This is a genomic window from Spirosoma endbachense (genome assembly GCF_010233585.1).
Lineage (GTDB): Bacteria > Bacteroidota > Bacteroidia > Cytophagales > Spirosomataceae > Spirosoma > Spirosoma endbachense.
Genome location: NZ_CP045997.1, coordinates 4,208,457 through 4,266,127, shown reverse-complemented (window position 1 = coordinate 4,266,127; position 57,671 = coordinate 4,208,457). Strand labels below are relative to the sequence as shown.

The window sequence follows — 57,671 nt, the reverse complement described above, 5'->3', positions numbered from 1 at the left end:
AGTAGTGGCAAGGCAAAGTGACTGGTGATAATATGGGTATCGATCGCTAAACGAAGTAGCCGTAATCCCTTTTCGAGCGAATGCTCCCAAACCGGCTTATGCCACTCAGCCAGAAATTCACCGCCCCAAATGTCATTGACCAAGATATCGAGTTGACCACTTTCACGATCAATCTGTTCAACCAGTCGTTTAACGTCCTCGTGTACTAAATGATCAACCTGAACCGCAATACCTTTCCCCCCGGCCTGGGTGACCATTTCAGCTGTTTCCTCGATGGTTTGTGGTAAGCCGTATTCTGATTGTTGCGATCGGGTCGTACGGCCTGTCACGTAAACGGTAGCACCCGCTCTACCTAATTCCACGGCAATACCACGTCCGGCTCCTCGCGTAGCTCCCGCGACTAAAGCTACTTTCCCCTCTAATGTTTTTTTCATCGGTCTATCTGTCAAAAAATAGTCGTTTGAACAAGTAAAAGCCGTTTTTTATCCGACTTTTGGGCAAAGATAAAAGCCTCGCATACGGTATTCTTTGTACAAAAACGACAAAAACAGGCCAGCCGTTAACCCATTTGAGAGGGTGGATAACCAGCGTATCGTTTGAAGTGTCGGGTCAGATGGGCATGATCGTAATAGCCAGCCTCAAACGCAATATCAAGCAGACTCTGCTCCCTCCTATTGCTGATTAGCTGGTAAGCATATTGGAAACGGATCAGATTACAGATTTCTTTCAGCGGAACCCCTAAGCTCTCCCCGAATTTCCGCTCCAGTTGCCGTTCCGTTATTGCGTATTGACTGGCTAGTTCCCTAACGGTTATACGCCCCTGCGCGCCAAGCAAAGTGCCAATCAGCCTGTTTATCGTCGAATTATCCTCGTCATTGATTTGGCGCAGTAACCAGGTGTTTATTTTCGCAAAATGGTCAGGGTGATCCTGATCAACGCCTATCTGCGGGAAATGGCCGCAATCCAATGTGAATGTTTTTCGGTCAAGTTCTTCGATCTTATTCGCCATTCCCTGTTGCCGAATACCCACGAGGGTACTCAACCCAAAGGGTTTAAACCGAATGCCTGCCAGATTTGTACCAGGTTGCAGCAACATGTGCTGAAACGTAGTCATGGTACCGATCAGATATGGTTTTTCAGACTTCAACTGGTGAGTTTCCCCGTTCCATATCTGTACTTCTTCCCCTAAATTAATGATAACATCAGCGCATATATCAGGGATCACCCTTCTACTGGAAGTTACCGGCTGGGATTCCATCCGGAGGGTCCAGTAACAGTCAATGAAAGGGAGAAGGTCTGATGCTGGACTGTACTCCTGGTATTCCATTCGATGGTGTCAGTTAAGACAGTAAGCTGCCTTGAAGGTCGCTCACTGACAGCGTTTGAAAAGCAATCTGGCCAACTCCCATTCGTGAAATGTCGGGCCAAACAAGTGCACTCCCACTTCCGGCAATTTAGCGATAACGAACTTTTTTAGTGCATAAGTAGTCATCTTTACATCGTTTACTTTACCTGCTACTACTTGAATCTTCAGCCACTGATCGACCACTTCGAGGGTTTTATTCCTTTCAAAGAGACTGAAAAGCATCTTCTGGAAGAGCGGGTCACCCAGCGCACAATTCGACGCCGACAAACTTTATTGCAGGAGGGTTTTGCCTGCAAACACTATTCGTTCGTGGTCGAGGGCTGCTTCCGACTATTTGCCGTTGACCAGAAAGGAACCGAACATAATCTGCAATTTGCCGCCGAAAATGACCGCCCGGCAGACCGGTGGATCGCCGATATCGGCAGCTTTCATTCCGGCCAGCCCAGCGGATTATTTATTGAAGCCATTGAGCCTTCCGTGGTACTGCAAATCGAAAAGCAGGATCTCTATTTTCTCTATACGAACATTCCCAAGCTTGACCGGATCTTCAAAGTCATCATCGAGAACAAATATGTGGAACTCCAGAACCGTGTGTTGCAATCGATCAGTTCAACGGCCCAGGAACGCTATCTTACCTTTCTGGAACAATATCCTAAATTAGCTTTACGACTCCCCAATACCCAAATCGCTTCTTACCTGGGCATTACCCCTGAGTTTCTGAGCAAAATCAGGAAAGACCTGGCTTCTTCTCAGTCTCACCCTTAAACTAGTTTAAGCCTATTTCTTAAGATACCTTATTGGTCGAACCTGGTAATCTGCCGGACCTTTGCGTGGTCATTAAATCAATGTAAGACCATGGCAAACACCACAGAATCGAAAGTCGCTATCATTGGCCTGGGCACCATTGGCCGCGTACTGGCCACCAATTTAACCAAAGGAAATCGGTCGGTAATTCTGGCAGCCCGTGAGTTATCAACGGCACAAAACCTCGCCAATGAGCTAGGCAGTCTTGCTCGCCCCCTATCGACCGCGGCCGCTATCGAGGAAGCCGATGTGATTATCCTTGCCATTTGGTTTCCTTCCATTCAGGAGTTTTTCCAACAATATGCTTCCCAACTAGAGGGGAAAAGCATTATTGATCCTTCCAACCCAATTGCTCCCGATGGAAAAGGCGGCTTTGTCAAAACAATCGGTGAAGCCCAGTCGGCTGGACAGATTCTTTCAGGGCTCTTACCCAAGGGAGTTAAGCTGGCGAAAGCCTTCGGCACATTAGGAGCGGCTTCACTGGCAAATGCTTCCGGCCAGAAGCCCGAACCGGCCGTTTTATTCTATGCTACCGACGATCGGAGCATCGATGCGTCCATCGACGAGCTCATTGTCGATTCGGGTTTTGAACCGCTTCGTGTGGGTGGTATTGATCAGTCCATCCGCCTGGAAGTTTTCGGTGATCTGCATGAATTTGGTGCCCTGGGCAAAACGGTCACCTTAGCTGAAGCAAACGAAAAGCTCTAATCCAGCAAGCATTCCTTTGAAGAAACCCTATCCCGATTACAGGGATTCGGTTTCTTCAAAGGAATGGCTGTTTCAGGTTTCATTGACATGTGTATACCGTAATCCGGGCTGTCACCAGCGAAAGTGTTACGATTCTGGGCTTTAGAGATGGCGCATACACCGGTTATAAACTGGCCAGCCTGTACTCAACACGGGTTAGGAAACTGGTCGCTATTGGTGCTGGCGAGCAAGTGCCGGGGCTACGCAAGGTAATTTTAGATACCAACGAAGCATTCAGACTGGACAGTCTCTACTGGAAGAAACAACTGGCACTGATGCCCCAACCGGAAAGATTACTGGAGTACTGGACAAAATTGGCCTATTTTTATAACAACATGGTCGCAAGTAAAGCATTGTTTGCCAGTATCCGTTGCCCGGTACTGGTCCTGTCCGGGGAGCGCGATCAAAATGCACCCCTGGCTACGATAATTGCTGCTTATCAGATGATTCCAAACAGTCAGCTCAGTATCATTCCCAATGCGCCCCATCCGGTATTCCTTATAAATTTTCCGGCCGTGTGGGCGAGTATTGTGCTTTTTTAAAGCAGTAAAAACGCGTACTCATGAAAGCTGCCGTCATTCATTATCCCGGTTCACCCGAGGTTCTCCAGTTGGAGGAGTACCCCATACCACTTCCATCAGAGGGGCAGGTGCTGGTCCGGGTCAAAGCCTTTGGCCTGAACCGCTCAGAATTGATGACCCGCAAAGGGTTGTCGCCCGGCGTTCAGTTCCCCCGGATACTCGGCATCGAGTGCGTTGGGGAAGTAGTCGATGACCCCTCTGATCAATATGCCAAAGGCCAGCAGGTAATGGGTCTGATGGGCGGAATGGGCCGGGATTTCGATGGAAGCTATGCCGAATTCACCGTGTTGCCTAAGCACGTGTTACGTCCATTTCAGAGCACGCTGCCCTGGGAGGTGCTGGGGGCAATTCCCGAAATGTTTCAGACGGCATACGGCTCGCTGTATCCGGCCCTGAGTATTCAGCCCGGCGAAACCCTGCTGATTCGTGGGGGTAGCTCGTCGGTGGGCATGCTTGCGACCCAACTGGCCAGCCTGGCGGGACTGACCGTGCTGGCAACGACACGTAACCCGCAGAAAGAAAATGCGTTGCGCACCAATGGGGCCGAACATGTATTGATTGACAACGGGAGACTGCATGAGGCCGTGCGAGCTATGTATCCGGAGGGTGTCGATAAGGTGCTTGAACTGGTGGGTACGGCAACCCTGCACGACTCGCTGCTTTGTCTCAAACCCGGCGGCACTGGCTGTATGAGTGGGATGCTGGCTGAAAACTGGACGATTCCCGATTTTGCCCCGATGGAGTTCATTCCCGCTACGGTGCGATTGACCACCTACGACAGCGGCCAGATTACCAGCCCGACAGCGGTGTTTCAGGACTTCATCCGTCAGCTCGAAGCGGAACAAGTAAAGATCGCTGTCAGCCGGACTTTTACACTTGACCAGATCGTAGAGGCTCATCAATTTATGGACAGCAACCAGGCAGCCGGTAAACTGGTCGTGCTGCCTTGACCAATTCTATAATTACAGGCATTTGGCTTGGAGCCGTGCCACGGTTTGTTAGCGCATCAGTGGTAAGCGTGGCACGGCTCCAAGCCAAATGCCTGAACTGAAATATTACCAAACAATCTATACGATGAAACATAACCTACTTGCCTCGACAAGCATCTTTTTGCTGATTTTCAACAATTTACATGCTCAGGCGATTAAGCTGGAGAAGGATAGGGTGGTGCCTAATCTGGTATTAATGTCGTTCGAGCGAGTGATGGGTCAAGAAGCCCTCAAAGTTGTGAAGGATTCCACCGTGAAAAAGTTTGATGAACCTACATTTGTCCGAATAAAAGACGTAGACTTCACCAACGGAACCATTGAGGTAAAGGTGTTGAGTCGATTGCTAAAGAACGCTCCAGAGACGGCGCGTGGCTTTATCGGCGTTGCGTTTCGGATCAATGAGTCCAATTCTAGTTTCGAGAATATATATATCCGCCCCACCAATGGCAGGTCGGACGATCAGATCAGGCGCAACCATTCCGTTCAATATTTCTCCTATCCTGGTTATACGTTTGATCGCCTGCGAAAAGAAGCCCCGGAGCGATATGAATCGTACGCAGACATGGCACTGAATGAGTGGATCACCCTAAAAATTGTCGTCAACGGGCAGGAAGCGAGGTTGTATTTGAACGATACAAAACAACCCTGTTTGATCGTGAAGGACATGAAGCACGGCGCTACCTCATCTGGCGGTATCGGCCTGTGGGTTGAAGTAGGAACAGAAGGCTATTTCACCGATCTGAAGATTACCAAACAGCCATAAAATCGACCTGAAATAGTCGGTTACCAATCACCATTTGTAATCATAATTAGATCTGGTCTCTCAAAATCACCCATTCGAGCTGGAAACCAGCTCGAATTTTTAATAACTGTCCGACTCATTCTGATTCAAATGCTTATCAGGTGTTTTTTTCACCAACTATACCCAGCTCTAGCTATTTATAAATTCTTACAAATCATTTCAATTTCGAACAACAAGGAGTAAGCATATATATTATTTTATAAAAAAAAGTATCTTTGCAAAGTAATCTTATTTCATATTTAATATACTAGCAACTCTATGGTCTGGGAGGGATATAATACCAAAACTGATTAAGCTAAAGATTGTAAACAGGATCTATTTAGAGCTCTGTTCCCCTCTGAGATACCTGTGTCGAGAATTACCTGAAGAAAGTGCTTCGTCACTGATTCAAAATTCGCGACAATCTTTCTGGACCATTTCGGACAATGATGTCTTTGATCTGATTCCGCCTATTGGGCAAATTCCCTTTTACAGTCAAACGGGCAAAGGAGAAGGGCTATAAGCCATCATGCATTAATCGAACGGCAGCAGGGAAGTACCTTGAAAGCGGTGATTAAGTCAGCCAAAGAAATTGATGCGCCAAACTCTATTTTACTGATGTCTATCTCTCGTCAGGAAATCAACAATAATCTCCATATGAATCCAGAAAATCAGTACTACTGCTAAGCGATTCTATGGATTTACAACGCTAAAAAATAGACACTAAACCTGAACAAATATGTTTATCCGCTTACTAAGTGCACTGATATTAACCAGCAGTCTGGGCTGGTTTGGACCAACTCCAACCCTAAAACCAGCACCGGCTCCCCCGAATGTGGTTTTTATTCTAGCTGATGATTTCGGGTATGAATTAATTGGGGCTAATGGCGGTCTTTCCTACAAAACGCCTAATCTCGACAAGATGGCTCGTGAAGGCGTTCGCTTTGATAACTGTTTTTCCATGCCCTTGTGCACGCCTTCGCGTTTGCAGCTTATGACCGGGAAACACAATTTTCGAAATTACGAACGATTTGGGTACTTGAATACCAGTCAAAAGACTTTTGCTAACCTGTTTAAGGATGCTGGTTATACGACCGCTATTGCCGGCAAATGGCAGTTGGCTGGAGGACCGGATACAGTGCGGCATTTTGGATTCGATCAGTTCTGCCTCTGGCAGATTGATAAGTCAGACTTTTGGGATCGCTACAAAGATCCGATTTTGGCAGAAAACCAACTCGGGCAGAAACGAATGGGTGCCTACGGCCCTGATGAAGAGGTAAAGTTCCTGACCAATTTTATCGAGCAGAATCAGCAGCGAAAGTTTTTCGTGTATTATCCCATGACGCTCACCCACGATCCGTTTCAGCCAACGCCCGACATACCTGAATTTAAATCCTTTAAGATTAACGGGACCAACGATACCACGTATTTCAAAAACATGGTGCAGTACGCCGACCGTTTGGTTGGGCAAATGATCAATAAGTTGGACTCCTTAAAATTGCTGGAAAACACCGTTATCATTTTTGCGGGTGATAACGGTACCAGCGTAAACATCACGTCGCAAACCCGGCAAGGGCCTGTTAAAGGAAACAAGGGCTATACCACCTCCGCTGGTAACCATGTACCCTTACTCGTATATTGGAAAGGTCATACACCCAGTGGTGTAACGCGATCAGAACTAGTCGATTTTACTGATGTATTACCGACCATGCTCGATGTGGCAGGGCTAAAGAAACCCGATAATTTTATGGTGGATGGGCAAAGTTTCTGGCCAGCAGCGATGGGAAAAGCGGGTAAAAAACGGGATTGGGTTTACAGTGATTACAATCCTAAGCGGAATGATTTCCCGGCTCGAAAATACGCACAGACACAAAAATATAAACTCTATTCAGATGGCCAGTTCTTTGATTATCAGAACGATCCATTGGAGAATAAACCTCTTTCACTTGTTTCGTTGTCGGAAAATACCCGTAAGGTTTACGATCAGCTCAGTAAAGTTATGGCTCATTATCAGCAGCAAAGTGACCAGATCAAAAAATAGAGCAACTAAGTAGTTAAGTTAATTCTTTTAGGACTTTCGCCCAGAGTCGTGGCACCGCACGGCGGACCGTGGTTACTAATGATGGATATACTAACCACGGTCTGCCGTGCGGTGCCACGGCTCTTGACGAAAGTCCTATTCTTTTAAGCTAATGTAAATTTTATAATGATTTTTCGACTCAATCCGTAGTATAAGTGGTAACCAAACGTTTTCCCACAAGACGAAAAATTGCAGGCATAAATCTATATTAAAAACGTTTTATGATCGAAAGCTTATCAGGTGCATATTCTCACCTGATAAGCCCTGCACCCGGTTACTCCACGATTTTATCATTGACTTTCACGTTTTTGAGCGTAAATCCATTGACTACCTTTTTGTCGATAGTCGCGTTTTTGCTTTCCACAACGAAGTTCTCAAATGAAAAGTTGGAGAGCTTATCATGTTCTGAAATAGCAACGTCGAAGAACGTATCGCAGCTAAGCTCGATATTTTTGAGGCTCACATGATCGGAGTAGGAAAGTGGTACGTCCGGACGCCCCTGTAAATCAAAAAACTGCGTCCAGGGCTTCACATACAGTAGGCTATGGGCCTGGCCTTTTATGTTTTCGAGCGTAATATATTCGTAAAGCTGTGGTGTATCGGGGCGCATTTTAAGCCACAATACCCGGCTGGCTTCGCTGACGTGGCAGTTTCGCATCAGAATGTTTCGGTTATGAATGGCTTCACTGCCGCAGGTAAGGGCCGAATGGCAGAAGCCAAATTCACAATCTTCGATGATGATATTGGCGTTGGCTCCGTTGTTGGGCACACGGTCGGCCCACGGACCTTTGCCCCCTTTTAGAGCAATTGCGTCATCATTGACCGACATGTAGCATCCTTTAATCAGTACATTGGAACATGCATCCAGATCAATGGCATCCGTACTTGGCGCTTTTACCGGTTTGTAGGGCGAATAAATATGTGCATCGAGCACTTTCAGGTTCTGGCACTGGTAGTAATGACTTGTCCAGAAACCTGCATTATGCAGTTTTACGTCCTGAACCTGAACGTTATTGCATTTCCAGATAAATACCAGACGCGGACGTGAAACCTCCAGATTCGTACAGTTAGGATTTTCTTTACGTCTGGCCCAGAAAGCCTCCCAAAAGCGCAGCCCATTGCCATCGATTGTCCCTTTCCCAGAAATGGTAAAGCCATCGACCTGATAGGCATTGACCAACGCAGCGAAGTAGTCCAGACTTTGGCCTTCCATCCGCGACGGCAATTTTGGGTAGTCAGCGATGTTGTTGGACCCCTTCAGAACAGCTCCTTCCGCCAGGTGCAAATGGGTTTTGGGCTTGAAAAATAAAGCCCCACTCATAAACGTACCTTTCGGGATAACGACTACGCCCCCACCCTGCCGGGCTGCCTTATCAATGGCCTTCTGAATCGCATCGGTCTGTACGAGTGTACTATCGGCTTTTACCCCAAAATTGGTAATCACATACGACTTTCCGAGCTGGGCAAGGCTTACTTTACGGATCGTCGTAAACCAGCTACTGATCGGACTTCCATCCGGAAACGACGCTTTCGTCACGTTTTGCGCCATAAGTTGTACGCTTACCAACGCCGTACAAACCAGTGCAACTACTATTGATTTCATATTGATTCGGTTCTGGCCACAAGATTGGGTAATAAGCAGGCAATATGCTCACCTTTACTAAGTCGACTCTCCTGCCCTTTCACGTATCGACCAACGAAAGCAAGATTTCCATCCTTTTTGGTGAATATACTATTATTCATTACCGATGCCTTTGAGCGTACCACGAGCACAGGATGAGTTATCGGGTCGCTTGGGCGGGTGAGATCAGGGTGATTTTTGGACGAGATGGTTTTTTCATACCATGACCCAGAAAAAAGCTGGTATGGGGCGGCTGATTATACCCCACGTTCTGCCAGGCAATACTCAGTCGATATTGCGGGTCCTGCATGAGCGTGTATAACCGGTATTGGGTCGGAATCGTGGTGGTATAAATACGTAAACTCTGGTTGTCTTCGGTTCGAAGCACTACCTCTTCCCGCCAGTCGCCAAAGAGATCGGCACTGAGCGCGGGAGTTGATTTCGTACCGTTGTTCGACGCACAGCCCTCGGCAGTTAGCAACCGGGCTGCCGTACCAGAAGGGTTATATTTATCAATGTGATTCCCATCGAGCAGTTCGCGGGTTAGATCGTCGTCCCACCAGACCAGAAAATTGGCCGACGCTGGACTTTCACCAATGCGTTTTCCGTTGGTGCTGAACAGTCCATTCGAACCTGACCACCACAGTTCAGCACCTGGATTGCCCGGATCAATATCTTCGGCCACGCCACGACCAACATCCTGCCCTGGAAACGCTCCCCAGAGGATTTCGCCGGTTCGGGCATCGTATAGGGCTGCTCCAAACCCTTTCTCATACCCCGGTATGGGCGCTTCATTTTCGTGGATTCCCCAGGCTTCGAGCCCAGGCCGGGCCGGATCGAGGTCGGACACGTGCAGGGCGTCGCCGTGGCGTAGTTTCGTTGTATACAGACCTTTCCCATTGTCATCGACGCACATGGAACCGTAAATTAGTTCATCTTTGCCATCGTTGTCGACATCCGTAACCGTTAAATTATGATTGCCCATTCCGGAAAATCCGTCCGCCGATTGCTGCGAATCGAATACCCATCGGGAGGTCAATTTACCCCCTCGCCAGTCCCAGGCGGCCAATACGGTGCGACCGTAGTAGCCGCGGCACATCACAACGCTGGGCAGTTTACCATCCAGGTAAGCTACGCACGCCAGGAAGCGATCGACCCGATTGCCATTGTTGTCGTTGCCACCGATCCCGCCAATACCACCCCAGCCATCGGTCGGGTTGCGCGAGGGAATGTAATCCGTAGTGGCCAGAGCCGCCCCGGTTTTCCCATCGAAAATGGTGAAGAATTCAGGGCCATCCAGAATTTTACCTTCCAGTGGTCCGTCTGTTTTGGCCCAGTGCCGGGTTGAATCACCAATTAGTTTACCTAATCCATCTAGCGTACCATCGGCCGTTTTGCACGCCAGCTCAGCCCGCCCATCGCCATCCAGGTCATAGGCCATAAACTGCGTGTAATGAGCACCCTCCCGAATATTGTGCCCCAGATTAATGCGCCAAAGTAAGGTTCCATCCAGCTTATAGGCTTCCAGAATTGGTGGATCAGTCCTTCCTTTCTGGGAGTTGTCGCGGCCCCGGCTGACCTGATGTAGAATCAGTTCGTAGGTACCATCGCCGTCTAAATCAGCCGCCGAGGCATCGTTGGGCGTGTAACCGGCAGGCGTTTTTAGTGGAATCGTTATATAAGGATAAATCGCACTCGCTAAAAGCGTATAGGTACCCTCCGGTTTCTGTTCTGCATTGGCGACAACTGCCCGGACACAATATACGACATCCTGCTGGATCGGGGCATTCGTATCGACAAAATTAGTACCTCCAGTTAAGGGATGTTGGTTTACTTTAAGGGGCTGGCCCCCTTTAACGGTTCGATATAAGTTAAACACAACATTGTCTGGATCGGTGACGAGCAGTCGCCAGCTCACAAATACGTGCTGACTATCCTGCCGAACTGCGACTAATCCACGATTTAGTTTTTCCATCAATCGCTGTGCACGAAGCTCATCGGAAAGCAGCAAAAAAAGCAACAGGTAAAGAAACAACATCCAACAGGAAGACCGCCTGTGGTTCAGCCAAAGATAATCTGGGCGTAATGTAGTTCCGTAGCAATCAGGTGTACAGCTGTTAGTTGCCATCCGGCTTGAGGGTTGACTGGTTAGGGCTTGGTGGCCAGTAGAAACCTTCCACCGGGTCGGGATGTGCCGGGTCGAAGGTCGGCATGGTTATTATGTATTTTTTCAACTCCAGGTTATTGTCTTTAATCCCTTCCAGGATACATCTGGCCACTTCATACGCACCATACGGGTTATAGTGCGTATTATCGGCCAGGGGTTGATTTTGCCCCGGAAACGTGTTGGCCGGATAGTGTACCAGTGCTTTTTTAGAGTTCTCAACACCCAATGCATCGTAAAACGCGGTAGTCATCCGGTTCAGATCAATCAAAGGCACGTTTTCCCGTTTGGCTACCTGACGGGCAGCTTCCGGATAATCACCCAACGTGTTGACCGATTTCCCATCCGCATCGAACGATCGGCGAGCCGTTGACGTAACAATCACAGGAAGGGCTCCATGCTCCCGAGCTTTCGAAACAAATAGCTTCAGCCGTTCTGTGTAGGACTGGTAGGCCCCGTCTTGTGAGCCTTTTTCCTTCTGATCGTTGTGGCCAAATTCAATGAATAGATAATCGCCGGGCTTGATCACACTCAGGACCTTGTCCAACCGGTGACTGTTTAAAAAACTACCCAAGCTCAGACCCGATTCGGCATGATTGGCAATGGAGACGCCTGGTCCGAAAAAACACGGGATCATTTGCCCCCAGGCCGCCCAGGGCTCTTCATCCTGATCGACCACGGTGGAATTTCCTGCCAGATAAACCGTGATGGGGGTATCTGTTTTCTCAATCTCAATGGCATTTACGCAGGGACGATCATCACTAAACTCCAGAGTAAGCTTATCATCCCAGTCCAGTTTGCCTACTTCCCGAGGTTTTAGGCTAACGCGTCCACCCGCACTAATTTCCGGTCTGCGTATATTCACCACAAAACTGATCCGTTTGATTTCTCCCTTTTGCGTGGCCACACGATGGAGCATGAGCCGTCGGGATTCGGCTTTTACGGTTGTCAGGCTCCGATCCTGTGTATCGCCCAGCGTTACAGTAACCTTGTAATTCCCCTCCTGCGGAACCGCTACCGAAAAATAAAACGGCTGGCTACTGGTAATAAACCCATTTGTGGCCGACCGGCTTATCAACTGAGCAGAGGTATTTAAATCAAAGCCATACCCGTTGCCAGTCTTATAGCGAACCGAGGTATCCACTAAAGTATAACCCTTCTTTGGTTGCACACTAAAACTAAAGGCTTGGCCATCAGCCTGATGAATAATGAGCCAACCTACCAGAGTAAGCCAGCAGACAAGGCCGTTTATGAATCGATTCATGGGAAAATACCGTTCCGTTTTTGGCGGGAATCTCAAGTGTATGCCATTTTTGCTGGCAAGTGTTCTTTGACCAGAGGCAGTTGTATAGACCTACCTCTGGCCAACTGATTTTACCAGCCTGGATTTTGCATCGCCGTCTTTTGGTCGGCAGTTAAAATGGAACCACCCTGTTTCACCCCATCCAGAAATTTCTGAGGAAGCGGACGCAGTAAATGTTTGGGCGCAATCGGTTTAGCCTCATCATTAAAGGCAGTCGCTCTGGCCACTAACGTCCGGGTACGCGACAAATCTTCCCACCGCATTAATTCGCCCATCAACTCCCTCGAGCGTTCGTTGAGCATAAAGGCAATGAATTGATCAGCCTGCGAGGTTGCCCCTAGCTTCGTATAAAACTGGTTGGTGGCACTAAAAATATCGGCCGCACTGTTCAGATGCATCCCATCGAGCGTGCTCGTAGTGGTTGCCGCCAGATTATTGGATTCGAAATACGTGTTCTTATCCGAGTACGAAACGAATTGAGCCGTATTGGCAGCGGTATTGTTTTTGTACGCCAGCCCCCCATCGACGTAGGCGGAACGGTCTTCCCCTGCTTTATAGGCCGCCCGATCGCGAACTTTGTTCAGATAGGGAAGTGCAGCCGCATATTGACCTAACCGGCCGTTGGCTTCTGCAGCAATCAGGTAGGTTTCTGCCAAACGGGCCAGAATACCATCCCGCTGCCCAAACTGCGAAGCTACGGCATTCCGCGAACCATCCATAAATTTGGATAAAGCCAGGTACTGACTGGTGGTATAGTTACCATGACTGCCCAGCATATTTTCGGCCTGCCCGGCAAAATACCGAACATACATCGTTGGTGCCCGTAACGTAATGCCTGTAGGCGTATAGCGCGAATCGCCAGCCGAATTCACTATATACAAAACAGCCTCTTCACCACCGGCAAATTTGGGCTTGCCAACCAAACTCGAATTGGGGGCAGTTGCGGCCGTCCAGGTTGGTGCCGAAGAGGGTCGATTACTCAGATAGCGGGTTTTAAAGCTTTTCCAAAAGCGGGAATCGTTCACCCGGTCGAAGACATCGGTCGAGTAATCGGTCGTGCGTAACCGCTGAAACTCCCGATCGCCGGGAATATCCCGCTGCATACCCGGCAGGGTCTGGTAGATCGACGGATAGTACAAGTGAACCTGATTGCCATAACGGCCCTGGGTAGCTGTGTTACCGGAAAACTGAGCGGACAAAATGATTTCCTTATTGGTTTCGTTCGGTCCGTCTATCGCGCTGAAATTCCATAAATCGCTAAAGTTCGTTGCCAACGTGTGACCACTAGAGTTAATGACCAGATCGGCGTATTTGATGGCGTTTTGTAAGTCAGCATTCTTCGTGTTACTGTTCCAGTCGCTGTTGATTTCGCTGGCCCGGTACAGATAGGCCTTCGCCAGGAAATGAGCGGCCGCCCATTTGGTGAGTCGTCCTGCTTCACTGACCGAGGCTGGCAATAAATCATAAGCCTGAGTAAAGTCGGCAACGATCTGATCATAAACCTGCTGGGTTGTTGCTCGGGCAAACTCCTCTTCAATACTGGTCGAAGGAACCAGTTTTAGCGGTACTCCCCCAAATTGCCTGACCAGCTTAAAATAATCGAATGCGCGCATGAAGTAACCTTCGCCTGATCGGGTATTGGCATTGGCACCTCCTCCGTAGTAGGTAGGCACATTCTGAATCATGATGTTAGCCGAGTTGATATTCTCGTACATATTATCCCATACCGTGGATATGTCGCCATTTTGCGAATTGAGATTGGCATCATACGAGTTGAACATTTGCTCGGTACGATCTCCACCAACGGTAAATTCGTCGGTACCATAATTGGTCGTTGAGTAGGCCCACTCGTAATTAAAATGAAAGCGCAGGCTCTGGTACATGCCAATCGACAGGCCGTCCAGGCCGCTGGCCGTTTGAAAGTTCTGGGTCGTGAGCAGCGTAATCTGGTTTTCCTCCAGAAACGTTTCTTTGCAGGCGGTTGCCCCGGTCAGCAAACATGCAGTCAGGACTAGTTTATAGCTATATCGAAGGTTCATGAAAGTTCGCTTAAGGGGTTAAAATCCTACGTTTAGGCCGAAGACAAGCCCTCGGTTGAAATTGGAAAGTCCCGTATCGGGATCGAGCCAACTGATTTTCGAGTAGATCAATCCGGGATTCAGCAACTGGGCGTAGACCTTTACCCGCGATAACCCTATTTTTTGAACCGCGTTCGTCGGGATGAAATAGCCTAAGGTGATGTTCCGGATCTTGATAAATGAACCATCCTGGTAATTCAGGGAATTCACGAAAGCATCGCCTGCGGCACTATTGTAATTGGGAGCAGGATAGTCGTTGGTCGGGTTCGTGGGCGTCCAGTAGTTTACCAGTTGCTGAGCATACCGTCCCTGCAACGTTTGTCCCCCGGACTGAACCATAAATTTCCAGCGCGAGAAAATGAACGCCGATAATTGAATGCCCTTATACGTAATCGTATTCGTGATTCCTCCTGTCCAGCTTGGGCTACTGCTACCCCGGATCACCCGATCGTTATTGGCATCAATTTTATAATCTTTGTTCTGGTCAACCACCTTGATATCTCCAGGGCGGAATGTTTGTCCATTGGCCGCATATTTCTGGATTTCTTCCTGGTCCTGGGGTGTGTTCTGCCAGATTCGCTCTTTCGCGTAATCATAGTAAACGCTCAGCCGCTGCCCAATAAACCAGAGGTTATTGATGTCATCTACGGGTCCATTGGCCAGGCTGACAATGCGGTCTTTATTGGTGGCGAAGTTGATGGTAGAGTTCCATTCGAACTGACGCGATTTAATATTGGTCGTGTTTACTGTCAGCTCAACGCCCCGGTTAGAGGTCTCACCAACATTGGCCAGCGAAGTCGTGTATCCGTTAATCGAAAGAATATTCCGCAGTAGCAGCAGATCGGTCGTTCGGGAGGTATAGAGATCCAACGCACCATTGATACGGCCTTTGAACAAATTGAAATCGATTCCCAGGTTATATTGCCGGGTATGCTCCCAGCCCAGTTGGGGGTTAGGAAACGAGATAGGAGTGGCCAGCGTGGCATCCGACGAAACATAGCCCGCCTGAACGGAACTGCCAAAAGTATAATACAGGGTTTGCAGCACGCCCTGCGTCGAATACGGGCTGATAGCGGCATTTCCGGTTTCACCGACGCCGACGCGTACTTTCAGTTCATCGACCCAGGGAACGGTTTTCATGAAGTTCTCCTGATCAAGTCGCCAGGCTACCGATAGCGAGGGGAAGAAATCCCACTTATGCCCAGGCGCCAGCTGGGAAGCGCCATCCCAGCGACCAAACGCGGTTACGATGTACTTACTGTTGAAGCTGTAATTCGCCCTGGCCATGTAGGAAAGCAGAGAAGATTGGACGAGGTTACTGCCGAATCCATCCAGCGCACTCACCGAGTTCAACTGATACCACAACTGGCTGTTATAAGGCAGCTTTGTAGCCGTCATCGACGAGGTTTCCTGCCGGTATGAGGTGGCATTGTGCAAAAAGGTCAAGCCGATACTGTGTTGACCAAACGTCTTGTCGAAGTAAAGCAGGTGATCCAGCGACCAGGAAAAATTATTGGTATTGTTGAGTTGAGCGTAATTGGTAGACCCTGGTTCACCCCCTCCCCGGTTGATCGAGTTCTGATCCATCCAACGGCCGTTATTGTTGTAATAAAAATCAGGGCCGAAGTTTACCCGGTAGCGAAGTCCATCCATAATTGTAACCTCTCCGTAGAGGGAAGCCACGGCTCGGGTTACCTTTCGCAAATTGATGTTGTATTCGTCTTCCCCGATCGGATTGAGGATGGTAATATCACCGCCGGGTAGATTGATCCGTTTGCCATTGGCGTCAAAAGGCTGGGCAAACGGCAACATCCCTTTGGCGGCTGCATACAGACTACCCGCTCCTGATGTACTGGTCGAGGAAAAGCCGTAATTCTGTTTACTGAACGTCCCGTCCAGCGTTCCGCCCATTTTAAACCACTTTACCGGATTGACGTCAACGCTTACTTTCGCACTATAGCGAGTGTAGTCCTGCCCGAGTTGGGTGCCTTCCTGGCGCAAATACCCGAATGACCCGTAGGCTTTGATTTTGTCGGTTCCGCCACTGGCACTGATGATATGATCCTGCGTAATACCCGTACGTTTTACTAATCCCGTCCAGTCTGTTGTTGGAACCAGATCACCGTTCCAGGTCCCGTTCACCCACCCTTTGTTGACATTAGCCAGCGCGTAGGCGTCACCGCCAAAAATACGCTGATCGTCTACCTGACTGGGTCCGTCCGGGTAACCGGTGCCAGCGGGGGTTGCTTTGCCCGCCAACGTGTTAATGTAGTTGATCCGCCGGTAGGCATCTCTCCTTAAGTCAATGTATTGAGCCGAATTCATCATCTGTTGCCGATCCTGAATCTGCTCAAAGGTGGAAGTTCCGACGTATTCAAGGGCCAGGCGGCCGCTTTTACCCCGTTTGGTCGTGACGACAACTACGCCATTCGCCCCACGGGACCCGTAAATAGCGGTTGCCGAAGCATCCTTCAAAATGTCGATGGCCTCAATATCATTCGGATTGATGAACTCAATACCGCCCGACGAAAGTGGTATTCCATCAACCACGTAGAGCGGATTATTGGTGGCCGTCAACGAGCGATTACCCCGGATTCGAATGCTGCCCATTTCACCGGGTCGCTCATTGGAGGTAATATCAACCCCGGCGGCTTTGCCCTGAATAGCCTGCAACGCATTCGCAACCGGTCTTGACCGAATATCCTCGGCACTTACGCTCACCACAGAGGATGTTACATCAGTCCGTTTTACCGTGTTGTACCCGACAACCACAACTTCACTAAGCGTTTTGTTGTCGGGCAACAACTTGATATCCAGCGAACTTTGCGTGCCGACAACTACTTCCTGTGAGACATAGCCCACTAACGAAAAAACCAGTGTGTTGGCAGCCCCTTCAGGTACAGTCAGTCGATAGCGTCCATCTACATCGCTCGTTGTCCCCCTGGTTGTTCCTTTCAGCACTACATTGACACCCGGCATGGGGCCATTGTTTTCATCCGTTACCCGGCCCGAGATGGTCATATCCAGAATCATGGCCGACCCATCCAGCGCCCCATCGGCCGATGAGGTTTCCAATGTGGGTAACGGTTTGAGGACAATCAGCCGGGAATAAACAGTATACCCAACGCTGAGGGGCTGAAGCAGCCGGTCGAGCAGTTCACCCAGGGGTTCATTGACCGATACGACATTCACCCGACTCTCCGCGGGGATATAGCGGTTATTATAAGAGAAACGGACATCGGCCTGCTGACTGATCTGGCGTAATACATCCCGCAGGAGCGTTTTCTCAACCCGCAGATTGATCCGGCGGGTCAGGAGCTCCTGCCCGCGTTGCGGATACGCCACTGATACGGAAGCAAACCAGCCCAACAACAAGAGGGGCAATGCCGAAATTTTCATCAAATAAAATCCTGTGCCGACGATTCGTCGGTAATTTTTTGTAGACTTGTTCATGTTTTGTAAAGGTTTGTAGCCTAGCGAAACCAGTCCCAGCATTCCCTCCCGGAACGCAATTGAGCAGCAACTCAGTGAGGACCCGAAGCCATCGGTGCAGCAACATCGGTGGCTTCTTTTTTATCAGGATTTAGTACATTTTTAGGGGTTATAAGTTAAGTTAGGGACAGCCGGAGCCCGTCAGCCGAATGCGATTGCCGATTAGCTCAGCTCGGGTATCGGGTCCAATGGTTTCGGCTAAAATGGTCAGCTTTTCTGTCAGGGGCTCATCTGATAAACTCGTCGTAATCAGGCAGTTTCGGAACGCAGCACGATCGAAGTCAATGGGCATATCGTAGGCTTTGGCCAGTGCATCGAGCACGTCGGATACGGGGACTTCGTTGAACTCGAATTGTTGTTCATTGAGTCGTTCAGAAAGTTCAGAAGGTTGTTTGATCCGTTGGGTAATTAACGGCTCCTGACTGCGAACCACCCGTAGCTCCTCATTCGCCCGCAGCGAAACAGGACGTTCAGTGGAGGCAGCGGCTGAGTTCCGGTATACAAGAACATTCCCGGTGCGCACCTGGATTAAAGTTCCCTTATTTTGGGGCAACACCTTGACCAGAAAACTGGTACCTACTACGCGGGTGATCAGCTGGCTGGTTTTTACATAAAAGGGTTGTGTGGCATTTTTGTGTACCTCAAAAAAAGCCTCACCCGTCAGGGTCACTTCCCGTCGATTAGCCGCAAATGTAGTCGGGTAACGAAGGGTACTTCCGGGAAACAGCCATACAACACTTCCATCGACCAGGCTCACTGGTTTCTTTGTGGCTTGCTGATTGGTGACCACCTGCCAGGTAGGTATTGCAGATAGGGAAGTTGGGGCAACCGGGCGACTGGCCCACCAGCTTACTCCTCCTACCAGTAGCAGCACCGCTGCCGCCCGCCAGAACCAGGATCGGTGCAGCGGTCTAACCCAAACGTCGCGTTCCACTTCTGCCCTTCTGACCTTTTTCCAGGTAGCTTCAATCTGTTCATTCAACTCCTGGGGCGATAAATAGTCGACCGGAATAGCGGTTACCCGCAGCAGATCAGCGGCCTGCTGCGCCAGCGAATGCAGTTGGGGGTGGGCAGTCAGAAACCGTGTGAAGTCGTGACCCGGCTGGCCAAACTGCCCGGATGACACCCAATCCCGAAATGTAGGGTCTGTTGCAAATTCATCGGCAGTCGTAAACGTTGTCCATCCCTTCATGGTCCGTTGGGCTTTTTTATGAAGGGTCAACAGGGTTTAAAACGTACTCACTAAAGAGGAAAAAATTTTGACTATTTTGTATTTAGTTTTCCAGTAAGCTAAAATATAGCCAGAATAGTACTGGTAATGAGGTAGGAAACTGGCCGCGCAGATTAGTCAATGCCCGGTGCAGGAGATTAGAGACGGATTGGTAGTTAATATCCAGAATTGAAGCAATCTGGTCTTTTTCTAATCCCTGATAATACCGCAAATAGATGATTTCTTTCTGGCGGGGTGGCAGTTGATTCATCAGAAGATTGAGTTGGTGCAATCGCTCCCGGTCAATCTCATCGGCAATCCAGGTTTCTTCCACCGAGAAGGTAATGGTAAAAGGCATATCCTCAACATCACTGGTAAGTGATCCAAAGCGCTGATTCTGACGAGCTCGCCGACATACGGAGTGGCGAACAGATGAAAACAGGTAGGTTCGAATCGACAGGATTGGCTGAGTCTGGGTACGGCGCAGCCAAAGATCCACCAGTACATCCTGTACGCAATCCTGAACCAGGTCTTTATCGCTCGAAAATTTACGTCCGTAGTGTATCAACGAAGCAAAGAGACGTTCCATCAACTGAGTAAATGCCGACTCCTGATCCTCCCTGATTAATCGCCATAGATCGTCATCACTACGTATGGTTTTACTCATGGTCAATGCGCAACTTATCAAAAGTGTTTTCGGCTCCTTTAGGATGAACATTCTTCGCTTGATCAGTCGGCATCCGTTTTACGCGAAACGAGGCCATCTGCCGTTCTTTGGTTCGACAAGCAACGGTTGATCATCGGCAAATTCGTTCAATAAACACTACCTATGTCGACAACAGGCTTGTAAGTTTACTGGCTGTTTATGCAACTAAAGTAAGCTTTTACCGTCCAGCAAGCTTTCCCTCGCTAATCAGGAATTAGCACTAAGGTAAGAAATTTTTGACGAATTAGGCGATCGATAAGGCGCTGCCAATATGAAAAAGTAACTTGTTTTAAGAATCAATTTTTGCGATTAGTTAGTAACAGTATATGCATCAGAAAATATAGTCACTCCATTCAATGGATTACTTACCTGCATGATTGATCCATGAATTCGCGGGTAAAACAGTCGATTTGGTAGTGTGGTGGTGTGCCTATGTGGTGTCGGTTTCTTCAAACCGACACAGGGAGGACGGTTCACCGTGGCCACGGCGAACCGATGCGATTCTGCAACCCTCGTCGTTCATGCCAGGTGCGGTTTCTCAACCCGCAGAGGTCAGGTTCTTCAACCTGACCTCACACCAATAAATCTGATCTCACTCCATAACCCCAACATCACGCTAATGAGCCTGACCTCACGGCAATACCAGCTAAGCAACCGTGAGGCATTAATCAACACTAGTTGTAGCTGTAGCTGGCATACGATCTAAAAATTCACTCGCAACGTTGTACCATACGTCCTTGGGTTGCCTAAGTGAGTCGCCCCGAAATTATAAGCGTAGTCGATATAGGTCGTTTTGCTCAGGTTACGTCCCCAGAAAAACAATTCTGCACGTCGTGACGAGATGCCTAACCGGGCATTCAGTAAACTGTAGCCCTGTTGAGAAATTTGATTGGCCAGATCGAAATACTGTTTCCCCAGATAACTCCATTCTCCGCGGGCAATCAGTCTAAATTGTTGAGCACCACCCAGTACATAGCCATATTGCACCGCCAGCATGGAGGTAATGTCGGGTGTAAATATCTGACGGTTATCCTTTAGGTTAACCGTTTCACCGTTTGAGGCTAAATTGAGCGACGAATATTTAGCATTCGTATAGCCAGCCTGATATGTTAATTCCAGTCCTTTTGCGGGCGTTGCCTGTACCTCGAGCTCTACCCCTTTACTAGTCAACTGGCCCGCATTTCGGGTAACCGTTATGGCATCAGGCAAAATCAACGTGGGCACCTGAGCATCCTGCACCTGTGTATAGAAGGCAGCGACATTCACACGCAGTTGATTGTTCCAGAATGTGTTCTTCAAACCAATTTCAATATTGTTACTGTATTCTGGTTTGTAGGCATACAGGGGTGGCTGCGAGGGATCGGACGAAAGCTGGGAGATGCCACCCGCGCGGTATCCCCGACTATAGGTAGCATATACCTGGTGATTTTCAGCCCATTGATACCCCAGACTGGCTTTTGGTGAGATAGCGGTAAACCTGGCCGTCGTCGACGTATCGGGCTGAGTGACCATGGCTATGTCGCCATCCTGCTGAAACTCACCCAGTACGGATTGCTTTTTATGTTCGTAATCATACCGCAGGCCAAACGTTAGTTTCAGCCTGGGATTGATTGCATACGTTCCCTGTCCATAAACTGCCAGCCCAAAACTCTTTCCTATATTGGTACTGATACTGGTGAAATTAGGAAATGGCGCACCAACCAAAGCGGCATCATTGCCAAAATGAGTTCCCTGCTTCACCGGATTATTCTGGTAAAACCCATAGATGCCAGCAATCCAGTTGAAGCGGGACGTTGAACTGGCCGGTGAGGTAAACCGAAATTCCTGTGTACCGACCCGTACATTATTCCACTTTTTGCCGTAATCATCGACAATGGAAACGCCATCGATCGGTGAAAAATCACCATCGAGTGGCTGTGTATAGTACCGGTAATTGGACTGGTAGGCCGTTTGCGACGTAAACGTAAACCCTTTCCCAGCATAATTTGCCGATAAGGACGTATTGATTACCCGATCCATGAGTCGGCCAACCGCATTCTGATTCACTGTGAATGGGTCGCTTAATGCTTCCTGCGGACTGGACGCTAAGGGGAAAGCGCCATCATTTCGGTTCATATTGTGCTTTACATTGAGAGTCAGTGACCAGCGCGAACTGGCCAGAAACTTCAAATAATAATTCCCCATGAAGTAATTTGCCCGGTCGAATCCTGATTGAGTAAAAGCATTCCGATAAAAACCATCCTGCTGCCCGTATAATGCCGAAATGCCCAGAAACAAACGGTCTTTCACTAAGGGTGTCCGCAACCCGGCACTATACCGCTGCTGTCCGTAACTACCATAATTAAGTTCGATAAAACCCCGCGTTTTGTTATCGGGTTGTTTTGTAATAATGTTAATGACTCCGCCCATTGCATTACGCCCATATAGCGTTCCCTGTGGGCCACGCAACACCTCTATTCGCTCAATATCAAGCAGTTGCGACACATATGTATCTAAACTAAACTGGTTGACGCCATCGATGTAAGTTGCAACGGTTGGGTCGTAGGACGTCGTGGCAATACCCCTGATGGATGTTACGTTGCGACCGTCACCGGGATTGGCTGAATACAAATTGGGAATCAGAGCAGTAAGGTCTTTACTCGTCCATAACCGATAGTCCTGAACCTGCTTCGACGAAAGTGTGGATACGCTGAATGGCAGTTTTTGCGGATCTTCTTCTACTTTTTGGGCCGACACCGTTACTTCGTCTAATCGTCGTGCGGATTCGGCGAGCTGGATCGTTATGGTCTGATTTTCAGCGGCAATCGTAACAGATCTGGTAGCCGTGGCAAACCCCAGTGCACTTACCTTCAGCGTATATCGACCTGGTGGTACATTTGGAATGCTGAATTTCCCCTCATTATCGGTTGGCGTGCCCAGGTTGGTGTTTAACAGATACACATAAGCGTCACGGATGACAATCGATTGCTGATCGGTAATTGTTCCGGAGAAGCTGCCCAGGGTCTGGCTTTTGACAGTTGCAATTGAACTAATAAATACGATACACAAAGACCAGAAAAAGTTGTTCATAGAATAAAGAGGCAATGGAGTTGATTTTCTTACTGGCTTGCCAGCCTGACAAAATTAATCGTTGATTCGCGACTATAGCCTTTTTTCAAAAAGACAACAGTACACAGAATTTTAAATTCCTGATTCTGACACGTTAACTCTTTTTACTTTGGAAAATAAAGCGGCTACCTGTTTTCTTCCGCTGTCAATTAGGCTCTACTGGGCAACGTAATAACTAGTATCTAAATGGAAACGTCGTTTAGAGCAGCGAGTTTGTCGAGCCATTGATTCCCTAAACCAGGATAAGATCAGTTAAAGTCCTGTCCATTTCTGTACTTGATTTGTCCAAAAATGGACAAACTATTAGTAGCTGAGTACATAAAAATGCACATTCAATGCATTCAGACCACTTTAAGAATTTTGGCCGAGTATTTGTACGACAAAGCCTATACTAATAATAACCGCTCCGGCGTCCCGACTTGAACAGCCAACGTTGTTAAATCGAACCGATTCGTCCATGAGTGTTCTCTTCACTTTCCGCTATGAAACGAGCCTTTTTAGGTGATCTCGAAGAAGTCGTTCTGCTGACAATGACCGCTCTGCAAGATTCGGCTTACAGTGCTTCGACTACCCAAACCATCGACCAGCAGATGGCCAGCAGCATCAACTTTCCCACCGTTCACAATACCCTGCACCGGCACCAGGAGCAGGGCTTCGTCTCCTCCCGGATCGGCGGAGCCACCGCCGATCGTGGCGGGCGTCAGAAACGGTTGTTCACCGTAACAACAGCTGGTCAAAGGGCACTGATCGAGTGTCGCCGGGCCGACGTTCGGCAAGTTCGAGCCCAATTGTGGGACGGTCTGGCGATTCAGCAGATTCCAACCCAGATACTACAGTTATGGGAGGTTTAATCGACGGAAAAGGCCGCTTTCAAGATCCCAGACCGCCCCGCTGGGCCACCTGGTTACTGAGCCGATTTAGCCCGTCTGGACTGGAAGATGAGCTGCAAGGTGATCTGCTGGAGATGTACACCTACTGGGTGAAGACTATTGGGTTGAGGTGTGCCCGCTGGCGGTATGCACTGGCCGTCCTGCGGTTGATCCGCCCTTTTAGCTGGTCAATGACCAAACAACTGCGTGAAATTTCTCATTTCTTTATTTTACAACCAGCCATGATTCGTAACTACCTTAAAATCGCCTGGCGCAACCTGATCAGGAATATTGGCTATTCGGCCATAAACATTGGTGGGCTGGCCATCGGCATGGCTGTGGCCGTCATGATTGGTTTGTGGGTCTATGACGAACTAACTTACAATCATTACCACAAAAACCACGATCAGATTGCCCAGGTCTGGCAAAGCAGCGTCAAAAATGGAGAAATTAAAACCCGATTTACTGTACCGCGCCCGTTAGAAACAGCGCTCCGAAACGAGTATGCCATTAACTTTAAACACATCGTGATGAGTAGCTGGACGCTGGACGGGGTCCTTTCGTACGGTAACAGGAAGGTGGTTAAAGAAGGCAATTACATGCAACCTGACGCCCCCAAGATGCTTAGTCTGGATATGCTGGCCGGGCAAAAAGAGGGGCTACGCGACCTCAATTCGATTATGCTGGCTGCTTCGACAGCGAAGGGACTTTTCGGATCGGAAAATCCGATTGGCAGGATCATCAAATTCGATAACCACTACAACCTGAAGGTTACGGGTGTCTACGCCGACATTCCGTTTAGCAATTCGTTCAACACCACGACCTTCATCATTCCCTGGGAGCATATGGTGGCCAACACGCCCTGGATTAAGGAGGCTGCCAATTCGTGGGGTAATAACTCCTTTCGGCTGTATGTGCAGATCGCTGACAACACCACGATGGAGCAGGTAACGGCTAAAATCAAGGATATTAAACTGAACGTGAATCGGGCAGAATACGCGAAGAACAAACCGCAATTCCTGCTTTTGCCCATGAACGACTGGTACCTGCGAAGCAATTTTGTGAACGGCTTACAAACCGGCGGGCGTATTGATACAGTATGGCTGTTTGGCAGTATCGGCGGCTTCGTCCTGCTGCTGGCCTGCATCAACTTCATGAACCTCAGCACCGCCCGCTCCCAGAAACGCGCCAAGGAAGTCGGTGTTCGGAAGTCGGTAGGTTCGGTGCGTTCGCAGTTGATCGGTCAGTTTTTAAGCGAGTCGTTCCTGGTGGTCGCCCTGGCGTTTCTGATCGCCATGACGCTTGTTCTTATCACGATGCCAGCCTTTAATACGCTGGCCAACAAGCAGATCGCATTTCCCTGGATGAACGTCTTTTTCTGGGGAACCACTCTCATCTTTATCGTATCTACAGCCCTGTTGGCGGGCAGTTACCCAGCCTTGTATCTCTCATCTTTTCTGCCCGTGCAGGTGTTGAAGGGTACTGGACCCTCGTTACGGTTTCGAGTGGGCTGTTTTGCTGCCTTGCCCCGCCAGGTACTGGTTGTGTTGCAATTCACGGTGTCCGTATCGCTGATCATCGGCACGATCATTGTGTTCCGGCAGGTGCAGCACACCAAAAACCGACCTGTCGGCTACGACAGGGCGGGATTGGTATCCATTCCGTTGACCGAAGGAGAGTTTGATGGCAAGTACGAATTCATCCGGAACGAACTCATGGGTTCGGGGGCAGTCGTGGCCATGTCGGCCACCAGCAATCCAACAACGGATGTAGCTTACGGTCGTGGTGGTTTCCTCTGGGAGGGTAAGCCTGCTGATTTCAGGGCCAGTTTTGCGTGGATCTGGGTGTCGCCCGACTACGTCAAATCGCTGGGTATGCGGATCATTGCCGGACGCGATTTTTCTCCCGCCTTCCCCTCCGACTCCAACGCGATACTCCTCAACAAAACCGCCGTCGACTACATGGGACTCAAAGATCCCGTAGGTACCCTACTTCGTGAGGACAATAAAGATAACTCTGGCCAGCCGTTGAGAGTTATTGGCGTCGTCGACGACATGGTTATGGAATCTCCCTACGATCCCGTCCAACCGTCGGTGTATGAATTTAACAAAGGTTCAGCCCGCTTTTATAACCTGCGACTTAACCCAGCCCAAAATGCCCGCGAGAGCATCGCTACCGTCGAACGGATATACAAAAAAAACTTCCCTAATCTACCGTTTCAGTATCGATTTGTGGATCAGGAATATGCAGCCAAGTTTTCTACAGAAGAACGAATTGGTAAACTGGCTGGCTTCTTTGCCTCCCTGGCTATCTTTATCTCGTGCTTAGGTTTATTCGGGCTATCTTCATTCATGGCAGAGCAACGTACGAAGGAGATTGGCATCCGTAAAGTGTTGGGGGCGTCGGTGGCGAACCTATGGCAGTTACTTTCCAAAGATTTTGTGGTGCTGGTCATCGTGGCCTGCCTGTTCACGATACCGATCGCTTATTACTTTATGAACAGCTGGTTGCAGCACTACACCTACCGCGTTGAACTTTCCTGGTGGATTTTTGCGGTGGCCATCTTCGGAGCTTTATTCATTACACTACTGACCGTCAGTTTTCAGGCTATCAAAGCCGCGATGCTCGATCCGGTAAAAAGCCTGCGTTCAGAATAAAGCACAGGCCGACCCACACAAGTGCAGACTGTCGTCAATCGAGGTCATGGCGACTATAAAAAAAGCACCGTGTTGTTACGGTGCTTTTTTTATAATTCAACGCCCGCTCAGAAAGGTCCATTAATTGTTTAGCGACAGAAGCTGCCCATCGGCCAATAATTTGTCTTTCAATTCTTTCTGGTTCACCGCTTGAACCGTTACCCGCTTCTGGTTAGCCAACACAGCCGCTGTACCACAAGCCTGTCCTAACGCCATGAACGTAAACTCGATCCGAATAGCCCCATAGGCAATATGGCTCGACGATGGGCAGGATGCCGTTAGCAAATTTGTACACTCCGATGCTTTCGGTATCAGCGCCCGGTACGAAATACCAAACGGTTGCCAGGTATTGTCTCTAAATACCGATCCCTCATTATAGGCATACCCATCTTTCACGATTCGTCGAACGCTATGTATATCGGGTGGCCAATAAGCAACAGCAACTGGGTCAGGAACGGGCGGTGGGTTGCCTTTTCTTACATGATGTTCAGTAATCACATAGTCGGAAACCATCCGCCGGGCATCGCGTACGTAGAACAGGCGCGGCCAGCCGCCGTTATCGGTAAATTCATCTTTACTAAGCCCCCATAATGTCCATTCTTTTTGCAGATCAGGAGCCAGCCGACCCACTTCTTCATCATTCGCCAGGAAATAAAATAATCCCTGGGTGAATTGCCTGTGCTGGGCTAACACAGTTTGTCGGGTTGCATAATTTCCACCGGGATAAGCCATATTCATGCCGTATAAATTATGCGATAGATCGTGCCAGGCCCCCAGATCCGTCTTTCCGTTAGGAATGTCGACTCTCGGCCTATAGAGTTTACCCCCTGCTTTCAGGTAACGCAGGTAAATTTCGTATTGCTCACGCTGATAGACTTCCGGCTTCGGAAAAGGGATTCGATTGGTGGGATTCTTGGTCAGGCACATGCGAAAACAATACGCCTGGAGGTGCTGATCGCCGTCACCAGGTGTTCCGAGCGGTTCGTTTTGGATCGTTGGAATTACGCCACTAGTCGGATCACCCATAACCCGATACGGGTCGACCTTAACCAAAAACTGAGCATGATCCGTAACGGCCTGAATGCCATTTTTAGCCTCTCCATACGTAGCATTTGATTCACGACCAATAACCGTACTGATACCGGCAGCGTTTAGTAAATCACCTTCAATCGTGGCATCGATGAAGACTTTTGCCCGATAGGTTTGCCCATTCTCTAGTTTGATCTGCTGAATAGCCGTTCCTTTTTTGAGAACCGCATCTTTCATTTCCAGCAATCGACTTTCGTAAGCTATCCCGATCTTATGCTCAGCGACCCAATCGAGAAGTATCTGTTCGGCCACGTGTGGCTCAAATCGCCAGATGTCTGGTTTTTTGGCTTTACTACGTAGCACCTGCTCAAATTCGTCGGAACGTCCATAGGCTTTGGCGATTCGTCGATAAAACTCAAGAGCGAGTCCGCCTACCGCCGGGCTATTCTGGAACTCCTGATGATTGTCGATATCAGTCCCTCCGAGTCCTTCAACCATAATGCCACCCAGATGTCGCCCAGGCTCCAGTAGCGCGACTGTCTGCCCCATTCGGGCAACCTGAATAGCCGCCATAACCCCAGCCGGAGTACCGCCGTAGACAACCACATCATAAACAGGTTGGGCGGGAAGAACCCCAGGAATCAGAAATAAGAGTGAAATCAGAAAGTTTTTCATTGCCGTTCAGGAATCAATAGCCCTCGTTCTGTTTTAAGGCTGGATTAGCGTCAATCTCCCGCTGCGGAATCGGCATCAGTGTATGAAAGACCTGTATGGTTGTCGCCCGGCCAAAACTGGTTTCGGCTTTCACCGCACTCAGTAACCTGCCTGTCCGAACCAGATCAAACCAGCGCTGTCCTTCAAAACAGAGTTCAAGTCTGCGCTCCAGCCATACCGCTTCTTTAAACGTCTGATACGTCAATCCCGAAAGAGGGTCCAGTCCGGCGCGGGCGCGTACTTTATTGAGGGCTTCATACGCCTGAGCGTTTGGGCCTTTGCCGGCTTCATTGAGGGCCTCGGCATAAATCAACAACACCTCAGCATACCGAAGAATCGGGGCACTCTTCCCTCCATTTCCAGCAACGGTAGACGTCAGGTCCGCTAGCTTCCAGAATGAAACTCCTTTGGCCGGATCAGTATCCGTCACCGATAAAGGCGTAGTCACTTTTGTTGTAGGCTGCACAAAGGAAGTTAGAAACGTGACAGGCTTCCGTTTATCATTCGCGGGGTAGCTATTGAACAGGCTTTGGCTAACCCGAAAAATACCGCTTCCGTTTCCCGGAACGATGGGTGCCCCCCGAGGAGCATAGCCTGTTGTAAAGTTATTTCCGGCCAGATCGGTAATATAAAGCACCTCGAATAACGACTCCTTTCCACCCCGACCGGCCAGGCTGAACACATCCGAATAATTGTCCCACAGGTTATACAGGCCCAAATCCATAGCCTCTTTCGCTTTGGCAGCCGCCAGCGCCCAATGGGGCGAAGCAGCATCGGTACCCGCCCAGGTCAGGTAGACTTTTGCCAGAAGCCCTTTAGCCGCTCCCTGGGTTGCTTTGCCTACATCAGCGCCTGTATAGGTTTTAGGCAATGCCGTTTCGGCCTCTTTCAAATCCGTCTCAATCTGTTTATAAACCTCATCTTTGGTGGCACGAGCGATGGTGGCATCCGCCAGGCCGGTTGTTTCATTCAGCACAAGAGGCACTCCACCAAAACATTGAACCAACGTAAAGTAGTGCATAGCCCGTAGGAATTTAGCTTCGCCAACATACCCCTTTTTGGTCGTCTCATCCATGCTGATTGGAGGTATCCGATTCAAAATGATGTTCGAACGTTGAATACCCGTGTAGGCATTCGACCAGATGGCCCCCGGAAACGTATTGGTCGGTACCAGGTTATAATTCCACAAGGCCACCCGGTCGGCATTGCCCGTCAGAAACGGGATACCATCGTCGGCAGCCACAACATTGGGCGTCATCAGCACTTCGTCTCTGTACATGGAGCGCAGCATACTGTACATGGACACAACGGCGGCTTTGGCGTCGGAAGGCGTTTGGTAATAGGTTCCGACCGAAACATTGCTTTTAGAAGCTAAATCGAGATCCGGGACACAGCCGTTCAGGATCATGAATACGGAAAAGATGCTATATTTTTTCACGGAATGTCGGAGTTAAGCGGTTAGAATTTCACGTTGAGGCCAGCCAGAAAGGTTTTAGCCGTCGGATAACTTCCATAATCGATACCCTGACTAATGGGGCTTCCACCGGCAAAGTTGACCTCAGGATCGTAGCCTTTGAAGTTGGTGACCGTCAGCCAGTTTTGGGCCGATACGTAGATTTTTACCTGCTGAAGCGCCAGTTTTTTCGATACCAGCTGCGGTAAGGTATAGCCCAGCGAAATGTTTTTCAGGCGCAGGTAGGAACCATCTTCGACATGAAAGGTTGACAAAATACGCTGCCCACCCGCCGAGTTGGCCCTTGGAATATCGGTGTTGGTATTAGTGGGCGTCCAGCGGTTCAGCACGTCTTTCGACTGGTTGTTATTGCCATTCAGGTTATACAAACCGAAGCGCCCGAAATTCAGAATACTATTCCCTGAACTGCCTTGCAAAAAGAGGGTCAGATCGAAGCCTTTGTACGTAAACGTGTTGTTGAATCCGCCAAAGAATTTGGGATTGCCATTCCCAATGATGGTGCGATCCAGATCATTGATAACGCCATCGCCATTCAGGTCTTTGTATTTCAGATCACCGGGTTTTTCGGTTTTCTGAGCGGATGCGTTTACTTCTTCCTGCGTCTGAAAAAGACCATCGGTGACGCGTCCGTAGAAGTTCCCAAGAGGCTCTCCGACTTTCAGCAAAGCGGTGTTAAATACTTGTAGATGGCCGCTTCCTGTACCGGACGTAAACTCAGACCGACCATCCAGCGTCAGTATTTTATTCTGATTGAACGAAATATTGAAATCAGTAGTCCACTTAAAATCTTTTGTATCGACGTTTGCGGTCGACAACGCAAACTCCCAGCCCTGATTTGACACTTTGCCAATGTTCTGTTGTATGGAGCTATAACCCGTTGTTTGCGGAACATTAACCGAGAACAATAAATCGGAGGTTATTTTCTGGTAAAAGTCAGAGGTTAGTCGGATTCGGTTGTTGAACACACCGATATCCAGACCCGCATCAAACTGCGTACTTTTCTCCCATCGTAAATCGTAATTACTAATCGTAGCGGGTACGCCCCCTGACTGAATCGTGGGCGTCGCCCCACCTAATACACCCTGGGTAATGACGATATTCGACAGATACGAATAATCGCCTATGCCCTGATTGCCCGCTACGCCATAACTCAGCCGCAATTTTAAATCGGATAACGACTTCTGGTTTTGTAGAAACTTCTCGTTAATCAATCGCCAGGCGAATGCTCCAGACGGAAAGAAACCATACTTGTTGTTGGGGCCAAACCGCGACGATCCATCCCGACGAGCGGTTAAGGTCAGTAAAAAACGACTATCGAATCCGTAATTAATTCGGGCCAGATACGAAATCAGCGCCCAATCGGCGGCTCCCGATCCTGGATTTTGCAAGGTGGCTCCGGCTCCCAGGTTGTTGTACAGCGCAAAATCATCGTTGAAATTGATGGCGTTGGCTGTTACGGTTTCGATGTTGTACGCTTGAGACGTATAGCCCAGTAATGCCGTCAGGTTGTGTTTGGTGGCAAAAGTTCGATTATAGGTCAGCGTATTTTCATTCAGGTAATTGATATTCAATGCACTGGCTACCGAAGCCGATCCGTTGGTGCTGGCTCCCAGTTGAATAAGGCGGGTAGCGTAGTTGTTTTGCTTAGTCGATAGTAAATCAGCGCCCCAGGTCGTGCGGAAAGTAAGGTGCGGCCCTACCTTGAAATCGGCGTAAAAATTAGTCAACAACCGAAGCGTATAATACAGATTCGTCACTTCTTTAGCCAGGCCTACGGGGTTGTCGACCAGGCTTCCGTTCAGTGTACTTTGATCGCGGTAATAAATGCCCGGCGACGCATAAATAGGGAAAACAGGAGCATAGTTCAGGGCGGCATTGGTAACTCCACCGGCGGCCCCGCCATCGGTGGCTGTGCGGCTACTGTTCGAGCGGGTGTGTGCGCCCTGCATCGATAGGCCAATGGTCAGCCAGGGCTTTACTTCCCGATCCAGATTAGCCCGCAGGGAAAATCGTTTGAAGTACGAATTCAGAATAATCCCCTGCTGGTCATAGTAGTTGCCGGAGATGGCATACCGGGTTTTGGCCTCTCCACCCGTGAAGGATAGCTGGTAATTTTGAATAGGCGCCGTTCGAAAAACCTCATCCTGCCAGTCAGTACCTTCCCCCAATGATTCCGGTAGTGGACGGGCAGCCGTCGAGCCGTCGAAATAAGCGGCTCCTCCCCCATTGATCCGGGCGTCGTTAATGAATGTGGCATACTCCCTGGCATTCAGCAAAGGAATTTTACGACGGACCGCCTGAACGCCATAGTATGACTCAAAATTGATACCCGACTGACCAGCCTTTCCCCGTTTAGTGGTTACCAGCACAACGCCATTGGAGCCCCTTGACCCATAAATGGCTGTCGCTGAGGCATCTTTCAGGATTTCAATCGACTCGATATCGTTTGGATTGATCGAATTAAGATCGCCCGTAGGAAATCCGTCGATCACGTACAATGGGTCATTTCCTGCATTGACGGACCCCGTCCCTCTAATCCGGATCGTAGTCGAGCCGCCCGGTGCAGCCGAGTTCGAGGTGACCTGCACACCCGCTATTCGTCCCTGCATGGCCCGATCAAGCGAAACGATGGGCGTTGCTTTGATGATCGATTCATCAATTCTGGCGACCGATCCCGTCAAATCGCTTTTCTTCACCATACCATAGCCCACCACCACCACTTCGTCCAGCGACTTGTTATCAGTCGCCAGTTGAATATCAATAGTGGTGCGATTTCCAATCGTTACTTCCTGGCTCTTATAGCCGACAAAGGAAAAAATCAAAATAGCAGCAGATCCGTTGTCGGGTATCGTGAGTTGGTATACTCCTCTGGCATCGGTAGTGGTACCACGCGTCGTGTTTTTAACGACTACGCTCACCCCAGGCAGCAATCCCCCATTTTCATCACTAACCGTACCGGTTATAGTCTGCTCGGCAGATTGATCTGTACTAAACGTTTCGGGTTTGAGCAGGTCAGGACTCATGCCTGACGAAGCAGGATTTCGCTTGAGAAGAATCTGATTACCAACTACTTCGTAGGTTATTTTCAGTGGCAGCAACAGTGTATTTAAAATATCGGCCAGCCGTTTGTCTCGAAAATCCAGTGACACTTTACGATAGGACTGAATCAGTTCAGGGCTATAAATAAAGCGAACACCAGCGGCTTTTTCTACGCGGTCGAGGACTACTTTTACTGCCTGATCCTTGCACTGAAGGGTCACACTTCGGTTGAGAACTTCCTGCGCCTGGCCATCATGAGCCAGCGCAATGCTGACGACAAGTACGCACAGAATAATTTGAAGAAGCCCGATTCTCATAATTCTTCGCAGAAGTAAAGGCGAGGGTATAATAAATTTCATACTTTTGAATGTTTGCTAGTTGGGAAAAATTGGCAAAACAGATCCCTTCATCCTTCTCAGGACGTTCGTTTAGTCGCGATATAAAAGGGATTTAACTTCGGGGGTGAACGATGTTCCAGCATCGTTCACCTTTTTTATCTTCGCATTAATTCATGGTCAGTGAGGGTTTAAGGGTAAAAAATCAGGACTATTGGCACGATTTGCCTGATACAATGATTCGGCCGTCCTTTAGTTCATAGGATGCTTCAAGCACCTTACAAATCCACGTTAGTTTCTGAATAAGTGGATCATCGCCCAGGGTTGCGGTGATGCTACACTGCGCCATTACATCCGCATCAAAGTCAATATTAACATCATACGCCTTTTCAAGATCGGCAAATACGGTCGCAATGGGCGTTTCCTGATAGATAAATAGCTGCTTTTCAATCGGAATATTCAGTAAAGTCGGTTTTTCAACCAGAACACGGGTCAGGCGGCTTTCTTTTCGTTCATAGGTTACCTGCTCATTGGGTGAGAGTACCAGACCCGTCAGCGTTCGACTGCTATCTAAGTGTGTGAACTGGCGGTCTGACTGCGTAAACACAGATACTTTCCCGGTTTTTACGACTACCGTGATAGCCGGGTCATTGGCGTAGGCTTTTATGCCAAAGCTGGTTCCCAGCACCTTGGTAACCAGTTCATCCGCATAGACCAGAAATGGCTGTGCAGGATTTTTCATCACTTCAAAGAACGCTTCGCCTGTCAGGTAGACTTCCCGTTTATCCGGCCTGAATTGCTGAGGAAAACTGATCCGACTATTCTTCTGGAGCAATACAGAACTCCCATCTGGCAGTTGTACGTGTTGAATTGGCCGAGTATCATTCCTGACCTCAATTATCAATCTGCCCGTATGATTTACCTGGGCGACTTTTTGGTCATAAATCGAACGGGGTGTTTGGATCGTAAAGGCCAACCAACCCAGCCCGATCACGAGGAGCACACTGGCAGCCACGGCCCACCATTGTTGATATAAAGGGCGAATAATAACCGGGGGTTGGACTATCTCCTGCCGTTTAGCCTCCTGAAGCGCCCGCTCAACTGACCGCTTAATGTGCGTGTCCGAAACTGGTATGGGTTTCCCCTCTATTGCTTTCACCAGGCTACGGGCCTGGTCAAGCGTTTCACGGCGCATCAGATTATCAGCTGCCCAGTTGTTCCAGTAGTCCTCCAAGTCATCAGCATTACCGGTTACCCAGGCAATAAACCGAGGGTCTTCCAGCAACTCTTGCAAGGCATCGGTACGATTAGTCATAGAATAGATTGAACACTTCCAGTGCTATTATCCCTGAAGCAGGCTGTAGATACTCAGCAAAAGACATTTTTTTTACTACTTGTAAAAAAGTAGCAGGCCAATCAGCAGAATCGAAGGCCAGTTTTCGCGAAGCCTGGTTAAAGCCCGCTGTAGTATGTTACTGACTGACTGGGATTTAATGTCTAAGAGAGAAGCAATTTCTTCTGGCCGAAGGCCCTGATAATAGCGCAGGTAAATAACTTCTTTTTGCCTGGCTGGCAATTGGGCAAGTGCTGCTTCAACAGTACGTTCCAGCAGGTTATGGGTTTCCTGCTGGATGTAATTCTGCTCAATTGAGAAGTCAAATGAGATAGCATCAGCCTGTACATCGAGCGGTTGTTCGTGCGCCCGTCGTTTTAAGGCTTTGATTAACTGATGACGAAACGCTTTTAGCAGGTAATATGTAACGGACGGGGTATCGTTCAGGGTGGCCCTGTGAAGCCATAAATGGATCAGCAACTCCTGAAGTGCATCTTCAATAAATTGAGTATTAGACGAAAACTTCTGCCCGTAATGCATCAGCCTACGATAATGTCGATTAGCCAGTATGGAAAATGCCTCTTCGTCGCCCTGGCGGAAACGATGCCAAAGTTCCTGTTCTTCAACGATAGACATTGATGACTGTGCCAATTCGTACGGTAGCTTATCAAACGTGTTTTATTTACAAAGCAACAATTAATAACCGAATAATTAAATGGTTATTACTGAATAGCCTTCTTAAGATGTAGACAATCTCCGCTTAAAGAGGGGTTTCACATATGGGCTTTAAAAAGGGGATCATCTAACCCCTGTGGCTCCTGTTTGTAAAAATGAACGATCACTTCTGGTTTTGTCAACATCATGGCCAGGCCAATATCAACTACTACCCCTGTTAGTGTGAACAGTATCGATGGGATACGTATCAATCAGAAACGCCCGACCAATGGCCGGGCGTTTCGTTTCTATGTCTCATCATTTCAAAACTATAGTCGAATCTGGGCAAGCTTGCATTTCTTAGGAGGGTATGTCTTTATTTTGATTATTCCCACCTCCCTGACCTACTTCTTTAGTTCCAGTTCCCTGCGATGAGTAGGTGTCTCTGTTAATATTGAGTTGCTATACTTCAGGTTTTACCCAAACTTTCTTTTCATTTTTTAAATGTATCCATTACTTTTTTTCTGGAGATTTAACTTGCGAAGTTATTTAATTCATTACGCTAAAGTTTTCATTTACAAATAAGTACCTATATTTATTTAATTTAGAAAGAATATACTTTAATGTTTCTTTCCTTTATACTAGCTAATAATCCTGTTAGCCTTCCAGGCCTTATATCCATGCCTTTGTTGTGGTGGGTTTAACCCGATAAGCTTTCTGCTCAGGATGAGATCAACAGTGTCCGCAGCAGGTTTCGACCCCGTTGGCTTTCTCCAAACTTTCCTGACCCTCTTTGAAGGCAAACCAAGCGAGTCCTAACATCCCAGCACCGTCGATATAGGGCAAATGCAGCCATTCATAGAGCACACTTGAAGCCAGCAGAACGACCGACATATAGACACAAACCATGGTGCATTTCGCATCGGCAATAATTGGAGCTGAATGGAGTTGTTCACCCGTGCGAATTTTCCACCAGGCCAGAACGCGCATGATGGCAATCGAAAGCACTGAAACCACAATACCGGCCATGGTCGTTTCGGGTTTCTGATTTTCCCAAATGCTGAATGCTGCCCCCAGAATCAGGCCAGCAACCAACACATAAAAACAACCGCCCGTAATCCGAAGGGCCAGCCGCTCGAAGTTTCCCCGGTTTTTGCTCCCGAACCGGCGCAACCGGGCAATCATCGCCAAAATACCTAAACCGGATACCACTTCAATAAAGCTATCTACGCCGAACCCGGCCAGCGTTAAAGCTTCATCATGAGTACCAAAGTAAAGCGATACAATGCCCTCTCCGATGTTGTAAAGGACGGTGAATAAAGCAAGGCCAGTTGCAATAGTCCATTGTTTATCGACGGGAGCTTGCAGTGTCGTTTCCATACCCGAATAACGTCAGCCAGAAGTAAATAATTTGGCTTGCTCTATCAAGCACACGTTATGAGCGAATAACTCAACTCATTATCCTGCAATGTCCGTTTGAAAAAATAAGTAAATCGTAACTGAATCGCCTATGTTTGAGTACGATAGTATAGAAGCCATCATTGCTTTGATCGGCGTGTGCATTATTTACTACGTCCCACGAAACTAAGTAAAGATTACTTAGAAGCTGGTTGTTGCAGTTTGTTGAGTTCCATCACCAGATAAACCATTTCCTTCGTTTCGGCGGAATCACCCATTTCCAGAGAAATCGGACCTTCTTCAGGCTGGAAGGTCAAATGAAACACCAGCCAGGGACAGCACAGCCGCTCGAATTTGATAAATTCAGCCAGATCACCAATGATGGCATTATCTGAATTTTCGAATACCAGTTCGTAGCTATTCGGATGCTCAACGGCACGAGTCACCTGTTTAAAAAGGGTTTGGTGCAGTTCATTCATTCGCTTGATCTGATCTTTGTCTGTAAGCTTGCAAGCCAGGGCGATTTTCTTTTTCAATACGGATTCGGTTTCCATCGTCTTTGTTGTTTTGGTCTGAGCCAGGCAGGATAATACGACCAGCCAGGCAAACCCGGTAAGCATGAGTGCTTTCATGTTTTTTCTGGTAAATTTAAACGGTGGAGTATAGTCCACGGTCAAGAGCAAAACCAATAAGTATTTATGCTTATCAGGATTATTCCCAAAAAATCGACTATTTCTCGCAAAACGATCTGGTAATATGAAAAAAAACGACCTATGGCACAACTAATTTTGGGTTAGCATACGTACGCTATCAAACCTTCACCCGTTAAAATTAATGAGTTTTTAGGGATCGGACCTGATTGCCTGGGAATCAAATCGTTGACTTGCCTCGCTCTAAATTAGGTGTGTAAACGGGCGACGAATCGCAGCTACGGACTTTTTCCGAGGAAGGACTAAAGGCTTTTAAAAATAGTAATGCCCCTCTGCGGTACAGAAAACGATGGTTTTCTGTACCGCAGAGGGGCAAATAAAGTTGCACTTCTAATAAATTGAACTAGCTTGACACAGCCTAATAAAGTTTCTTCAGTGTACTACAAACTTTCATCACTCAGGAGGGTATATCTTTAGTTTGATTAGCGCCCCCGCCCTTGCCTACTTCCCTACTTCCATGCCCTTGCGATGAATAGGTATCTCTGGCAATGTTGAGTATTTGTACTAGCGGTTTTACCCAAATTTTCTTTTCGTTTTGTGGTGCGATCATAGCTGTTTTTATTGAGATTTAATTTGTAAGTAACATGTTATCAATGATTTAAAGCAGTTACCAACAACTAATTACTCATTTTCAGCTCATTTATTTAGACAAAATAAATTTAATAATCGGCCGCCTTTATGCTTGCCAATAGCCTCGCAAACCTTCCAGGCTTTTTATCCATGCCTCTGTTGTGATGGGTTTAATCCAAAAAGCCTCCGCCCCTAGTAGGGTGACCTCAAGGATATCCTCGATTCGTTCAGTCGAACTCATCATTACAACTGGAATAGATTGTGCAGATGAACCGGTTTGTTTCAGTTGACGGAGGAAGTCGATGCTGTCTGCTCGGTTGGGTAGGTATAAGTCCAGCAAAATCAACCGAGGCAGCATTCCCTCTTTAATTAAAGCATCCAGAAAACTCATACCGGTTGAGGCACGGGCAGCAAAAACAAACTTTACCTCCGGTAAGGCAATGGGTAAGTGCTTATTTAAGAGCTGTAACGTGTCAAAATTGTTTGCGACGATCAGTAAATTGCCTTGGGTTGGGTCAAAAGTCATGGCAATGCATTGCTTCCTTATTTAGATACATTATCAATAAGATTAACGAAGAGCCAAAAGTAATGTTTCAAACAATACGGATTCGGATTATAAATTTCTTTTTTCGGAAAATAAACGATGAGCCAACGGCCACAGTAGCGTTTTAGCAGGGTTTCTTGTCAAAAGAGGCTCGTTTAGAAAAACTGGGTAGACAGCTGGACTGCCATTTAATCAGGACTCAGTTATTACGCAACTTCATTCAGGTTAAAGGGAGAGCAGCAGAAGTCGAAGTAGTGCTCGAATTATTCGAATCATTGACCATACCCCCTTTAGGGCACTTTCGCCAACAATAACCCTGTAAATCAGCACATTAACGAATGACCTTTATGGAACACTCTCCTTAAAGATTGCCGCTTGATCATAAAAATAAAACGATTGGCTTACGGGTGAGTTTGACAAGTACTAGTGGAGAGTTCTATCCCTGGTTAAGTTTTAATACCATTTTAGTTCTACAGCAGTTATGAAAACCAAGGATCGACAGGAAACCTCCCTGACCGGAGAGGACCGACAGAGTAACTCATCAGATACTAAAGGCCGACAGCGTCGCTCACGCAAGCTCACCATTTCGCGCAGCTACGGCTCCTGGGCACCCCTGGTGCTAACGTTACTCTTTTTTGTCAGCTTACTCCTGACGTATGCGCTCATCCAGCCCCAACCCCATACAGGACTTACGGGTAGAATTCTGTCGATGACGCCCCTGTTCAACAACTCCCCTGCTTTCCTTTTTTCACTGGCTATTGCCAGCCTGATTGGTTTGATGTGGCTCCCTTCACTGGAAGCCTATTCGACTACTAAACCTGCCCCCCTCGTCGGGCCTACCAGGACTAAAGCCCGTTTAGTCCATACTCCGGAACGACATCCGGCATCCTCCTCGCTAGACGTCCCGCACCGACCTATCCAAATGATCTCCCTGGATACATCGACTATTCAGGATTCACTGCATCAAGGCTAGTCCAAACAAAGGCTGTTGCCCGGCTGGAAGCGCCCCGTACAGTAGCTGAAGCCCATTTGCCAGTTAAGTCCGTTCATTTTATAGTACCCTTACGATCATGCAAACTGCCTGTTCGCGATTTGAAAAAAATCGACGTATTTCGTTGATTCAGGAGTCAGGTTTAACCCAATACAGCCATCTCCGTCAGTTTGGCCTCCGACTACTGGTGGTGACCATCGGTATTTTTTATACGTTAGCCGTACTGGAAGTTGATCCGGGGGAAACCGGTGATAGCTTTGGTGATGTCTTCGATACGTATGTTCACAGCAAACCACTTGGTACGTCCAATACGGTAACGGTTATTCAGGAACGTAAGGGTGAGTCAGTAGCCACGGCTGTGAGGCCCGTTAAGCCGCTGATTGCTTCCCCTGCCGGTTGGTTAATTTTCCCCTCCCTGCCGCTGCTGGCTTTTTATAGACATAGACGACATAAACACAGGCCACTGCATGTGCTGAACGCTGTCTGGCGTCTATGAGCGCTTAGCTCGCTTCTCTTTCCTGCCCCGACTCCAGGGGCCGCCTATCTCGTTTTTAGCTGTAAACTGAACAGGTCCTTCCGGGTCTTATTCAGTCGATTTCTGTCCTGAATAAGCGACGGCCGCTTTGCTATGCCTGGTCTTTTTCAGTGCTGTTGGTATGCACGTACTTCCCTGACCGTTCGGCAACGCGTGCCCTTTACGAAGCACAGCCCGTAGCGTTTAAGCGATGGCTGTTGGGCATGGCTATTCCCGTTACTGGCGATCAGGCGACAACTCACCAGTCCTTTTCTGGTTTCGATACCTATGTTTTTTTCAACTCACTCGCTGGCCAGTAGTCATGGTTGGTCATTCTTAAGTCAAGTACTCAGTGGACTCGTGCTGATCGTTCACGCCAGCTCTGGGCAACTCATACCGATTACGTCTCTAGATTCCTTGCCCCGAACCTTGCCAGGGGCAGAAGATGTCCCCTGGTTAAAGAATACCGGTTTTACCGATCGAACCAGCTGGCAGGTGGAACTGGGCGGCTTCGCATCCTCATCCGGCACGGTTCCTTTCTGGCTTCAGACCAATCAGTTTGGGACCGTACCCAAGCTCGCGCCATTGGGGCTAATGAAAGCAGCCGTTCACCGGGAGTACCAGAAGGCTACCAGCCGCAAAATTCCTAAAGTGGATTGGGGATATGGCCTAGAAGTGGTGGGCTGGACAGGAACCCTCTACCAGGCTTTACTGGCAGAGGGTTACTTGAAGGGGCGGCTGGGCAAGATAGAGCTGATGGCGGGGCGACGCCGACAGATTATTGGTCTGGCCGAAAGCGCGCTGTCCTCGGGTTCCTACATCTGGTCGGGCAATGCCCTGCCCGTCCCGCAAGTGCAGCTCAGTATACCCGATTACATTCCGTTAAAATTTAGCCGGGGCTTTATTGCCCTCAAAGGGTTTTATTCTCATGGCTGGTTTGGCAATGGCCACTATGTGCAGAAATCGTTCCTGCATCAGAAAGCGATCTATCTGCGATTGGGTAAACCTACGGCCAGGGTCAGACTCTATGGCGCCTTTACCCATCTGGCTCAGTGGGGCGGGTATGCTCCCTTTCTCGAACGGGACCCGACCAGCTCCTTTGAGGGCCAGTTAGCCCAAAGCCTGGAAGCTTACCTCAATGTCGTGCTGCCCATGAAAACCGACGCACTGAAGAACCGGGCCAAGTTTACCACCTTCGATCAGAACCGGGTGGGCGATCACCGGGGTTCTGCCGAATTGTCGCTGGAAATCAAGTTGGGACAGACGACCCTGTATGCCTACCAGCAGCATTTTTATGATCTGGGCCGAAAGTTATACAACCTGCGCAACATTGAAGATGGCCTGTATGGACTACGACTGGTGAATCACAATGCCCGGCCCTTTTTTGAGGAAGTGGTATTGGAACTGTTCAATTCGGGGAATCAGGGTGTGCTTCAATTTGGTAAAAGCCTGGGTGGGGAAGCCGAGAATTACTTCATCAATGGCCAGTATCCCGAAAGCTGGTCGTATCAGGGGCGCACGCTGGGTACGCCCTTTATCAGCCAGGCCAGCGATACACGGGCGGATTTACCCCGGCTGCCGTTTTCGGGCTACACGCTCGACAATACGTTGATCGAAGGCGTTCATGGCATCAATAACAACCGGGTTCGGGCATTCTATGGGGCTGTTTCGGGCTGGCTTGGCTCGGATTGGCACTATCTGCTCAAAGCGTCCTATAGCCAAAACTACGGCATGTTCGCGATCCCGTTTCCCGCCGAGACGATGCAGCTATCGATGATGACCTCGCTCACCAAATCCATTCGCTGGTTTGGCGGCTCTTCACTGTTGCTGGCGGCAGGCTATGATCAGGGGCAGTTACTGGCCAGTGCGGAGCAGATTGGGGGCTATCTGGGTTTGCGCAAAGCCTGGAAAACTCACTGAATTGTCTTTCTTCAATTTTCCGCCATTCACTCTTAAGCATGAAATACAGTCAGTTATGAATCTTCTTAAGCAACGAAACATGTATAAAACGGATTTGCCCGTCAATTTTCAGAGCTGGAATGAGTTTTATGACGAATTGGTCCGGCTGGGCCAAATTCAGCCGACCATCGATATCATCCAGATTCGGGTATTTAACACCTCGAGCGCTTCCCTTGCCTCGTTCAACAATGACCGTTCGTTTACTCAGTACCTGACTTATGAGCGGACATACATCGATCAGATGTGTCTGGCCGAACTGCGACGGGCTCGCGCAGATTCGTCTCATCGCACCTTTACCATTGACGAACTAACCGAACTGATCCGGTTGGTCAGCAATCAAGCCTCCCGATTGAAACACTGGGATCTGCTGGTCAAGCTCAATGAGGAACTACTCGCCCAACAGGTACGGAAAAAAAACCAGCACTCTTATCGAACAGTATCTGGCCACGAATCCAAGTCTGATTAGTCGCTTAAAAGTCCTGGTCTATTGTCAAAAACCGCTCGTAGCGTTGGGCAATCGAGCGGTTGCACAACTCCATACGCGGATTAACCTGAAATAGGGATCAATCATTTTGATTGATCCCTGAATTAAGTTATTCTTTTCTGCGAAGTGAAATTATACTCTGAAGTACAACCGATGACATAACTAACAGTAAGCCTATATAAAAGGAAGCATTTACTGTTTTGCTTTCGCCAAAGAATAAAAAGGCCATAATGATGGCATAAATTGGCTCCAGATTAAAGCTCATATTGACCGTAAAGGCGGGGATTCGCTTTAACGATTCTGCAAATAAAACATATAAGCCAACCGTACAAAACAGCGATAAAAGCACCAGATAGACTGTGTCCTGTACATCCGGAATCAGGTTGGTAACCGGAAAAAAGTAGAAGTAGGCAGGCAGTACAATGCCCAACCCAATCGTACCACCGATCATCTGATAGTAGTTGATGAGCTTACTATCAAACCGCTGCACTAACCGTTCATTGTAAAGGGTATAAAGAGCGGCAAATGCTGATGAAACCGTCCCGAGCGCAATACCTACTTGATAGGAAGCATCAAAATGAAAGATCAGGCCAATTCCTGCTAAGGTTAGCAGACTCAGCAGCAATTCAGAGATTGCCAGTTTTTTCGTGAAGATGGCTCCAAATACGGCCGTAAAAAAGCTGGTCAAACAATAGCAGACGACCCCAATCGAGATATTGGCGTACTTAATGCTGGCATAAAAGAACACCCAGTGAATCGTGATGAAAAGCCCGATTTTAGCAATATCGTATTTCTCCTTACGACCAATAGTAGTACTTACCTTGAATAGTTTAAGAATCAGAAACAGCCAAACCGCAGAGAAGAAAACCCGATACCAGACGAGAAGCCCTTCATTGAGGGAGATAAGCTTACCAAATACTCCGGTAAAGCCAGCAAGTATTACAGCGAAGTGTAATACCAGATATGATTTTTTCATTGAATTGTCAAAGAGCCCTGGGGCAAGATTTAAAATTAGTAATGCAGTTATGTTGAAGCATGACATACCCGGCCTAAGTTGCTCTTAGGCCTTCAGCTTCAAGACGTCATTAAAAATTTAGAATCTTGGTGGGGGAAGACAACTCTTCGTGTTCATCGAAAAATCATTTGTGCAAACATAGCGAATTCAGTTCACACTATGGCCTATGGGTACATACCAGCTCATAAAACGCCAGTTGCTGCGGTCATCGTACAATAGCCCAACTCGTCAGGTGACCAGGCTCCGCGCCCAATACCTTATCGCAACCTATCGGCTCGCCCGTTGCGTCAGATATCGTGATCCGTAACCCCTATTCGCTCTTCAGAACTTCCGCCGGATTACTCTTCGCTGCCTTCATCGTCTGTGATCCGATCAGAATAAAGGCGATCAGTAGAACCGCCAGCAAACCAACAAATAGCTCGACGATTTGCACGGGTGTATGATAAGGAAAATTTGTGAGCACGACATTTTCGAAGAACAGGTACGTTACGGGCAGAGCGATGAGTGCCGATATCGACAGCTGTACAAGAAAACCGCGGCTCAATAAGTAGATAAGGTTGCCGGAGCTGGCGCCCATCACTTTGCGGATGCTGATTTCCTTCAGCCTGGTTTCGGTGGTGAATGCCACCATGCCGAACAGCCCCATCGATGCGATGGAAATGGCGAGGAATGACAGGAAGCCTATGATCTTGATCATCGCGGAAAATTCGCTATAGGCCTCTTCTATTGCTTCGTCATAGAATTCAGCGTTAAATGGATGCACACGATCGATCTTCTTCCAGGTTGATTCGATCCTGGCCATGGTCGCCGGCATGTCAGTGCTTTGTATTTTGGCATTGATGACCGCCCTGTCTTCGGGCGTCCAGGACATGAAGGCTACTGGCCCGATGAGGTTATCGACCTTCCCATAGTGAAAGTCTTTTATAACCCCAACAATGGTCATCCTGCGTCCTTTTATTTTGAAATTACTGAAGGTAATCTCTTCCCCAATTGCTTTTCCGGGGTCTTTTTTACCGATGTTAAATCGTTTTAAAAACGCCTGATTAACGATCACTTCACTGACGGCTTCCGATGTGGTAGGTCGCGCAATAAAATTCCCCCCGGCAACGAGCTTGTATCCGTGTAAGGGCAGGTAATTTTGGTCGACGTTGTTGGTCATGACCAGAGCCGAGTCACGTGAATCTTTGTATTTCATGTGCCCCCCCCAGGCATTGCCAATGCTGGTGATGATCATCGACCGCGATAGTGCGGTTACCTCCGGCATCTCGCTCAGTTCCTTAAGAAGTGCCTCGGGTTTATTACCCTGCATATTAATGTTCAGGATGTTTTCTGTATTGAATCCCAGGTCGAATGCCAGTATGTTTTTATACTGCACATAGCCGACGGCGGTTGCTGTTATAAAGATCAGTGTGACTGTGTATTGAATCACCACCAACGCGCGTCGGAGGGATAGGTGCTGGAATACTTTCACCGACGACACGTTCCTGAGCGCATTGATCGCGCTGACTTTCGAGAAGAACAATGCAGGCATGAAGCCGGCAATAACTCCGACGGTTACCGAAAAGACGGTGAAGGCGACAACCATAGACGGAGTGAGGTCGAGCTTGACCATGCGCTGCATCTCCGGGGCCATGTTTATCAGCTGCGGCCGCAACAGCAGAAACAGGAAATATGAAAGAACAAGGGATGCCAGGGAGATCATGATTGCCTCTGCCAGGAATTGTTGCCGTACCTGGCCCTTTCCGGCACCGATCGCTTTGCGAAGACCTACTTCTTTAAACCGGCGCATAGAACGTGCCAACGAAAGATTAGTATAGTTGAAACACGCAGACAAGATCACAACAAATGCGAGTCCGCCGAGTATCCAAAGCACAACCGGAGGCACATGAGGGCCAACGGGTCCCATAGGGCGACGAAGCTCCTCTCCGACCACAATCTCATATAAAGGAAGTAGCTCAAGCTGGATCTTCGTGTTTTCATCGGCAAGATTTTCTTCCCTGGCAATTGCGTCGAGCTGCGACTGGATTGAAGCCATGTCGGCGTTTTCCGGCAGCAGAAAATACACGTAGTTCGACCACATGTTTGTCCATTTGTCGAAGCTTTTATCGTTCCGGTTGAGCTGTTCGGCGGTCGACAGCGATACCAGCGCTTCGAACTTGATATGCGAAAAGAAAGGAACGTCCTTCATGACACCAGTCACCTGGTAATCGAGTGTATCGAGTTTGATCGCTTTACCGATCGCAGATTCGTTTCCGAACAGTTTTTTCGCTGCTGTCTCCGTCAGAACGATCGAGTAAGGGTCTTTCAGCGCCGTTTCGGAATTGCCTTCCAGCATGGGAAATGTAAAAATCCTGAATAGCGACGGGTCAGCCCAGTAGCCTTTGATGGGAATAATAGTAGAGCCAACCCTGGCATCCTGCGAAAAGTCATTGCGCAGAATTGCCACTTCCGCGCCGGCGTACCGATCAATGCCGATCACTTTTTCCCGAATAAGCTTTCCGGTCTTTATGGATGTCGTTCCAAACTTGCCAGCCTGTTCACCTTTGGTAGTCGCAACGTTGGTGATGCGATAGATTCTGTCCCCATTCTTGTTGAACCTGTCGTACGAACGCAGGTCCAGCACGAACGCGATCAGCAGTAACCCGACGGACATACTGATAGCAAGGCCAACAATATTGATAACCGAGAACAGTTTGTTACGCATTAAGTTGCGTCCCGATGTTTTGAAGTAGCTTCCGATCATGATCCAGTTGATAATAAGGTTGGCAGATTTTGGTTTTCGTACTGTATAACTTCCGAAGCACCTGAAGGCATCGATACTGTAGGTCAGCTTCGCGCGACGCGGCCCGATGGATCGGATCGTACATTCCGCCCGACGTATTCACCTGATCTACAGTAAGCTCGTCACGTACCCATAAAAAAATAAGCAGACCACAAGTCAGGCTTTAGGCTAAGTCCAGCATAGTAATCGCCGGGAATGACTTATTCCCCCAGAAGCTGCGAAGCGCAATTTTGAGGAAGTTAGCATAAAACGGATAAATCAAATTTAGTGCCAGCACTGAAAACCAGCTTTAAGGTACTCATAGCCATAACCGAGAGGGTAACACTGTCCAGAAGCGGACATTGCGCTGTCCATGATTGGACAGTAAAATGGAGAGCCAATTGGTATTTAAAATACGGATAAATGCGCCAATGTGTAGTGATGTAGTAGCCGTTCATCCGAGCTTAAGTTAATTGGATCAAATTTTTCGAACTATTCGGTAACCATCTTGACAAGTTGAAGTTTCCAGGAAAATTTCAACTCATGAACAGCAAACAACTTCCTCTAACACTCAGCCTGTCAGCCTGGCTTATCCTACTAGTTAGCTCCTTTGTATACAGCCAGCCTACGCCTGCTTCCCCTACCATCGATGAGTTTCTGCGAAATAAGATGAAAGAACGCCGGATTATAGGGCTACAGTTGGCCGTGGTTCAGCATGGAAAAATTACGCTGCTTAAATCCTTTGGCCTGGCGAATGTGGAAGACTCCCTGCCGGTTACCAATCGAAGCATTTTTCCCATTTACTCCTGCACCAAAGCTTTTACGGGAGTAGCCATGATGCAATTGGTCGAAGAAGGAAAGGTGGATCTGGCCGCTCCGGTATCGCAGTACCTGGATGGGCTGCCCGCAGCCTGGCAGCCGGTGACGATACGGCAATTATTAACCCATGTTTCGGGTCTGCCCGATATAAATCGAATTTTAAATCCCAGCACCTACGGGCTTCAGGGAATTGGTAGTGAAGAAGCCGCCTGGGCAAAAATCCTGACCATGCCGATGGATTTTCCGACCGGTGAACAGTTTGCCTACAACCAGACAAACTATATCTTATTGGGGAAAATCATCGATAAATTCACCGGAAAGCCGTTTGCCCAGGTTTACAAAGAACGTCAATTTGACCTGGCCGGTATGCCTTCAACGGTCTTTGGCGATTCCCGCGATATCATTCCCAAAAGCGTGCATTCGTATGCATATGTCACCCGGCTGGATGGGAAGGCCCTTGGATTGGAAAAACTGATCCATTCCTACGGCGAACATCCAACCTTTAAGCGCACCGCTTCTGGCCTCAATAGCACGGCTGAAGATATCGCGCACTGGGTAATTGCTCTGCAACAGGGTAAGCTTTTTAAGACGAAAACAGCACTCAATACGTTATGGACGGCGGGTATGTACAACAATGGAAAGCCCACCCAATGGGCTCTGGGCTGGGTAACCAAGCCTCGCCCCACCCATAGCGCGGTGACGATCACCGGCGGATCGGTATCCGCTATTTTTGTGTATCCTGAGGATGAGTTGGCCATCATCGCCCTCACCAATCGGTCGGGGTCTTATCCGGAGGAATTTCTGGACGAACTGGCGGGGTATTTTAACCCCGCTATTCCGTTGGCCGATCCCATCACGGCATTACGGATGCAACTGCAGACGCGTGGCTTTACGCAGGCACTTTCCATTGCCGATGAATTAATACGGAAGGGCAAAAGTAGCTGGCCCACGGAGAATGATCTGAATGATTGGGGATACCGGATGATGAATGGCGGGGGTAATGCCCAGCATGCCCTGGAAGTGTTCAAGCTAATCGTTCGGCTCTATCCCGATAGTTGGAATGCGTATGACAGTCTGGGGGAAGCCCTCTTGAAAAACGGCAACAAAGCCGAAGCGATCAGTATGTATCGAAAGTCCGTCGAGTTGAACCCCGATAATCAAAATGGAAAAAAGGCATTAGCGCGATTAGCGAACTAGTACTCTTCCCATTTCTATTTTATACGTACTGGTCATGAATGGGGTTGATTCCAAACCTATAAGCCGGGCCGCCGATGCGCCGGGCCGCCGATACGGTTTTTGAAACCTTATAGGTTTAATTGACTGAGCACTAGGCATAATCAGGACAAATACAGGCGTCTCGGGGTATGAGAAAACTACGTTTAAACAGATCAGCTAAAGCTTCTGTATACGATAGCTATTCAGCTTAATGCTTTGCTGATAAATGACGGATTAATCCCTGTAATTGATCCCGCAAACCGATAAGCTCGTCCAGTTTCATTTCCTCACATAACAGTGCACTTACCAAAGTCTCCGGGATCATGGCCGCATCGGTCTGAAGCTGATGCCCTTTCTCCGTGAGTTTGACAATTACTTTCCGCTCATCCTCTTTTGAGCGTTGCCGTTCCAGCAAGCCCAGTGTTTCCATTCGTTTGAGCAATGGTGTTACCGTATTGGTATCTAACAGCAATTGTTGCGTAATCGAATTAATGGGGATCTCATCGGTTTCCCATAGAACCAGCAGAACCAAATATTGGGGATAGGTTAAGCCCAGTTTATCCAAATAGGGTTGATACTCTCTGGTGATCAGCCGAGAGGCTGTATACACGGGAAAGCATACCTGGTTTTGTAGCTTAAGTTGTTGTAACATCATTGGTTAAATCGTCAACGCTCAGGACTGAGTAGTAAAGATACCGATTAAAGGCACATCGATTAATGGGTAAGCTGCTTTCTACTCCGCCATGCTTTCCAGGCGCCTGTAGACCACAAAGCCCAGATGACCAGAAGTGGCTGAAAGGGCAAACGAAGTGTACGGGCCAGATCGGTATTTAAATGAAAGGCATTGGTATGATTGACTAATTGGGCGATGTTACCCGGAAAAACTAACACAAAGAAGGCCGCTACCACCCAGCCCGTAACAACCCGCTGCCGGGACCAAAAAAGTAACGACAGGCCCAGTGTTATCTCGACAATACCTGACAGAATAACTACCAAATCGCTGTCTATTGGTATCCAATTTGGTACTTGAGCCTGAAACTCATCCCGTGACCAGCTTAGATGGCTCGTTCCTGCAAAACTTAGAGCCAGGCCTAGTACTATCCGTCCAATATGCTGGGCGATGGTCGTTTGTTGCGTGTTATTGGTTGTGGGCATGATCCAGGAGTTCGTCGATAAAAGTAAGGCTAACCTCCACATTATTACGGATTGCTTTCGAGTAGGGACAGGTAGCGTGAGCTTTGTCCAGTAGCTTTTGAGCAGTGATGTGATCTACCCCTTCGATGCGAACGGCCAATGATACAGCCAGGTTAAAGTTAGTCGGGTCTGCCATTTGAAGACCGACCGTAGCCGAAACCGTAGAGTTAATTTTCAGTTTTTGTTGCCGGGCTACCAGATTTAAGGCGCTATCAAAACAGGCTGCATAACCAGCCGCAAAGAGTTGTTCAGGATTGGTAAAGGCACCCGCGGGTCCTCCCATTGACTGAGGCACCCGTACGTCGAGCGATAAGACACCATCGTCACTTGCTACCTGACCATCCCGTCCACCCGTAGCGTTAACCGTTGTTTGATATACAGTTCTCATTGGCTTCTATTTGTATCGCTTACGACATAATCGTAAGCGATACAAATATATAAACTCTTTCAACGTGAACCAAACGGGTTATTGAGCTTTCACCATCAGCAACACTTGCTATGTATGCTTAATTGACCAGATGGCCTTTCAAAACAACGGCTACAAAGCGGAAGACCTGATTCCTATCAGTTTGTCGCCTGCGTTGACTCATGGATGAGTAACTGGCTTCCTGCTTCTTTTGAGGTAACAAACAGGTCCTTATTCCTTATGAAAACGATTCTGGTTCGCACCAATTTAAGCCCCATGACAACGTATGCACTGGACATCACGGTAGACCTGGCATGTACCCAGCAGGCTGAAGTTGTTTTGCGACAGGCCTTTCCAGCAAATTGCCCGAAACGAACGATGAATTTGTACTCATCCAGAATAAGGTAATTTGCCCATGAACTTCGCATCGATTAAACCCTATTGGGCTAACTGCTTTCTACTGACCATTCCTGTACTGATCTGGGATCTTCTGTTGACAGATAAACTGCCGGAAGCCTATCAGCCGGAGGTGTTCCGGCACGACATTCCATCCTGGATTACGTACGGAGAATCTATCTCACAGACAATCATTTTCGTATTGGCACTGCTGATGCCCATCCGTATGGCGTCAAGCCTATCGAAAAGGAGTCTCTTCTTGTACGTAGCTGGCCTGTTGATCTATTTCGCTTCCTGGTTACCGTTGATTTACTTCCCGGCGAGTAGCTGGAGCTATAGTCTCCCTGGATTTATGGCCCCCGCTTATACACCCGTACTGTGGTTAACTGGCATTGGGCTGATGGGTAATTCGTTTTACCTCAACGTTTCGTTCCATCGCTGGTACTTTCTCTCGATAGCCTTGCTCTTTATTCTGTTTCATATCGTTCACACCCATCTGATTTATAGCCGGGTTCATAAGGCTAACCACCAGACACGGCTACGTGCAGGCCCATCGCTTTTGCCTACTGCGTGGCCAGGTAACTCCGCCCACCGATACCCGATATAATTTACCATCCACCTGATTTTGTATCCGCCTGCTTCAGTCCTTGCATACGGGTACACCTTGATTTTTATCAGGCTGGGGGCTGACCCTACTCACAGTCGGAGCCTTCACTTGACCCCATCTTTGCCAGTGCGATGGCTACCTACACTTGGCATCCACACGCGTGACGGTATCAAAACTCGCCTGATCTGTAAAACTCAAATGTATTTTTTGAGGTTGATAACGTATTATCGCCTACGTTGTTATGGAGTGTGGTGATTCACGGCAGATCCAATCATTACTTATTGACTTTATAGTAAATCGAAAACGGGTCGGAACGTCCAGCAATAGCAACCGGTCCGGCAACGCCAAACGAATTCACCTTCCTCTGATAATGCGATGACTGAGAACCCAATCGAAACTCGTTATTCCCACACTGAAGATAGCCTGACGGCTATTGACGCCTACTGGCGAGCGGCCAATTACCTGTCAGTGGGGCAGATGTACCTGCGCGCCAATCCGTTGCTGCGAGAACCGCTAAAGCCAGAGCATATTAAAGCAATGCTGCTTGGCCACTGGGGAACCACACCGGGGCAAAATTTCATTTACGCTCACCTGAACCGACTTATTCGGGAACACGACCTGAACATGATTTACCTGTCCGGCCCAGGGCACGGAGGTCCGGCACTGGTGGCCAATACTTATCTGGAAGGAACTTACAGCGAAGTATATTCCAACATCACCCAGGATGAAGCAGGTCTGAAAAAGTTGTTTACCCAGTTTTCGTTTCCGGGTGGCATCCCTAGCCATGTATCGCCCGAATGTCCAGGCTCCATTCACGAAGGAGGTGAGTTAGGCTATTCGCTGAGCCATGCGTTTGGCGCCGTTTTCGACAATCCGGATTTGATTGCCGCCTGCGTCGTGGGCGATGGTGAAGCCGAAACAGGCCCATTAGCTACGGCCTGGCACTCGAACAAGTTTTTGAACCCGGTAACCGACGGCACCGTATTGCCCATTCTTCACCTGAACGGGTATAAAATTGCCAACCCGGCTGTTCTGGCCCGCATTAGCCACGAAGAACTTCAGCAGTTATTCTTCGGCTACGGCTGGACGCCATATTTTGTCGAGGGTGACGATCCCAAGGTCATGCACCAGGCAATGGCCAAGACACTGGACGAGGTTATCCAGACTATTCATGGTATCCGACAACAAGCACGCGGGCAGAGCCAAACCAGTCGGCCACGCTGGCCAATGATTATCCTGCGTTCACCGAAAGGCTGGACGGGTCCTAAAGAGGTAAATGGCCTGCCCGTAGAAGGTACGTTTCGGGCGCATCAGGTGCCTATTACCGACCCAGCTACCCATCCAGGGCACCTGGCTCAACTCGAAACCTGGCTGAAAAGCTACCGCCCTGAAGAGCTGTTTGATGAAGCAGGTCGGTTAATACCCGAACTACAAATCCTGGCACCGCGGGGAAACCGACGCATGGGTGCGAACCCACACGCCAATGGAGGTCTGTTATTAAAGGATCTGCACATGCCCGACTTTCGCAGCTACGCCATTTCGATTGATCTACCGGGTAGCGTCCATGAATCGGATACAACCGTGTTGGGTCGTTTTTTACGGGACATCATCAGGCTCAATGAATTGCAACGAAATTTCAGGTTATTTGGCCCTGATGAAACGCTGTCGAATAAACTGAACGCGGTTTTTGAAGCCACCAATCGCCAGTGGGAGGGCGAACAAATTGCATCGGATGAATTTCTGGCTTCCGACGGCCGCGTGATGGAAATGCTAAGCGAGCACCAGTGCGAAGGCTGGCTGGAAGGTTATCTGCTGACTGGCCGACATGGTCTGTTTAACAGCTACGAAGCGTTTATCCATATCGTCGATTCGATGTTCAATCAACATGCCAAGTGGCTGAAGGTAACACGAAGTATCCCGTGGCGACGCAACATAGCTTCCCTAAATTACCTGTTGGCGTCGCACGTCTGGCGGCAGGACCACAACGGATTTACCCATCAGGACCCAGGCTTTATTGATCTGGTGGTCAACAAAAAATCGGAAATTGTTCGGGTGTATTTACCTCCCGATGCCAACTGTTTGCTTTCGGTGATGGACCATTGCCTCCGGTCACGGCATTATGTCAATGTGGTGGTAGCCGGTAAGCATCCAGCACCCCAATGGCTGGATATGCCCTCCGCTGTAACCCATTGCACGAGGGGTATCGGGATATGGACCTGGGCCAGTAACGATACCGGATTCGAACCGGACGTGGTGATGGCCTGCGCCGGCGATGTGCCTACGCTGGAGACGCTCGCGGCTGTGTCTATCCTGCGCCATAACCTGCCTGATTTAAGGATTCGGGTGGTGAACGTCGTCGACCTGATGCGGCTCCAGTCCGCCAGCGAACACCCGCATGGTCTGGATGATACGGCCTTTGACTTACTTTTCACGGAAAATAAACCCGTAATCTTTGCTTTTCACGGTTATCCATGGTTGATTCACCGACTGACTTACAAACGGACCAATCATCGGAATATCCATGTTCGGGGCTACAAGGAGGAAGGCACCATTACCACGCCATTTGACATGACCGTACTTAATGAGCTGGACCGCTTTCATCTGGTTCAGGACGTCGTTGATCGGTTACCTCAGCTCAGGAATCGGATGGCCTACCTGAAGCAGGAGATGCAGGATAAGCTAATTGAACATCGGCAGTACATCAATACGTATGGCCAGGATATGCCCGAGGTACGCAACTGGACCTGGGGTAATTAAGGAAATTTCCGACAGGATTGACAGCCGTGGAAACCAATACCCATCGAGCTGCCAATCCTGTCGAAGTAACTGTTGGAAAGCATATTATGACGAAATCCATATTCATCGCGTCGGTAGAGCCGTATACTGGAAAATCATTACTGGCCTTGGGTTTAGTCAATAGCCTGCTGGGAAAAACGCAGAAAGTGGGCTATTTCAAACCCATTATTACGCAGCAAACGCCTGGACAGAAAGAAATTCATATCGAAGCCATTCTGGATTACTTCGCGCTGCCGATCAGCTATGAAGATACCTACGCATTTACCCAGCAGGAAGCTTTGCAACACATGGAGTCGGAAGGCCGGGGTGAAATGCTCAATTCTATCATCAGCAAGTATAAAAAACTGGAAGAAAGCTGTGATTTTACGGTTATCGAAGGGAGTGATTTTCTAGGCGAAGGCATCGCGTTCGAGTTTGAGTCCAATGCCGCCATTGCCAAAAACTTGGGCGCACCCGTCCTCATTATCATTACCGGCGAAAGCAAATCTACCGCACAGATCATCAGTTCGGCCATGAGTGCATTACAGGGCTTCGAAAGCCGGGAGGTACAGGTGCTCGGTATGGTTGCTAATCGGGTGAAATCCGATCAAGTGGAGGATGTACGGGAATTACTCCGAATGCAACTACCTACCGACATGATGCTCACTGTCATTCCGTGGGAAAAACAGCTGCAAAGTCCGACCATGAAGGAAATCAGAGACGCCCTTGGAGCCAAGGTGCTCGTGGGCGAAAGCCTGCTTACCAACCAGGTCGATAATTTTGTTACGGGTGCCATGATGCTGCCGAACTTCCTGAATTACATCAAAGAAAATGTGCTGATCGTAACGCCGGGCGACCGGGGCGATATCATCATCGGGGCATTGCAGGCAAATCTATCGGCCAATTATCCCAAAGTTGCGGGGATCGTGCTGACGGCCGGTACGGAACCCGACGAACCCATCACCCGCCTGATTGCGGGGCTACAGACGGTCATTCCCATTCTGGCCGTGCAGCAGGGCACTTTTGGTACGACAACAGCCATCGGGGCCATTCACTCACGCATTACCGCCGATAACCGAAAGAAAATCGAACTGGCGATCGACGTATTCGAGAAGAATGTGGATACCAAAGCGCTGGATAACCGGCTGGTAACCTTTCATTCGGAAGGGATTACCCCGCACATGTTTCAGTATCAGCTCGTCAAAGCGGCCCGAAGCCAGAAAAAACACATCGTTTTACCAGAAGGAAATGACGACCGAATTCTGAAAGCAGCCGCCCGGCTGGTCGCACAAAACGTTGTAGATCTGACTATTCTGGGCGATGAAACCGAAATAATGGCCTCCGCCAAACGACTGGGCTTAACCCTCGACACCAGTGTAGTGTCTATTATTAATCCAGCCCAGTCGGAAAACTACGATTCATACGCGGCAACGTTGTACGAACTACGCAAAGCCAAAAACGTGAACCTCGATATGGCGCGGGATATGATGCTGGATGTATCGTACTTTGGCACGATGATGGTTTACCAGGGACACGCCGATGGCATGGTATCGGGGGCGGTTCACACGACCCAGCACACCATCCGGCCTGCTCTGCAATTTATCAAGACCAAACCGGGCGTGTCTCTGGTCTCTTCGGTCTTTTTCATGTGTCTGCCCGATCGCGTATCTGTCTTTGGTGACTGTGCCGTAAATCCAAACCCAACGGCCGCACAACTGGCCGAAATTGCGATCTCCTCTGCCGAAAGCAGCGCACGATTTGGCATTGAGCCGCGCATAGCCATGCTTTCGTATTCGTCGGGAACGTCGGGAGAAGGCGAAGACGTAGAAAAAGTACGGCAGGCAACTGCTATCGTTCAGGAAAAACGACCGGATTTAAAAATTGAAGGCCCTATTCAGTATGATGCAGCCGTAGACCCACTGGTTGGCAGCCAGAAGTTACCGAATTCCGAGGTAGCCGGTCGGGCCAGTGTGTTGATATTCCCTGACTTAAATACAGGCAACAACACCTACAAAGCGGTTCAGCGGGAAACGGGTGCGCTTGCTATTGGCCCCATGCTACAGGGCCTCAACAAACCCATTAATGACCTGAGCCGGGGCTGCACGGTAGATGATGTGTTCAACACAGTTGTCATTACGGCCATTCAGTGTCAGGATAGTGTGTAGTATTTAAAGTCGATTAACAGGGTTCAGGATTGAAAACAGGTAAACCCGTTTTATCCTGTTAATCCTGCCAGAAAATAGACAAGCATGTACATTTTAGTTATAAACGCAGGCAGTAGTTCCCTAAAATACCAGCTCTTTGATATGCCATCCGATAAACCACTTTGTTCGGGGCTCATTGAACGAATTGGTACGGATGAGGCATTTATCCGACATAAAATCCTGACTACTGATCCTACGCAAACCATTGAACGGAAAGTCACGATTGCCGACCATACAGCCGGGCTTCAGCAGATGTTATTCTTATTGTCGGATGCCGAGATTGGCTTAATTCGGTCGGCCGATGAAATTCAGGCAGTTGGCCATCGCGTTGTACATGGGGGTGAACGTTTTGCTGGCGCTACGCTGATCACACCGGCCGTTAAAGAAGCGATAAAAGACCTGTTTCCGCTGGCTCCGCTCCATAATCCTGTCAATTACAAATGCATTGAAATCGCCGAAAAAACGTTTCCTAATGCCCGGCAAATTGCGGTTTTCGACACAGCTTTTCATCAGACGATGCCGGCATACGCTTTCCGCTATGCGATCCCGGAAGCACTGTACGCCGAAGAAGGCATTCGGGTTTATGGGTTTCACGGCACCAGCCATAAATATGTAAGCGAGCAAGCTTCGGCCTGGTTAGGCAAACCTGATGCTAAGCTCATCAGCCTGCATCTGGGAAATGGATGTAGTATTACCGCTGTACAAGCGGGCAAATCGATCGATACCAGCATGGGATTTAGCCCTTTGGCGGGCCTGGTAATGGGAACCCGTTCGGGCGATATAGACCCGGCCATTATTTTTCACTTGATTTCGAATGGCTACAGCCCTGACGAGGTGAATGATCTGCTCAATAAGCAGTCGGGCATGCAAGGGCTTACGGGCCTGAGCGACATGCGCGATATCCGGAAAGCGCTGGAAGCCGGTAATCGGGCAGCCGCCCTAGCCCTTGACATCTATGCCTACCGAATCCGGAAATACATTGGCGCTTATGTCGCCGTTCTGAATGGTCTGGATGCCTTGCTATTTACGGCAGGCGTCGGTGAAAATGACAGCGCCATGCGTGAACAGATTTGCAGATCCTTGGATGTATTGACTATCCATCTTGATTCCTCAAAAAACAGCGCTCATTCGAGTGAGATTCGGGACGTTAGCCGCGCCGGTGCTGCGGTTAAAATTTTAGTCATTCCTACCAACGAAGAGCTGGAAATTGCCATTCAAAGTTTTGAGCTGTTATTCCCTCGTTAACCTGGTAACTTCTGCTACCTAAAAGTCCAAAAAGCGGACTTGGTTTCTGACGGCGTACAGTTGTCAGATTTTAAAATTATTGACTCGCCAATGAAATTCGAAACGTGGCGTCTAGTTGGTTAACAAACTAGATGCCGGGTTTTGACAGATAAATTCTACTTTACAACTAGACAATTCATTTCATATAGGTATTCGACCATTTGGTTAGCCAATTTGTACTTTTTGTGATAAATAAAAATTAGCAAAATTGTGTGGCATCAGAATTGTTTCCATCCCGTCATACTATCAGTGCCAGAACGTTCAAAGCGCTAATGTCAATTGGGCTTTCCCGATCAAGTTCTTGATTACCAACTAACTACTTTTTTCACTTTCTTCAACCGCATGTAGTTGTCATAGCTTTGGGACACATAAAGCAATTAGTGAGTATAACAACTCAAAAGCAATATGGCCTACAGCTACCCTACTGAAGATAAGCGGGTATCAAGTATTTACCAATTCATAGTCATTACCTGATCGATATCGATTTGGAGCAAGGAGGTTCTAACTCAACTGTGCATAAATCAACTAGTACTCTTCCAATTTAATGGTTAGATAAAAGTAGCTATCTTTCCGACATGGGCCAAATCGCTAAACCGTTTGTGCTGTCGGAAGCCGATCTCACAACGCTCGACCAACTCGTTCGTAAAGGTAA

42 protein-coding genes (1 of these 42 only partly in view) are annotated in these 57,671 nt (G+C 48.6%); 19 read left to right on the top strand and 23 right to left on the bottom strand.

Annotated elements, in window-relative coordinates; translation table 11 throughout:
* Window positions 1-434 carry the start of an SDR family oxidoreductase gene (locus tag GJR95_RS17145; protein WP_162387028.1) on the bottom strand. 481 nt of this gene lie to the left of the window's left edge, so the window shows 434 of its 915 coding nt (coding positions 1-434); it begins with the start codon at window positions 432-434; its stop codon lies beyond the left edge, outside the window.
* Between the two features lie 125 nt (window positions 435-559).
* Window positions 560-1,327: a helix-turn-helix transcriptional regulator gene (locus GJR95_RS17140; RefSeq protein WP_317167075.1), complete on the bottom strand. Its 768-nt coding sequence runs from the start codon at window positions 1,325-1,327 to the stop codon at window positions 560-562.
* 195 nt (window positions 1,328-1,522) lie between these two features.
* Between GJR95_RS17140 and GJR95_RS17135 the strand changes: the two genes are divergently transcribed.
* The 6 genes from GJR95_RS17135 (at window position 1,523) to GJR95_RS17110 (ending at window position 7,309) form a co-directional block, all read left to right on the top strand.
* Window positions 1,523-2,131: a Crp/Fnr family transcriptional regulator gene (locus GJR95_RS17135; RefSeq protein WP_162387026.1), complete on the top strand. Its 609-nt coding sequence runs from the start codon at window positions 1,523-1,525 to the stop codon at window positions 2,129-2,131.
* Window positions 2,132-2,221: 90 nt separating this feature from the next.
* Window positions 2,222-2,878: an NADPH-dependent F420 reductase gene (locus GJR95_RS17130; protein WP_162387025.1), complete on the top strand. Its 657-nt coding sequence runs from the start codon at window positions 2,222-2,224 to the stop codon at window positions 2,876-2,878.
* Window positions 2,879-2,967: 89 nt separating this feature from the next.
* Window positions 2,968-3,459, top strand: a complete 492-nt coding sequence (locus GJR95_RS17125; protein ID WP_162387024.1) for an alpha/beta fold hydrolase — start codon at window positions 2,968-2,970, stop codon at window positions 3,457-3,459.
* A gap of 20 nt (window positions 3,460-3,479) precedes the next feature.
* Window positions 3,480-4,448 carry a zinc-binding alcohol dehydrogenase family protein gene (locus GJR95_RS17120; RefSeq protein WP_162387023.1) on the top strand — a complete coding sequence of 323 codons (969 nt, stop codon included), beginning with the start codon at window positions 3,480-3,482 and terminating at the stop codon, window positions 4,446-4,448.
* A 124-nt stretch (window positions 4,449-4,572) separates the two neighbouring features.
* Window positions 4,573-5,250, top strand: coding sequence for a hypothetical protein (locus GJR95_RS17115; protein WP_162387022.1), 678 nt, complete (start codon window positions 4,573-4,575; stop codon window positions 5,248-5,250).
* A gap of 757 nt (window positions 5,251-6,007) precedes the next feature.
* Window positions 6,008-7,309 carry a sulfatase-like hydrolase/transferase gene (locus GJR95_RS17110; RefSeq protein ID WP_162387021.1) on the top strand — a complete coding sequence of 434 codons (1,302 nt, stop codon included), beginning with the start codon at window positions 6,008-6,010 and terminating at the stop codon, window positions 7,307-7,309.
* A 313-nt stretch (window positions 7,310-7,622) separates the two neighbouring features.
* On the opposite strand, the gene GJR95_RS17105 is transcribed toward GJR95_RS17110, so the two are convergent.
* The 8 genes from GJR95_RS17105 to GJR95_RS17070 all read right to left on the bottom strand — a co-directional run bounded on the left by GJR95_RS17105 (window position 7,623) and on the right by GJR95_RS17070 (window position 22,991).
* A complete protein-coding gene (locus GJR95_RS17105; RefSeq protein WP_162387020.1) occupies window positions 7,623-8,951 on the bottom strand; it encodes a rhamnogalacturonidase in 1,329 nt (442 codons plus the stop codon).
* Between the two features lie 178 nt (window positions 8,952-9,129).
* Complete coding sequence (locus tag GJR95_RS17100) at window positions 9,130-10,944, bottom strand: rhamnogalacturonan lyase (protein WP_232541224.1); 1,815 nt, start codon at window positions 10,942-10,944, stop codon at window positions 9,130-9,132.
* Between the two features lie 142 nt (window positions 10,945-11,086).
* The gene (locus GJR95_RS17095; RefSeq protein ID WP_162387018.1) at window positions 11,087-12,397 is read right to left on the bottom strand and encodes a rhamnogalacturonan acetylesterase; all 1,311 of its coding nucleotides are present in this window, start codon (window positions 12,395-12,397) and stop codon (window positions 11,087-11,089) included.
* A gap of 110 nt (window positions 12,398-12,507) precedes the next feature.
* Window positions 12,508-14,475: a RagB/SusD family nutrient uptake outer membrane protein gene (locus GJR95_RS17090; protein ID WP_162387017.1), complete on the bottom strand. Its 1,968-nt coding sequence runs from the start codon at window positions 14,473-14,475 to the stop codon at window positions 12,508-12,510.
* Between the two features lie 18 nt (window positions 14,476-14,493).
* Window positions 14,494-17,967, bottom strand: coding sequence for a SusC/RagA family TonB-linked outer membrane protein (locus GJR95_RS17085; protein ID WP_162387016.1), 3,474 nt, complete (start codon window positions 17,965-17,967; stop codon window positions 14,494-14,496).
* A gap of 160 nt (window positions 17,968-18,127) precedes the next feature.
* A complete protein-coding gene (locus GJR95_RS17080; protein ID WP_162387015.1) occupies window positions 18,128-19,198 on the bottom strand; it encodes a FecR family protein in 1,071 nt (356 codons plus the stop codon).
* Between the two features lie 82 nt (window positions 19,199-19,280).
* A complete protein-coding gene (locus GJR95_RS17075; protein WP_162387014.1) occupies window positions 19,281-19,883 on the bottom strand; it encodes an RNA polymerase sigma factor in 603 nt (200 codons plus the stop codon).
* A 741-nt stretch (window positions 19,884-20,624) separates the two neighbouring features.
* On the bottom strand, window positions 20,625-22,991 hold the full coding sequence (locus GJR95_RS17070) for a TonB-dependent receptor (protein WP_162387013.1): 2,367 nt from the start codon (window positions 22,989-22,991) through the stop codon (window positions 20,625-20,627).
* A gap of 521 nt (window positions 22,992-23,512) precedes the next feature.
* Here GJR95_RS17070 and GJR95_RS17065 point away from each other — a divergent pair.
* Together GJR95_RS17065 and GJR95_RS17060 are read left to right on the top strand one after the other, a co-directional pair.
* Complete coding sequence (locus tag GJR95_RS17065; protein WP_162387012.1) at window positions 23,513-23,881, top strand: PadR family transcriptional regulator; 369 nt, start codon at window positions 23,513-23,515, stop codon at window positions 23,879-23,881.
* Window positions 23,869-26,556, top strand: coding sequence for an ABC transporter permease (locus GJR95_RS17060; RefSeq protein WP_232541223.1), 2,688 nt, complete (start codon window positions 23,869-23,871; stop codon window positions 26,554-26,556). Before GJR95_RS17065 ends, GJR95_RS17060 begins: the two co-directional genes overlap by 13 nt.
* Window positions 26,557-26,676: 120 nt before the next feature.
* Here GJR95_RS17060 and GJR95_RS17055 read toward each other — a convergent pair whose 3' ends face one another.
* From GJR95_RS17055 to GJR95_RS17020, 8 genes are all read right to left on the bottom strand, one after another.
* Complete coding sequence (locus GJR95_RS17055; protein ID WP_162387011.1) at window positions 26,677-28,299, bottom strand: FAD-dependent oxidoreductase; 1,623 nt, start codon at window positions 28,297-28,299, stop codon at window positions 26,677-26,679.
* A gap of 13 nt (window positions 28,300-28,312) precedes the next feature.
* Window positions 28,313-29,776: a RagB/SusD family nutrient uptake outer membrane protein gene (locus GJR95_RS17050; protein WP_232541222.1), complete on the bottom strand. Its 1,464-nt coding sequence runs from the start codon at window positions 29,774-29,776 to the stop codon at window positions 28,313-28,315.
* Window positions 29,777-29,796: 20 nt separating this feature from the next.
* Window positions 29,797-33,168: a TonB-dependent receptor gene (locus tag GJR95_RS17045; protein WP_162387010.1), complete on the bottom strand. Its 3,372-nt coding sequence runs from the start codon at window positions 33,166-33,168 to the stop codon at window positions 29,797-29,799.
* Between the two features lie 229 nt (window positions 33,169-33,397).
* On the bottom strand, window positions 33,398-34,501 hold the full coding sequence (locus tag GJR95_RS17040) for a FecR family protein (RefSeq protein ID WP_162387009.1): 1,104 nt from the start codon (window positions 34,499-34,501) through the stop codon (window positions 33,398-33,400).
* A 75-nt stretch (window positions 34,502-34,576) separates the two neighbouring features.
* Window positions 34,577-35,155: an RNA polymerase sigma factor gene (locus GJR95_RS17035; RefSeq protein WP_162387008.1), complete on the bottom strand. Its 579-nt coding sequence runs from the start codon at window positions 35,153-35,155 to the stop codon at window positions 34,577-34,579.
* Window positions 35,156-35,905: 750 nt separating this feature from the next.
* The gene (locus GJR95_RS17030; RefSeq protein WP_162387007.1) at window positions 35,906-36,553 is read right to left on the bottom strand and encodes a cation transporter; all 648 of its coding nucleotides are present in this window, start codon (window positions 36,551-36,553) and stop codon (window positions 35,906-35,908) included.
* A 215-nt stretch (window positions 36,554-36,768) separates the two neighbouring features.
* A complete protein-coding gene (locus tag GJR95_RS17025) occupies window positions 36,769-37,203 on the bottom strand; it encodes a hypothetical protein (protein WP_162387006.1) in 435 nt (144 codons plus the stop codon).
* Between the two features lie 754 nt (window positions 37,204-37,957).
* A complete protein-coding gene (locus GJR95_RS17020; RefSeq protein WP_162387005.1) occupies window positions 37,958-38,377 on the bottom strand; it encodes a response regulator in 420 nt (139 codons plus the stop codon).
* Between the two features lie 499 nt (window positions 38,378-38,876).
* Between GJR95_RS17020 and GJR95_RS17015 the strand changes: the two genes are divergently transcribed.
* The 5 genes from GJR95_RS17015 (at window position 38,877) to GJR95_RS16995 (ending at window position 42,325) form a co-directional block, all read left to right on the top strand.
* A complete protein-coding gene (locus GJR95_RS17015) occupies window positions 38,877-39,368 on the top strand; it encodes a hypothetical protein (protein WP_162387004.1) in 492 nt (163 codons plus the stop codon).
* A gap of 97 nt (window positions 39,369-39,465) precedes the next feature.
* Window positions 39,466-39,882 carry a hypothetical protein gene (locus tag GJR95_RS17010; protein WP_162387003.1) on the top strand — a complete coding sequence of 139 codons (417 nt, stop codon included), beginning with the start codon at window positions 39,466-39,468 and terminating at the stop codon, window positions 39,880-39,882.
* 149 nt (window positions 39,883-40,031) lie between these two features.
* Window positions 40,032-40,220, top strand: a complete 189-nt coding sequence (locus GJR95_RS17005; RefSeq protein ID WP_162387002.1) for a hypothetical protein — start codon at window positions 40,032-40,034, stop codon at window positions 40,218-40,220.
* Window positions 40,189-41,820, top strand: a complete 1,632-nt coding sequence (locus tag GJR95_RS17000; RefSeq protein WP_162387001.1) for a capsule assembly Wzi family protein — start codon at window positions 40,189-40,191, stop codon at window positions 41,818-41,820. Before GJR95_RS17005 ends, GJR95_RS17000 begins: the two co-directional genes overlap by 32 nt.
* 55 nt (window positions 41,821-41,875) lie before the next feature.
* Window positions 41,876-42,325 (top strand): hypothetical protein, encoded by a 450-nt coding sequence (locus tag GJR95_RS16995; RefSeq protein ID WP_162387000.1) that lies wholly within the window; start codon window positions 41,876-41,878, stop codon window positions 42,323-42,325.
* Window positions 42,326-42,452: 127 nt separating this feature from the next.
* Here the strand turns inward: GJR95_RS16995 and GJR95_RS16990 are convergent, their stop codons facing one another.
* Window positions 42,453-43,319, bottom strand: a complete 867-nt coding sequence (locus tag GJR95_RS16990; protein WP_162386999.1) for a DMT family transporter — start codon at window positions 43,317-43,319, stop codon at window positions 42,453-42,455.
* 349 nt (window positions 43,320-43,668) lie between these two features.
* On the bottom strand, window positions 43,669-46,101 hold the full coding sequence (locus tag GJR95_RS16985; RefSeq protein WP_162386998.1) for an ABC transporter permease: 2,433 nt from the start codon (window positions 46,099-46,101) through the stop codon (window positions 43,669-43,671).
* A 561-nt stretch (window positions 46,102-46,662) separates the two neighbouring features.
* Between GJR95_RS16985 and GJR95_RS16980 the strand changes: the two genes are divergently transcribed.
* Window positions 46,663-48,135, top strand: coding sequence for a serine hydrolase (locus GJR95_RS16980; RefSeq protein ID WP_162386997.1), 1,473 nt, complete (start codon window positions 46,663-46,665; stop codon window positions 48,133-48,135).
* A gap of 226 nt (window positions 48,136-48,361) precedes the next feature.
* Here the strand turns inward: GJR95_RS16980 and GJR95_RS16975 are convergent, their stop codons facing one another.
* From GJR95_RS16975 to GJR95_RS16965, 3 genes are read right to left on the bottom strand one after another with little or no spacing between them, the layout of a single operon-like run.
* The gene (locus GJR95_RS16975) at window positions 48,362-48,808 is read right to left on the bottom strand and encodes a MarR family winged helix-turn-helix transcriptional regulator (RefSeq protein WP_162386996.1); all 447 of its coding nucleotides are present in this window, start codon (window positions 48,806-48,808) and stop codon (window positions 48,362-48,364) included.
* Window positions 48,809-48,867: 59 nt separating this feature from the next.
* A complete protein-coding gene (locus tag GJR95_RS16970) occupies window positions 48,868-49,308 on the bottom strand; it encodes a DoxX family protein (protein WP_162386995.1) in 441 nt (146 codons plus the stop codon).
* On the bottom strand, window positions 49,292-49,735 hold the full coding sequence (locus GJR95_RS16965; protein WP_162386994.1) for an organic hydroperoxide resistance protein: 444 nt from the start codon (window positions 49,733-49,735) through the stop codon (window positions 49,292-49,294). Before GJR95_RS16965 ends, GJR95_RS16970 begins: the two co-directional genes overlap by 17 nt.
* Before the next feature lie 258 nt (window positions 49,736-49,993).
* On the opposite strand from GJR95_RS16965, the gene GJR95_RS16960 reads away from it, so the two are divergent.
* The 5 genes from GJR95_RS16960 to GJR95_RS16940 all read left to right on the top strand — a co-directional run bounded on the left by GJR95_RS16960 (window position 49,994) and on the right by GJR95_RS16940 (window position 56,980).
* Entirely contained in the window at window positions 49,994-50,161 is a 168-nt protein-coding gene (locus GJR95_RS16960) for a hypothetical protein (RefSeq protein ID WP_162386993.1), read from the top strand.
* Between the two features lie 7 nt (window positions 50,162-50,168).
* Window positions 50,169-50,756, top strand: coding sequence for a hypothetical protein (locus GJR95_RS16955; protein WP_162386992.1), 588 nt, complete (start codon window positions 50,169-50,171; stop codon window positions 50,754-50,756).
* A 375-nt stretch (window positions 50,757-51,131) separates the two neighbouring features.
* Window positions 51,132-53,513, top strand: a complete 2,382-nt coding sequence (locus GJR95_RS16950) for a phosphoketolase family protein (RefSeq protein WP_162386991.1) — start codon at window positions 51,132-51,134, stop codon at window positions 53,511-53,513.
* 86 nt (window positions 53,514-53,599) lie between these two features.
* Window positions 53,600-55,696 (top strand): phosphate acetyltransferase, encoded by a 2,097-nt coding sequence (pta, locus tag GJR95_RS16945; RefSeq protein WP_162386990.1) that lies wholly within the window; start codon window positions 53,600-53,602, stop codon window positions 55,694-55,696.
* A gap of 84 nt (window positions 55,697-55,780) precedes the next feature.
* The gene (locus GJR95_RS16940) at window positions 55,781-56,980 is read left to right on the top strand and encodes an acetate/propionate family kinase (protein ID WP_162386989.1); all 1,200 of its coding nucleotides are present in this window, start codon (window positions 55,781-55,783) and stop codon (window positions 56,978-56,980) included.
* Window positions 56,981-57,671 lie beyond the last annotated feature (691 nt).

Excerpts from the sequence above, each read along its gene's own strand:
- GJR95_RS17115 (WP_162387022.1), top strand. The coding sequence starts at position 4,573 with ATGAAACATAACCTACTTGCCTCGACAAGCATCTTTTTGCTGATTTTC.
- GJR95_RS17105 (WP_162387020.1), bottom strand. The coding sequence starts at position 8,951 with ATGAAATCAATAGTAGTTGCACTGGTTTGTACGGCGTTGGTAAGCGTA.
- GJR95_RS17120 (WP_162387023.1), top strand. The coding sequence starts at position 3,480 with ATGAAAGCTGCCGTCATTCATTATCCCGGTTCACCCGAGGTTCTCCAG.
- GJR95_RS16995 (WP_162387000.1), top strand. The coding sequence starts at position 41,876 with ATGAATCTTCTTAAGCAACGAAACATGTATAAAACGGATTTGCCCGTC.
- GJR95_RS16980 (WP_162386997.1), top strand. The coding sequence starts at position 46,663 with ATGAACAGCAAACAACTTCCTCTAACACTCAGCCTGTCAGCCTGGCTT.
- GJR95_RS16950 (WP_162386991.1), top strand. The coding sequence starts at position 51,132 with ATGACTGAGAACCCAATCGAAACTCGTTATTCCCACACTGAAGATAGC.
- GJR95_RS17055 (WP_162387011.1), bottom strand. The coding sequence starts at position 28,299 with ATGAAAAACTTTCTGATTTCACTCTTATTTCTGATTCCTGGGGTTCTT.
- pta (WP_162386990.1), top strand. The coding sequence starts at position 53,600 with ATGACGAAATCCATATTCATCGCGTCGGTAGAGCCGTATACTGGAAAA.
- GJR95_RS17000 (WP_162387001.1), top strand. The coding sequence starts at position 40,189 with ATGTTTTTTTCAACTCACTCGCTGGCCAGTAGTCATGGTTGGTCATTC.
- GJR95_RS17030 (WP_162387007.1), bottom strand. The coding sequence starts at position 36,553 with ATGGAAACGACACTGCAAGCTCCCGTCGATAAACAATGGACTATTGCA.
- GJR95_RS17025 (WP_162387006.1), bottom strand. The coding sequence starts at position 37,203 with ATGAAAGCACTCATGCTTACCGGGTTTGCCTGGCTGGTCGTATTATCC.
- GJR95_RS16990 (WP_162386999.1), bottom strand. The coding sequence starts at position 43,319 with ATGAAAAAATCATATCTGGTATTACACTTCGCTGTAATACTTGCTGGC.
- GJR95_RS16955 (WP_162386992.1), top strand. The coding sequence starts at position 50,169 with ATGAACTTCGCATCGATTAAACCCTATTGGGCTAACTGCTTTCTACTG.
- GJR95_RS17035 (WP_162387008.1), bottom strand. The coding sequence starts at position 35,155 with ATGTCTATCGTTGAAGAACAGGAACTTTGGCATCGTTTCCGCCAGGGC.
- GJR95_RS17070 (WP_162387013.1), bottom strand. The coding sequence starts at position 22,991 with ATGAACAACTTTTTCTGGTCTTTGTGTATCGTATTTATTAGTTCAATT.
- GJR95_RS16940 (WP_162386989.1), top strand. The coding sequence starts at position 55,781 with ATGTACATTTTAGTTATAAACGCAGGCAGTAGTTCCCTAAAATACCAG.
- GJR95_RS16960 (WP_162386993.1), top strand. The coding sequence starts at position 49,994 with ATGAAAACGATTCTGGTTCGCACCAATTTAAGCCCCATGACAACGTAT.
- GJR95_RS16965 (WP_162386994.1), bottom strand. The coding sequence starts at position 49,735 with ATGAGAACTGTATATCAAACAACGGTTAACGCTACGGGTGGACGGGAT.
- GJR95_RS16985 (WP_162386998.1), bottom strand. The coding sequence starts at position 46,101 with ATGATCGGAAGCTACTTCAAAACATCGGGACGCAACTTAATGCGTAAC.
- GJR95_RS17010 (WP_162387003.1), top strand. The coding sequence starts at position 39,466 with ATGCAAACTGCCTGTTCGCGATTTGAAAAAAATCGACGTATTTCGTTG.
- GJR95_RS17020 (WP_162387005.1), bottom strand. The coding sequence starts at position 38,377 with ATGACTTTTGACCCAACCCAAGGCAATTTACTGATCGTCGCAAACAAT.
- GJR95_RS17065 (WP_162387012.1), top strand. The coding sequence starts at position 23,513 with ATGAAACGAGCCTTTTTAGGTGATCTCGAAGAAGTCGTTCTGCTGACA.
- GJR95_RS17130 (WP_162387025.1), top strand. The coding sequence starts at position 2,222 with ATGGCAAACACCACAGAATCGAAAGTCGCTATCATTGGCCTGGGCACC.
- GJR95_RS17080 (WP_162387015.1), bottom strand. The coding sequence starts at position 19,198 with ATGAAGGGATGGACAACGTTTACGACTGCCGATGAATTTGCAACAGAC.
- GJR95_RS17140 (WP_317167075.1), bottom strand. The coding sequence starts at position 1,327 with ATGGAATACCAGGAGTACAGTCCAGCATCAGACCTTCTCCCTTTCATT.
- GJR95_RS17090 (WP_162387017.1), bottom strand. The coding sequence starts at position 14,475 with ATGAACCTTCGATATAGCTATAAACTAGTCCTGACTGCATGTTTGCTG.
- GJR95_RS17060 (WP_232541223.1), top strand. The coding sequence starts at position 23,869 with ATGGGAGGTTTAATCGACGGAAAAGGCCGCTTTCAAGATCCCAGACCG.
- GJR95_RS17015 (WP_162387004.1), top strand. The coding sequence starts at position 38,877 with ATGAAAACCAAGGATCGACAGGAAACCTCCCTGACCGGAGAGGACCGA.
- GJR95_RS16970 (WP_162386995.1), bottom strand. The coding sequence starts at position 49,308 with ATGCCCACAACCAATAACACGCAACAAACGACCATCGCCCAGCATATT.
- GJR95_RS17045 (WP_162387010.1), bottom strand. The coding sequence starts at position 33,168 with ATGAGAATCGGGCTTCTTCAAATTATTCTGTGCGTACTTGTCGTCAGC.
- GJR95_RS16975 (WP_162386996.1), bottom strand. The coding sequence starts at position 48,808 with ATGATGTTACAACAACTTAAGCTACAAAACCAGGTATGCTTTCCCGTG.
- GJR95_RS17040 (WP_162387009.1), bottom strand. The coding sequence starts at position 34,501 with ATGACTAATCGTACCGATGCCTTGCAAGAGTTGCTGGAAGACCCTCGG.
- GJR95_RS17085 (WP_162387016.1), bottom strand. The coding sequence starts at position 17,967 with ATGAACAAGTCTACAAAAAATTACCGACGAATCGTCGGCACAGGATTT.
- GJR95_RS17075 (WP_162387014.1), bottom strand. The coding sequence starts at position 19,883 with ATGAGTAAAACCATACGTAGTGATGACGATCTATGGCGATTAATCAGG.
- GJR95_RS17100 (WP_232541224.1), bottom strand. The coding sequence starts at position 10,944 with ATGGAAAAACTAAATCGTGGATTAGTCGCAGTTCGGCAGGATAGTCAG.
- GJR95_RS17110 (WP_162387021.1), top strand. The coding sequence starts at position 6,008 with ATGTTTATCCGCTTACTAAGTGCACTGATATTAACCAGCAGTCTGGGC.
- GJR95_RS17095 (WP_162387018.1), bottom strand. The coding sequence starts at position 12,397 with ATGAATCGATTCATAAACGGCCTTGTCTGCTGGCTTACTCTGGTAGGT.